Source organism: Dechloromonas sp. ZS-1, assembly GCF_039649255.1.
Taxonomy (GTDB): Bacteria; Pseudomonadota; Gammaproteobacteria; order Burkholderiales; family Rhodocyclaceae; genus Azonexus.
Genome location: NZ_JBDIYD010000009.1, coordinates 56,556 through 112,097, shown reverse-complemented (window position 1 = coordinate 112,097; position 55,542 = coordinate 56,556). Strand labels below are relative to the sequence as shown.

The window sequence follows — 55,542 nt, the reverse complement described above, 5'->3', positions numbered from 1 at the left end:
CATGCCGCAAGCGATGAGACCAATCACCAGGATAGGCAGGCGCAGGAATCTCATCAGTAGGCCCAGTCCATGACGACAGAAACGACGTTGAAATGATGTCGACCGTCGGGCAGCAAACTGCCTTGCAAACCATAGGTATCAGGACTCACCCGATCCAATTGAACCTTCAGATCCATGCCTTCCTGAAAATCCCAGCGCACACCCAGCGACCATGTGTGTTGCCCGGTGTTACGGCGGGCCAGGAAGGCATTCGCCGTGCTGGCGGTACTGCCGCTACCGAGCCGATCTTCGGTCAGCGCGCCGGTAACCCGGTTTTCGGCATAGCTCAGGTAGGGCGTCCAGGCACCAAAAGTCCGACCCAGCGTGGCATACCAGCCGAGCCGATCGGTCATCGAGCGACGCTGAAGCTGAGTGGCACCAATTTCGGAAATGAACACCCAGCCGTTCTTTTCGTAACGTAGCCCCAGGCCGCCATAGGTCTGGCCAGCGATATTGGCCACGCCATAATCATCGGCCACCGCAGCATCCTGCTGGCGAATCAGGGCTTCAATCTGTTCGATGCCGGAGGAGTTCATGCGGGTATTGGCCGACACCAGTGCTGCCTGGACGGTCAATGCCCCATCTGAGACAGCATACGAGATGCCAAGATTACGCGTATTGCGGACTTGGTAACGCGGGCGTTTTACCTCCGTTACGCCCGCATGGGCGGTTAAAGTACCGGTTACGCCTGCGCCCAGAGCATGGCGGTGGCGTACCTGTATACCGTCAAGGCTGGTGCTTTCGCCAACCAGCGTATAGAGCTCTGCGGGAGGGCGCACCCAAGGGTGGCTGTAACCAATATCGTAGCTATCCGTAATCAGAAAGAGCGATTGACGGAACCGCCCCAGGCGAACTTCCCATTGTGTGTCCGGCTGCCAACTCACGTAGGCCCAGGGCGTCGCCATGCGGACGTCGTCAGCGCCATTACGGCGCACCAGTGACTGGACCACGGCCGACCAGGCGGGCGTGATATTCCAGCGCGCCTGCACGCCAACCCGGTTATCCAGCCGACCGCTCCAGCCATCATCAAGCGCCACCAAGGAACTATCCATGGCACGGTAAGCAACACCGCTGGCCAGACTGCGCGACATGCCCAGGCTGGCATGGGCATTGAGTTCAAGCGGCGGGGTTTCCTGGGCGCAAACGTCCCCCGTGGCGACGGTCAACGCGAGCGCACCGGACAAAAACACGCAACGACAAGCGAGAATGGGAGCCATGAATGCCCATGGTTTTGGCAGTAACGGCACTTTTATAACATGCCGTGCGCAAAATGGGGGAAAACGCGTTCGGCGAAACCGTCAGTCCAACAAGGCAACCGATTTGATCTGGGCGTAGACCGTATCGCCTGCTTGAATCTGCAGGCGCTGAATGGAGCGTTGCGTGATGCGTGCCAGCAATATGGTGCCATCGACGGTAAGGCGTACCAGCACCTGACCGGGGACCGTGCATGGGGTGAAATCGAGCACGTTGGCCCGGACAGCATTGAGAATGCTGCTCTCCACCAGCGGCTGGCGCGACAGGCTGACATCGCGGGCATGAATCCGGCAACGCAGCGGGGTGCCGATGGCTTGAGCACGCTGCGCCACCCAGAGATCGCCGCCGGGAAAACTGAGGCGGGTCAGGCCGTCATCGGCCTGTTCGGCAATGCAGACCGACAGCACGACGCCCGGATCTTCCGCGAAAACCGGCGGCAGATCCGTCCGGGCAAGGACCGTGTTGAGTGCGCCCTGCCCAATGACCTGACCGCCGTCGAGCAGAACAAGATGGTCGGCCAGTCGGGCGACTTCATCCGGTGCATGGCTGACATACACCATCGGGATTGCCAGTTCCTGATGCAGACGTTCCAGGTAAGGGAGGATTTCCTGTTTTCGCCGCCAGTCGAGGGCCGCCAGCGGTTCATCCATCAGCAGCAAGGCCGGCTCTGCCAGCAGGGCACGGCCCATCGCGACGCGCTGACGTTCGCCGCCGGAGAGCGCTGCCGGCAGACGATCCAGCAAGGTTTCCAGCCCAAGCAGTGCCGTGATTTCCCCGAGCTGACGCCGCCGTTGTCCGGCTGGAACGCGGCGTTGCCCGAACAGGAGATTGTCCCGCACCGACAAATGGGCAAACAGGCTGGCGTCCTGAAAAACCACACCCAAGGCACGTTGATGGGGCGGGACAAAAATGCCCCGCTGATCGTCCTGCCACACCTGATCGCCCACGCTGCACTGTACGCCCGGCAGCCTTTCGAGGCCGGCGAGCAAGCGCAAGCAGGTGGTCTTGCCGGAACCTGAAGGGCCGAAGAGGGCGGTGATGCCGCTACCCGGAAGGGACAGGTCGACGTTGAGGCGGAATGCCTGACGGTCAACCGCACAAACGAGGCGAATTTCACCGTTCATGACCGGCCCCGCCGACGCCCGTTCAGGCCATAAACCGTGATCAGGACGCAGAAGCTGAAGAGCAGCAGTCCGGCCGACAACACATGCGCCTGTGCATACTCCAGCGCTTCGACATGATCGTAGATCTGCACCGAGATCACGCGCGTCTGCTCGGGGATATTGCCGCCGATCATCAGCACGATGCCGAATTCCCCGATGGTGTGGGCAAAACCCAGAATTGCCCCGGTCAGGAAACCGGGGCGGGCGAGCGGCACTGCCACGGACCAGAAGGCATCCCAGGGCGAGGCACGCAAGGTGGCCGCGGCCTCGAGCGGTGCTTCGCCAATGGCTTCAAAGGCATTCTGGATGGGTTGCACGACGAAGGGCAGGGAATAGAACACCGACGCCACGACCAGTCCGGGAAAGGTAAAGGGCAGCAAGCCCAAGCCCAGGGATTGGGTCAACTGGCCCACCGGCCCTTGCGGCCCCATCAGCAGGAGCAGATAGAAACCGAGTACGGTCGGCGGCAGCACCAGCGGCAGGGCCACCACGGCGCTGATCGCGCCTTTCCAGGCCGAACGCGTGCGCGCCAGCCACCACGCCAGGGGCGTACCGACCAACAGCAGAAGCACGGTGACGACGCTCGCCAGTTTGAGGGTCAGCCAGATGGCAGACCAGTCTGCAGCATGCATGCGGTCGACCGTCAGAAAAGACGCGAATTGAACATGGCTCGGGAGGATACCACCGGCACTCCCTTATATAATTGCGCCTCCCGCAAAAACGCCTTGTCTGCCATGCTGAAAAACCTGCTCTGCGCCGTGTTGACCGTCGGACTGCTTGCCGCGTGTGGCGAACCGGAAGATACCCGCCCCGGCCAACCGGTCAAAACGCGACAACTGGCTTTCAAGGAATTCATCCGCCAGTTTGAGCCGATGGGCAAGATGTTGCGCGACAACCGCTATGACGCGGCCCGTTTCCTGACATTTGCCGAAGCGCTGGATGCCGCCAAGGAGGCCCCCTGGACGCATTTCGGCCCGGATACCCAGTACCCGCCGAGCAAATCCACCGATGCGGTCTGGCAAAAACCGGATGCCTTCGCCAAAGAGCGCGATGCCTTCCTGGCCGCCACCGGCAAACTCCTGGAAGCCGCGCGCAGCAAGGATAAGGCACAGGTCGACGCGCCCTACAAAGCAGTCTACGACACCTGCCAGAGCTGCCACCGCCAGTTCCGCCAGCGCTGACCGGCATGATCATCTACGACCTTTGCTGCGACCGCGATCATCGCTTCGAAGCCTGGTTCCGGAATGCCGACGAGTTCGACATGCAGCGCCAGCGCGGCCTGCTGAGCTGCCCGCAGTGCGATAGTCAGGCGATCCGGCGCGTGCCCTCTGCGGTTGCCGTTTCAACCGGCAAAGCACAGCCGCCGGCGCACGCGTCATCGACCAGCCCGCCTGCGAGCGGCACGCCGCCGCCCACGGGGACTGAAATGCGCGCCCTCTATCGTCAGTTCGTGCAGGTGTTGCGTGACACGAGCGAGGATGTCGGCGACCGCTTTGCGGACGAGGCGCGCAAGATCCACTATCAGGAAGCCCCCGAGCGGGCCATTCGCGGCAAAACGACCCGGGATGAATATGAAGCCCTGCGCGATGAGGGCATCGAGATCGTCAATCTGCCGGATATTCCGGAAGAAAGCCTGAACTAAGCCGGCGAGTTCGACGCTGCGGGAGCGCAGTCAGACGCAGCCAGCGCGTCGAAAGCCGCACTGGCCGACAGGAAAACCTGTCCGGACAAATGCCGCCACAAGGCCGTGTTCTGCAGACGGTCCTGTACCGGCCCCTTGATTTCGGCAAAGTGCAGGCGAATGCCCTGCGCCAGCAAATCCCGGTTCAGTTCGGCCAGGGTGTCGACCGCCGTACTGTCCATCCGGTTCACGGCGTTCATGACCAGTACCAGATCGCGGCAGGCAGGCTGCTGCGCCAGCGCCTGACGGATGTAACTCTCGATGGCGGCCAGATTGCCGAAGAACAGGCTTTCATCAATGCGCAGAAAGAGGGCGTGGGGCAGGGTATCAACCCGGTGCCGTGCCACATTGCGAAAATGCTCGCTGCCGGGCAGACGCCCGACAACCGCCATATGCGGCGTACTGGCATGGAAGAGCAGGGTGGCCATCGAGAGCACCACGCCCAGGCCAATGCCCACATCGACACCCAGTACGATCACCCCCAGTGCAGTCCCCAACCAGGCCAGGGCATCGGCGCGGTCATATGCCATGGCCTGACGCAAGGCGGCCAGGTCGACCATGCTCCACGCTGCCAGCATGATGCTTGCCGCCAGGGTTGCCAGCGGCAGATGGGCCAGCCAGGGGGAAGCCCACAGCACGATGAAGATGGTCACCAGCGCTGCAACCATGCTGGCCAGCGGCGTTTGTGCCCCGGAGGCAACGTTGACCGCCGAGCGCGAAACGCCGCCGCCCACCGGCATTCCCCCGACGAAGGCCGAGGTGATATTGGCCAGCCCCAGACCGACCAATTCCCGGTTGGCATCCACCCGTTCGCCACGTTTCACGGCCAGGGCCTGGGCCATGGAAATATTCTGGACCATGCCAATCAGCGCAAGCGTCAGGGCCGGGATGATCAGGCGCTGCACGTGCTCAGCATCCGGCAATTGCCACGAAAACAAAGGCAGCCCTCCGGCAATATTGCCCACCACAGCCAACCCGTGGCGGCGATCCAGTTCCCCGGCGTAAACCGCCAGGCTACCCAATGCAACGACCACTAAGGGCGCTAGCCGGGCGGCAAATGCGGCTGTTGCCGGAGCGCAACCCAGTTTTTTCAAGCCGGTGGCGAGCCAGGTTCGCGCCAGCATCAACATGAGCAGGCTGATGCCACCGACGAGCGCGGTCATGCCATGAATGCTGGAGAAAATCGTGAGCAATCCCCCTGCGGTCCAGGGCTGTGTCGGCAGGGCACTCAAGCCCAGCAGGTGTTTGAACTGGCTGCACACGATCAATACCGCCGAGCCGGAAATGAACCCGCTGGCCACCGGCCGGCTCAGCAACTGCGAGAGGAAGCCAAGGCGCGCCAGACCGCAGGCAAACACCATCGCACCGGAGAGCAAGGACAAGGTTGCCGCCAGCACGATGTATTCCGGCGATCCCGGGCGACTGAGCGGGAGCAGAACGGTATAAGTCATGATGGCGGTGATGGCCACCGGGCCGACCGCCTGAACCCGGCTGCTGCCAAACCAGGCGTAAATGAGCACGGGGAAAATACTTGCGTACAAACCGAAATGCGGTGGCAAGCCAGCGAGCAGCGCATAGGCGAGACTCTGGGGCACGACCAGAATACTGACCAGCACGCCGGCAGTGATATCCGCACCGAGATCGCGGCGCGGATAATCGCGCAGCCACTGCGGCCAAATAAAATCGGGAATACGCATGCCGCGACTTTTAACATGGGCGGGATGATCCGCCAAGATTGTTGGTGTGCGAGAAGGTCATCTTCCATTTCTCGAATTTGTCTATTAGTTTACATAATACAAATTATGCGACTAACGGATCTTCAAATCACGATGCAGTCAGCGATACCGATTTATCCAACTCATACGGGACAAAGCACCATTGAATCAGTTGTTTGAATCCGAGCCGTCATCGCCCGTCAAACGGCGTTTGCCGCCTGTCACTGAATTTCAATCGAAAGCGTGTTATAAAAGCCGCCGAAAGTTATATAAGACACAAGAAGAGAGACCTCTCGTGCCGTTTGGCTTCTACATCATCATGGCCGCGCAGTTCTTTTCCGCGCTGGCCGACAATGCGTTGTTGATCGCTGCGATTGCAGCCTTGCGTGACATGCATGCCCCGGCCGAATACGAGCCGCTGCTGAAGACTTTCTTCACGGTCTCGTATGTTGTCCTGGCGGCATTTGTCGGTGCATTTGCGGACTCGATGCCGAAATGGCGCGTCATGTTCATCAGCAACACCATCAAGATTGCGGGATGCGGCATGATGTTTTTTGGCGCACATCCCTTGCTCGCCTATGCAGTCGTCGGCCTGGGAGCCGCCGCATACTCTCCGGCCAAATACGGCATCCTGACCGAGTATCTGCCGCCGCGCCTGCTGGTGGTGGCCAATGGCTGGATTGAAGGCCTGACCGTGGGCGCCATCGTTCTCGGTGTGGTGATCGGCGGCGCGCTGATCCGGCCCGATGTGGCCCATACGCTGTTGGCTTTCGATTTTCCCCTGATTGAAACCGGTATTGATACTGCCAGTGAAATGGCGCTCACCATCATTGGTGTCCTGTACATCCTGGCAGCCATGTTCAATCTCAAAGTGCCGGACACCGGGGTTGATCACAAGCCGCTCAAGCGTAATCCGTTCTATCTGGTGCATGAATTCAAGCATTGCCTTGCCCTGCTCTGGCGCGACCGTCTGGGCCAGATTTCCCTGGCGGTGACGACGCTGTTCTGGGGTGCGGGCGCAACGCTGCAATTCATCGTGATCAAGTGGTCCGAGGTATCACTGCAACTCGACCTCTCCAAAGCCTCGATGTTGCAGGGCGTGGTGGCCATCGGCGTGGCTGTCGGGGCAATCATCGCTGCCAAGATGATCACGCTGCGCAAATCGGTTCAGGTCATTCCGCTGGGGATTGCGATGGGCCTGATCGTGCTTGTCATGAATTTCGTGCATAGCATCTGGATTGCCGTCCCGCTGCTGATCCTGATCGGCGGGCTCTCCGGGTTCTTTGTCGTGCCGATGAATGCCCTCCTCCAGCACCGTGGCCATGTGCTGATGGGGGCCGGGCACTCGATTGCCGTCCAGAACTTCAATGAAAACCTCTCCATCCTGATCATGACAGGCCTGTATTACCTGATGGTCAAAATGAATCTTTCGATCTACCTGGTCGTCACCCTGTTTGGTCTTTGCGTCAGCGGTCTCATGTACCTGATTCGCGAGCGCCACCTGCAGAATCAGCGCGAGCACGACGATGTCTGCCATCTGGACGACACCCCCCATCACTGAGCGCCCTGCAGCCTGAATGAAAACGGCCTCCACATCGGGAGGCCGTTTTGTTTTCGGGGATGTTCTTTAGAAAGGCAGCGCCGGGTCTTGCCGTGCCGCCAGGGTGCGACGGGCCAGGAGCAAATCTTCCCAGGCCTTGGCCTTGTCCGGCAGGTTACGGAGCAGATAAGCCGGGTGATAGGTCACGACGACCGGAATACCGGCATATTCAAACTGGCGGCCGCGCAAGCTGCCCAGGGGCTTGTCGTCCTGCAGCACCGAATGCACCGCCGCCTTGCCGAGCAGGACAATGACTTTGGGTTTGAGCAAGGCGATCTGGCGGGCCAGATAGGGATGACAGGTCGCCATCTCGGCCGCCTCGGGCGTACGGTTGCCGGGCGGGCGGCATTTCACGGCATTGGCAATGTAGACCTTCTTGCCTCGTTCGAGATCGATGGAAGCCAACATGGCGTCGAGCAATTTGCCAGCCTGACCGACAAAGGGTTCGCCCTTCACATCTTCTTCCGCACCCGGCCCTTCACCGATGAACAGCCAGTCTGGCTGAAGATCACCAACCCCCAGCACCGCTTGTTTGCGTTGCTGGCACAGGCCGCAGGCGCGACATTCGGCCACCGCCCTGGCCAAATCAGGCCAATCCAGGTGGTCGACCGTCGGCGTAGTGGTACCTGTACGCGCCGCTACAGTTGTGGGCACAAGGGGCTCGGTCTGCGCTGCAGGCCCATGCCGTGGCGGCACATCAGCGATGACGGAAGGGGGAGCGACAACCTCGGGGGCCGTGACAGCCTCATCGCACGCCATCTCGGACAACTCGGCCGGCGCGGGGTCTCGCAGTACCCAGAGCGGGGTGATCCCCATTTCGTGCAACATCTGCTCGCGACTCAGGCTCATGCGAGTTCCTTGTCAAAGATGAGGGCATCTTCACGGCCTGTTTGTGCCGGATAATAGCCTTTGCGTCGCCCGATCTCACGAAAGCCGAAGTGGCGATACAAGGCCACGGCACGGTCGTTGGAGGGACGCACTTCAAGAAACAGCCGGTGGGCACCGTGGCGTTGCGCCACGGTCATGACATGACGCAACAGGCGCGCACCAAAGCCCTGGCCGTGCAGACGGGCATCGACCCCGATGTTGAGCAGGTGCGCCTCATCCAGCACGACCATGACCACGGCAAAACCGATCAACTGGCTTCCGCTGCGCAACACCCAGACACTGTGTCCGGCGGTCAGCGAATCGGCAAAATGGCCTTGGGTCCAGGGGAATGCCTGGAGATGCGCTTCCAGTGCAGCCACCTCATCGAGGTCCCGGGCGTGCATGGGCAAAAACTCCGGCGCCGCCAGCTCAAAACTCATGCGCGCCCGCCTTCACTCAGTCGCTCGGCCACTGTTTTGGCAACTTTGTCGCGGATATACAGCGGCGCTGCCAAGGCCGCATCAATCCCCTGCCCGGCCTGCAGGCGCGGCAAAGCCAGACGGGCAGCGACGCTGGCCAGCGGCAAGGTGATTCCGGCGAGATGATGAATGCCGGCGGCGTCCAGGCGCTCGCCGAGCGCCGGATAAACCGCCAGCGCATTCCCGACGGCCAGCCAGCCCGAGCCTTCCGGGACGGGGACAGCCTGCGGCGGGACAACCTGAATGTCACCCTGCTGCCGATACGTACCGGCCTGCCGCTGATAGGCTGCAACATAAACCTCACCCATGCGTGCATCCAGGATGGAGAGCACCGCATCCTGCCCGGATTGCTCGGCCAGGTTTTCCAGACTACATACCGGGACCAGCGGCAGATCGGCCGCCGTGGCCAAGCCCTGGGCGACCCCGCAGGCGACGCGCAAGCCGGTAAAGGCGCCGGGGCCCACGCCGAAGGCAATGCCAGCGAGTTGGCTGAAGGTCAGGCCGGCTTCGGCCAGCAATTCCCGGATCAGGGGAAGCAGGGTTTCGGAATGCGGACGACCTGTCGGGCAGGTACGCTCAAGGCACTGGTCACCGATCAACAGGGCGCAGCTACCGAGTTCGGTCGAGGTTTCGAGGGCAAGAATAGGCATGGCCGTCATTTTACCGGAGCTGATCCGGCTCGGCGCATGCGATGTGGGCGGTTCAGCGCTCGTGGCGCCAGTTGCCCCGTCCCCCGCCGGGAGGCGGCCGGTCGTAATCCGGCCGCCGGGGATGATGCTCGCGGATTTCCTCGCGCATCTGCTGGCGCATCTGACGCCGGTCTTCAGGCGGTACTTCCTGCCAGCGCCGGGGCGGTGGCGCATCCATGTCGCGATGATGGTCCCGTTCCTGCCATTGTTCGCGCATTTGCTGGCGCAACTGGCGGCGCTCCTCGGGCGGGAGGTCGCGCCAGCTCACCTGTGCGTGCGCCAGCGGGCTGGCCAACAGCACCAGCATCAGGCAACAACAGGAAAAACGCGAGAAAACGGAGACGGCAGACACGATGATCAGGAGAAAACGGCAACGGATGTATTGTCTCCCCCGGCGGAGCGCAATGCGGATGCAATTGTAAGGGAATGTTTCCATCTGCCGACAAGCAAGCATTTGTTACCATTTGCCTGCGTTGTGGCCTGCCCATCCCAGATCAACCGGTTTATCCTTGCCCGCATGAACGACACTCACCAGCACATTCTCGTCGTCGATGACGATGCCCGCCTCCGCGATCTCCTGACGCGCTATCTCACCGAGCAGGGATTTGAAGTGAAGGCGGTGGCCGATGGCCAGCAGATGGACAAGGCCCGGGCCCGCGAACATTACCATCTGATCGTGCTCGATCTCATGATGCCGGGCGAAGACGGCCTCAGCATCTGCCGTCGCCTGCGTGGCCAGGGCGATACCACGCCCGTCATCATGCTGACTGCCAAAGGCGACGAAGTCGATCGCATCGTGGGTCTTGAAATGGGCGCGGATGACTACCTGCCCAAACCCTTCAACCCGCGCGAATTGCTGGCCCGCATGCATGCCGTGCTGCGCCGTCAGGGCAGCCGCCCGCCGGGCGCGCCGGATGATGCCCAGGAATGCATCCGCTTCAGCAATATCGAAGTCGACCTGGCTGCCCGCACCCTCAAGCGCGGTGACGAGATTGTCTCGCTGACCACCGGCGAATTTGCCGTGCTGAAAGTCTTGTTGCAGCACCCGCGCCAGCCGCTGTCACGCGACAAGCTGATGACCCTGGCGCGTGGCCGTGAGCAAGGCCCCTTCGACCGTGCCATCGATGTTCAGGTCTCGCGCCTGCGCAAGCTGATCGAGCCGGACCCGGCACAGCCGCGTTATCTCCAGACGGTCTGGGGCTTCGGCTATGTGTTCGTGCCGGATGGCAGCACGCGCGACTGACCGCTGTCGATTGCATCGCCGCCCCTCATGCCGCGCACCCTGCTGGCCCGCACCTTCCTGCTGCTCGCCCTGCTCGTCCTGCTGACCACCGCAGGCTGGCTCAGCCTGTTCCGCTACATGGATGCCGAGCCGCGGGCGCGGGAAATTGCCCAATTGGCAAGTTCGGCGGTCAACCTGATCCGGGGCTCGCTTTTTGCTGCCGCACCCAAGAAGCGGCCAGGACTCTTCCGCGAATTCATGACGCGGGAAGGCATTCGCCTGCTGCCGGCCGAGCCGGAGGACCAGATCGAGGACATGCCGGAGTCGCGCTTTCACCGTTTGCTCCAGGCCGAACTGGAAAAGCGTCTGGGGCGCGACACCCGGATTGCTGCGGCAGTCGATGGCGTGCCGGGGTTCTGGGTCAGTTTTCGCCTCGACGACGGCGATGACGAAGCCTACTGGCTGATCCTGCCCAGCGAACGTGCTCAGCGGAATGTCACCAACCACCTGCTGAGCTGGGGCGCCCTGGCGATCACCCTGGCGCTCGCCGTCGCCTGGCTGATCGCCTCGCGTATCAGCCGGCCATTGAAAGCCATGGCGCAGTCTGCAGCCACGGTCGGGCGCGGTCAGACGCCGCCGCCGCTGCCAACCGATGGCGCTGATGAGTTGCGCGAACTGGCCACGGCCTTCAACACCATGGCGAGCGACCTTGCCCGCCATGAAAAGGACCGTTCGGAAGTTCTGGCCGGCATCTCGCACGATCTGCGCACCCCGCTCACCCGACTGCGCCTGGAAGCCGAAATGAGCATGCCTGACCCGGCAGCCCGCGATGCCGTGGTGGCCGACATCGAGCAGATGGAAGCCGTGATCTCGCAATTCATGGATTACGCCCGCGCCGATCAAGGCGAAAATCGGGTGCCTGTCGATCTGAATGCCCTGCTGGCCACACTGGTCGATCGCCAGCGCGCAATCGGCCGCCCCTGCCCGGCCGAACTTGCCCTCTTGCCCGAAATACTCGGCGCGCCCAAGTCCATCGGCCGGGCGCTGAGCAATCTGCTCGACAATGCCTGGAAATACGGCGGCGGCATGACTGCCCTGCGGGCAGCGACGGTCAACGATCAAATTTGCATCGAAATCGCCGACGCCGGCCCCGGTATTCCGGCCGATCAGGTGGAGCGCATGAAGCGTCCCTTCACCCGGATGACCGATGCGCGTACCGATGCCAACGGTACCGGCCTGGGCCTGGCCATCGTCGACCGCATCATCCGCCAGCATGGCGGCCAGTTGCATCTCCTCGCCAATCCAGGCGGCGGCTTGCTGGCCCGTATCGTCATTCCTGTCACGCCCCAATAAGCGACCTTCAAGGCGACGCCGTCAACGAAAAAACGGGCTGAGCCCGTTTGCGTGGAGCAGGCCGGCGACTTCCTGCTGTTCCTGGCTGAATTCCGTTGGGAGGAGGTCATCGGCACAGCCTTGGGATGCCATACCGAAAGGGGGAAATTCAAGCGGACGGAAACAGCCGGAAGTCGCCTTCCTTGACGCCTTGGGCGTGAGCCCGAAGTCGGAGGCGATCAGTGTGCCGTGGGAGGCAGAACATCCTTCGGCGGTGCATCCTTCATGTGCTTCGTGACGTAGCTGGCGATGTACCAGCACATCACAAGGATGAAGCCAATCGTGAAGAGGCTGAGCAAACCGATATCCGAAGTAAACAACAACTCCCATGCCATGATGATCTCCCTGTGTTGATATTGTCCGGCGCCCCGAGCGGGGGCCGATGAACCTATCGCAAGGGCTATGCCAGCCGGGTTGTCATGCATCGGCGGCAACCGCATGGATTGCAAGCTTTTGTTTTTATGGGTGTTTAAATTGCTTATTCGGTGTGTTGCAAGGGAATGCCCACTTCAGCACCCCCGGTGAGGCCCTGCCTACATCAAGATGCCGCCAGAAATGTCCGACACACCGACAAAATCGGCAGAGCCTACGCCCGTTGCGCGATGGGCTGGCTGAAGGGGCGATCTCGCCCCCGCGCGGGCCAGCAAAGGCTGGCAGCACATCGCGCAGCATTTCCGGTGGCGGGAAGGCAAAGAAGCGTCGGGCGCGCCCGCCTGCCAGCGGACAATACTTAGCCGATTTTCTCGACGAGCACGACGGCCTGGGCTTCGATGGCTTCTTCGCGCCCCAGATAGCCCAGCTTTTCGTTGGTCTTGCCCTTGATATTCACGCAATCGAGCCCGATCCCCAGATCTGCCGCCACATTGGCCACCATGGCGGCGGCGTGCGGTGCCAGCTTGGGTTGCTGGGCAATCAGGGTGGCATCGACGTTGACCGGCGCCCAGCCGCGTTCGCGCAGCAGGGCCACCGCCCCACGCAGCAGGACACGGCTGTCGGCCCCTTTGAAGCGCGGGTCGGTATCCGGGAAGTGACGACCGATATCACCCAGCGCAACGGCGCCGAGCAGCGCATCGGTAATCGCGTGCAGCAGGGCGTCGGCATCGGAATGTCCGAGCAGGCCGGTGGCGTGAGGAATCTCGACGCCGCCGAGAATCAGTTTGCGGCCTTCAACCAGCCGATGGACATCGTAGCCCTGCCCGATGCGGAAATTCATTTGCGTCCCCTGAGAATCATGGCGGCCAAGGCGAGGTCGGCCGGATAAGTCACCTTGAGATTGGTCGAATCGCCGCGCACAAGGCGGGGCGTCAAGCCGGCCGCCTCGATGGCGCCGGCCTCGTCCGTCACGTCGCGATGGTTTTGCAGGGCGCTGCACAGTTGACCGTAGCGGAACATCTGCGGGGTTTGCGCCTGCCAGAGGCCGTCGCGCGGCTCGGTCGCGGCCACGCGCTGCTCGGCATCGGCCCGCTTCAAGGTGTCGGCCACCGGCACGGCGAGAATGCCACCGACCGGATCGTCGGCCAGTTCGCGGAACATCGCGTCGAGCATCTGCCCGCTCAAACACGGTCGGGCCGCATCGTGCACCAGCACCCAGTCATCCTCAACAGCGACCATGGCGGCCGCCTGCAGGCCGTTATGTACGCTCTCGGCGCGGGTCGCGCCGCCGCAACGCACGGTTTCGAGCTTGAGGCCGAGGACGGACCAGTCGTAACGCGGCCAGTAGGGATCGTCCGGCGACAGGACGACCCACACCCGTTCAATCTCGGGGCAGGCGGTCAACGCCGCCAGGGTGTGAAAAATCAGGGGGCGACCAAGGAGGTCGAGGTATTGCTTCGGTTTGTCGGCACCGAAGCGGGCGCCGGTTCCGGCAGCGGGAACGATTGCGTAATGGCGTGGCATGGCTTAATTTTACTAAAAACCTCGTGGAGGCGCGGCATTCGATGAGTTTCATCGTTCCTGAACTGGCAGTTCCCCTGGAGGCATTTGCCACCTCGCTCGGCATCGGCCTCCTTATCGGCATGGAACGCGAACGGCGTCCGGATGCCGCAGCCGGCTTGCGCACCTTTGCCCTGATCGCCTTGCTCGGTTGCCTGTTTGCGCTGCTCGGCGAACGCACGGGTGGTGGTCCCTGGATGCTGGCGGTCGGCCTGCTGGTCGTGACCGGGACCATGGTGGCCTCCAATTTTTCCTCACAGCAGGAGGAGCAATTCCGCGGCTTCACGACCGAGGCCGCCATCATCGTGACCTATGGCCTGGGGGCTGCGATCTGGCACGGCTACACCACCCTGGCCGTCATGCTCGGCATTGCCACGACCACCCTGCTCTATTTCAAGGCCGAACTGAAACAACTAAGCGAACGCACCACCCCGAAGGACATCAATTCCATCCTGCAGTTTGCGGTGCTTTCACTGGTCATTCTGCCCATTCTGCCGAGCCAGGATTTCGGCCCCTACAGCGCAATCAACCCGCGTCAGATCTGGTGGATGGTGGTCCTCATTTCCGGTCTGGCGCTGGCCGGCTATCTCGCCTTGCGCATCATCGGTGCCCGTCACGGTGCAGCGGTGCTCGGCATTTTCGGCGGTCTGGCCTCGTCGACCGCAACGACCATGATGTTCTCCCGGCACGCGGCGGAACACGGCCATCTGGTACGCATGTCGGCCATCGTCATCCTGATTGCCAACGTGATGGTGATGATCCGCCTGGGCATCGTGGCCAGCGTTGTCGCACCCAGCCTGATCGGCCCACTGGCCATGGTCTTCGCCTGCGGCATCGTGCCGGGCGTGGCCATGGCCCTGTATGGCTGGAAGGAACTCGCCGAGGCAGGCGAACTGCCGATGCCGGAAGTGAAGAACCCGACCGAACTGAAAACCGCCGTCTCCTTCGGCCTGCTCTACGCCGTCGTGCTGCTTACGGCGGCCTGGTTGCAGGACGTGGCGGGCAACAGCGGCCTCTATATCGTGGCGCTGGTCTCGGGCCTGACCGATGCCGATGCCAGCGTGCTGTCCACGCTGCGCATGTTCAATCTGGACAAGGTGGCGGGTACCGAGGCGGTGATCGCCGTCACCCTCGCCCTCGTTGCCAATCTGATCTTCAAGATCGGCCTGGTACTCAGCATCGGACGCGGACCGCTGGCCCGTCCGGCCCTGCCCGGCCTGCTCGCCATCGGCGCCGGGCTTGGCGTGGGCCTGTTGTTCATCTGAGGCATCCCCATGACTGCCATTCGCCCTCCTGCCGTGGCCGGCAGCTTTTATCCCGCTGATGCCATCCAACTGCGCAACGAGGTCGATGCCCTGCTCGACGCAGCACCGGCGGTCTGGTCAACGCCGCCCAAGGCCTTGATCGTGCCGCATGCCGGTTACCGCTATTCCGGTGCGACGGCAGGACGCGCCTATGGCGGTTTGCGCCCTTGGGCGAAACAAATCCGCCGCGTGGTCCTGCTCGGCCCGCTGCATCGTGTGTTTGTGCGCGGCTTGGCCTTGCCGGCGGCCAGCCATTTTGCCACTCCGCTCGGCACGATCGCGCTCGATCAGGCGGGCTTGGCGGCGCTGCAGCGCGCGCCGTGGGTGGTGGACAGCGCGCTGGCCCATCAGCAGGAACATGCGCTGGAAGTGCATCTGCCTTTCCTGCAACGGGTGCTCGATCACTTTGAGCTCCTGCCGATCGGCGTTGGCGAGATCGCGCCCGACACCTTGGCCGAGGTCATCGAAACCTGCTGGGGTGGGCCGGAAACCCTGTTCGTGATCAGCACCGATCTGTCGCACTACCTGCCGGCACCGGCAGCCGAGGCCCAGGACGCCCGTACGCGCACCCGCATCCTCAACCTCGCGACCGATATTCAGCCGGCAGAAGCCTGCGGTGCCTATCCGCTCAATGCATTTCTGCACACGGCGCGACAACGGGATCTGCATATCGAGGCGATTCATCACTGTCATTCGGGGGATACCGGCGGCAACATGGCACGCGTTGTGGGCTATGCGGCGTTTGCGCTCTTCGAGGCAGCGCCCGCGCCGGCTCAGACCAAGCCCCCCGCCGCCGACAACGCACTCGGCATCGCCTTGCTGCAACGCGCCCGTCAGGCGATCAGCGCACAGTTACAGGGTGCGGCCTTGCCGACGGTCGACCTGCCTGAGCTCGCCCAAATCGGCGCCACCTTTGTCACACTGACCCGCCACGGCCAGTTGCGCGGCTGTATCGGAAGCCTGGTGCCACACCGCACACTCGCGGATGACATTACGCACAATGCCCTCGCCGCGGCTTTCCGCGACCCGCGCTTTGCCCCGATGAACGCGGCGGAATGGGCGGACACTCAGGTCGAAGTTTCCCTCCTGGGACCGGGCGAGCCGCTGACTTTCCGGGACGAAGCCGATGCGCGGGCGCAGTTGCGCCCCGGTATCGATGGCGTCATTCTGAGCAGCGGCTGTCATCGCGCCACTTTCCTGCCTCAGGTCTGGGCCCAGCTGCCCGATCCGGCCGACTTTCTCGCGCACCTCAAGCAGAAGGCCGGGCTGGCACGCGACGCCTGGCCGGCAGACCTGACGCTGGCACGTTACCCGGTGGAAAAATGGCGGGAAAAACGCCGTTGACCGTCGCCGATCCGGCATCGGGCATGACGGGGCCGCCGACCTCGCCGATGACCGGCGGCACCGATGCCCATCCCGCGCGCTGGTGGCATGCATTGGCGGATGGGCGCATCCAGTGCGATCTCTGTCCGCGTGACTGCCAGTTGCACCCCGGCCAGCGCGGCGCCTGTTTCGTGCGCCAGCACCAGGATGGCCGGATGGTGCTGACGACCTGGGGGCGTTCCTCCGGTTTCTGCATTGACCCCATTGAAAAGAAGCCCTTGCATCATTTTTATCCCGGCAGCAGCGTGCTTTCCTTCGGGACGGCGGGCTGCAACCTGACCTGCAAATGCTGCCAGAACTGGGATATCTCGCGCGCCCGCGACATGGATCGCCTGATGGACAGCGCCACACCCGAGGCGATTGCCAGCGCTGCCGTGCGCCACGGGGCTGACAGCGTGGCCTATACCTACAACGACCCGGTGATCTTTGCCGAATACGCGCTGGATACGGCAGAGGCCTGCCGCGCTCGCGGCATCCGTAACGTGGCGGTCACCGCCGGCTATCTCCACGCCGAACCGGCCCGGGCGTTTTTTAGCCGGATGGATGCGGCCAACGTCGATCTGAAATCATTTTCCGATGATTTTTACCGAAGTCAGTGTGGCGGCCGTCTTCAACCCGTGCTCGATGTGCTGAGCTACCTGCATCACGACACTGCATGCTGGCTGGAAATCACCACCCTGCTCATTCCCGGCCTCAACGATCGTCCGGACGAAATTCGTGCGCTGAGTCAATGGATTGCGCAAGCGCTGAGCCCGGACATTCCGCTGCATTTCACCGCCTTTCACCCCGACTGGCGCTTGCGCGACCGGCCCAACACGCCCCTCGCCACCCTGCAAGGCGCTCGCCAACTGGCGCGCGAAGCCGGCCTTCAGCATGTCTATCTCGGCAATGTGCGCGATCCGGAAGGCGGCGTGACGCACTGCCCACACTGCGCGCAAACGCTGATCCGCCGTGACGGTTATACAATTCAGGACTATGCGCTGACTGCCGACGGCACCTGCCCGCATTGCCAAACCCCGCTGGCCGGGCGCTTTGGCGCGCAACTCGGGCATGCCGGCCAGGCGTTCGGCGCACGCCGCATCCCCATTCGCCTGCAATCATGAACCGCACCCTGATTCGAAACACCCCCTTGGGTTCCCTGCATGGCAGTCTCGATCTGCCGGATCAGCCGCGCGGGCTGGTCTTGCTGGCCCGTGCGCATCATGCACCGGTCGACGCCTGGATCACGGCCAATCTCGCCGCCCGCCATTTCGCGGTGTGCAGCATGGAACTGCTGACAGCCCAGGAAAGCCGTTTTGCCGATGCCACCCAGAACGTGCCCAAACTGACCGAGCGCCTGCTGGATCTGCTCGACATGCTGCGCCACGATGGCGATACCGAGTCCCTGCCGCTGGCGATTTTCGCGTCCGGCGACGCCTCACCGGCCGCGCTCCGTGCTGCAGCGCAGCGTGACACCCAGGTCAAGGCACTGGCCTGTCATGGCGGCCTGATCGATCGGGCCGGCTTGCAGGCCCTCAAACTGCTGGCGGCACCGCTCTGCATGCTGCTCGATACCGGAGACGAGCCGGCAAAAACAGCCTCGGAGCGCGCCTTTCCCCATCTCGCCGTGGCCCATGAATGCCACCTCCTGACGCCGGGTGAAGACCCGGTCCTGCGCACCGCCGCCTGGTTCAATCTGCATCTCTCGCGCTGAAGCACGGCATTGCATCGGCATGGGCAAACATGCCCGATCCTGATACAGTGCGGGCCTCGCTACCGGGAAATACCGGCGGCGAAACCTCGCTACAGGTTCCTGGATACCCCGGTATCCAGGTGAAACGGGAACAGGGTGCGCGTTGATCGCAAAGCCCTGGCTGCCCCCGCAACGGTAAGCAGGACAAAGCAATATCATGGTGTGATTGCCTCTAGAGCAAGGCACCGGCCACTGGGTGTTACGTGTCAGATACGCCCGGGAAGGCGATATTGCCGGCATCGTTTTGAACGATGCGCCTGCCAGCCCGGAGACCGGCCTGTCGTGATCAGGTCGGCGGTCAACGGCTGCCGATGCCTTAAAACAGACCGTCTGCGGGGATGCAGAAGGCTGCGGGTGCACAAGTTCCCTTGTGTGCCGCAGTGAATGCCGGGCGGACGGTCCTTGTTGGAACAAGCTGATGATTTACCGCTCATTCACCCCCACCCTGGTTGCCGCTGCCCTAGCCTGCCTGGGCCATGCGCACGCCGCCGGCATTCCCACCTTGCAGGAAGTTTCGGTCACCAGCGGCAGCCAGAATCTGACCGGCATTGCCGACTCGGCCAGCGAGGGCACCGTTACCGCCAAACAACTGGCCAATCGTCCCTTGTTGCGCCCGGCGGAAGTTCTCGAGGTCGTGCCCGGCATGATGGTGACCCAGCACTCCGGTGACGGCAAAGCCAATCAATACTTTCTGCGCGGTTTCAATCTGGATCACGGCAGCGATTTCGCGACGCACGTGATGGGCATGCCGGCCAACATGGTGACGCATGCACACGGTCAGGGTTACATGGATCTCAATTATCTGATCCCGGAACTGATCGGCAACGTCAAATACCGTAAAGGCGTGTATGCCGCGGAGGATGGCGATTTCGCCACCGCAGGTGCGGCCCGCATCGACTATGTACGCAAGCTGGATCAAGCCTTTGTCGACCTCAGTCTGGGGCAAGGCAATTATCGTCGCCTGCTCAGCGCCGGCAGCCATGCGTTCAACGGCATGAACCTGCTCGGGGCGCTGGAAGTGGCCGGCAATGACGGCCCCTGGGATCAGGCAGAACACCTGAAGAAAACCAACGGGGTGGTTCGCCTCAGTTCGGGTACGGCAGCCAACGGTTTTGCCCTGACCGGCATGCTGTATGAGGCCCGCTGGCGCGCCACCGAGCATCTGCCGGCGCGTGCCATCGACAGCGGAGAAATCCCCCGTTATGGTGCCCTTTCCCCCAACGATGGCGGCAAGACCCACCGCTACAGCCTCTCCGGCGACTGGGCACGCACCGAGGCGGATGGCGCGCGCAAGCTCAATCTGTATGTCGTCGACTATGGTTTGAACCTCTATTCGGCCCCCTCCGGGTTCATCAGCGGCGCGCAGGGCGACCAGCACGAGCAGGCCGACCAGCGCACACTCTGGGGCGGCCAGGCCAGCCGCAGCTGGCTGCTCGGCCCGAACTGGCGGGATACCGAATTGACCCTCGGCCTGCAGTTCCGCCAGGACCGGATCGGTAAGGTGGGGCTGTACAGCACGGAGAATCGCCAACGCACCCGCACCGTCCGTGAGGATCGCGTGCTGCAGAGCAACCTGGGCCTCCATATCGACGCCCGTACGCAATGGACCGATTGGTTCCGGACTCAGATTGGCCTGCGGCATGACCAGATCCAAGCCCGCGCCACAGCGCTGGGCGGCGCCAACAACATGGAGAATGGCGGCCAGGAGGGCGCACATCAGACCAGCCCTAAACTGGGCCTGGTTTTCGGGCCATTCCAGCTCCTGGGTGAAACCGAGTTTTACGCCAATACCGGCCGGGGTTTTCATAGCAATGATGCGCGGGGCGCGACGGCACGCATCAACCCTCAGGATGGCAGTACCGCCACGCCGGTACCGCTGATCGTCCGGGCACGCGGCAACGAACTCGGTATGCGAGCGACCCCCTTGCCGGGCTGGCACAGCAACCTCAACGTCTGGCAAATGAATCTCGAATCGGAGCTTGTCTTTATCGGCGACGAGGGGGTGACGGAGCCGAAGGGGGCTTCCCGGCGTCACGGTATCGAGTGGTCGAACCATGTCGTACCGGTTGACGGCTGGATTCTCGATGCTGATCTTGCCTGGTCAAAGGCACGTTTCAAGGATGCCAATGTCGACAATGGCGGGCGCCACGTACCCAACGCCATTCCGCTCACCGCCTCGCTCGGCTTGACTGCGGATCAGGGGGGCAAGTGGTTTGGCGGCGTACGCCTGCGCTACCTCGGCGCCTATGCGCTGGAGGAGACCGGGACGCAAAAATCGACGCCCTTCCTGATGGCGAGCCTGAAAGCCGGTTATCGCGTCGACCGTAACCTGCAGTTCACGCTCGATGTGCTCAATCTCTTTAATCGCAAGGCCAACGACATCGAATACTGGGGCAATGCCTGTACCCGAAACGAGCAAGCCAGTGGCGCCTGTGGCACGGATGGCATTGCCGGTCGCCTGATTCACCCGCTGGAACCCCGCACGCTCCGGCTCGGTATGCGGATCGGGTTTTAAGCGACCAAGCAGGATGAAGCGGCGCACAATACGCTAAGATGCACCCTACCATGCGTATTGTGCGACCCCGCTTTCATCGCCTCTTTGGAGGGCTTGCCTGTTTCTTGTGTTGTGCCGGTGTCCTGGCCCAGCCCTCGGCGGCACTCCCTCCCTTGCAGGCGCTGACTGAATCCTTGCCCCCGCTGAACTATGAGCAGGACGGCAAGGTAATCGGCTTTTCCAGTGAAGTCCTGGACCTGCTGGCCAAGGAAAGCGGACTGACCATCAGCAAAACGCTGTTGCCTTGGGCGCGGGCTTATCAACAGGCGCAGCAAGGCCCCAACAAGATCCTCTATTCCCTGGTCCGTACGCCGGAGCGTGAAGCACTTTTCCACTGGATCGGGCCGATCAGCAAGCGACGCATTTATTTATACCGGCAGGCAGCGCGCACGGATATCAAGCTCAAATCGCTCGACGACGCCACGGCGTACATGATTGGTACGGCCCAGGGATCCGCCGCCATGAACTTCCTGCTGGCGCGAGGCTTCGAAGTCGGCGTTCAGCTCGATCCCGCCCAGGACGATGCGCGCAACATGAAAAAATTCAAGGCCCAGCGCTTTGACTTGTTGCTCTCCCTCGATTGGGCGGCGATGTATAACGCACGGCAAAATGGCATGGACAGCCAGGCGCTCGTGCCCGCCCTGCTCGTCGATGACAGCAATGATTACTGGTTTGGTGTCAGTCTGGGCACCGATCCCAGAATCCTGAGCAAACTGGAATCCGCCATGGCGCGAATCCGCAAGGATGGTCGCCTGCAGGCCCTGGTCCGGCATTACCTCCCGAGCACGCCCTGAGGCGTGCAATTGTGGTTTTCCCGAGCGTGCGCGGCAAGCGGGAATCGGCTACCCTTCGCGCTGTCGAAACCCTTACCTGCCAGGACCCGCCATGCCGGTCATTGAACTCAAACACCCCCTCGTCAAACACAAGATCGGCCTGATGCGCGAAGGCGAGATCAGCACCAAAAAATTCCGCGAACTGACCGCCGAAATCGCCCGCCTGCTGACCTATGAAGCCTGCGCCGATTTCGAAATGGAAAAAGTCACCATCGCCGGCTGGGCCGGGCCGGTTGAAATTGATCAGATCAAAGGCAAGAAAGTCACCGTGGTACCCATTCTGCGCGCTGGACTGGGCATGCTTGATGGCTGCCTCGACCTCATTCCGAACGCCAAAGTCAGTGTGGTCGGCATTGCCCGCAATCACGACACCCTGATGCCGGAACCCTACTTCGAGCGTTTTGTCGGTCAACTGGAAGAGCGTCTGGCCATGATCATCGATCCGATGCTGGCCACCGGCGGCTCCCTGATCGCCACCATCGACATGCTCAAGCGCAACGGCTGCAAGCACATCAAGGCCCTGGTCCTGGTCGCCGCACCGGAAGGCATTGCCGCCCTCGAGGCAGCGCATCCGGATGTGCAGCTTTACACGGCTGCAGTCGATAGCCATCTGAACGAAATTGGCTACATCATCCCGGGCCTGGGCGATGCCGGCGACAAGATTTTCGGCACCAAGGAGGCCTAATGAACCTGCCTTCCACGCACCCTGAGCCGACCTGGCGCACCGCGCTTTCAGGCGCCCAGATTCTGTTTGTCGCATTTGGCGCAACCGTACTGGTGCCCTTGCTGACGGGGCTCAATCCCAGCCTCGCGCTGCTGGGTGCCGGCATCGGTACCCTGATTTTCCAAATCTGCACGAAGCGCCAGGTGCCGATTTATCTGGGCTCCAGTTTTGCCTTCATCGCACCGGTCATCTACTCGGTGCAAACCTGGGGCATGCCGGCCACGCTGGGCGCCCTGGCCTCAGCCAGCCTCTTTTATTACGTGGCCGCAGCACTGGTGAAATGGCGTGGCGTCGGTTTTATCCATCGCCTGCTGCCGCCGGTGGTGATTGGTCCAGTGGTCATGGTGATTGGCCTGGGTCTGGCCCAGGTGGCCGTGAACATGGCGACCGGCAAGGCCGGTGACGCTCAGGTGGTGCCTTACGAAACGGCCATCGCCATTGCGGCCATTTCCTTGCTCGCCACGATGTTGACCGCCATTCGCGCCAAGGGCCTGCTCAAACTGGTTCCGATTCTGGTCGGTGTGGCAGTTGGCTACATCGCATCGCTGTTCGCCGGCATTGTCGATTTCAGCAAGGTCACCGAGGCGGCATGGATCGCGCTGCCCGAGTTCGGCAAGCCGGAATTCAACCTCGCCGCCATTCTCTTCATGATCCCGGTGGCCATCGCGCCCATCGTCGAGCACGTCGGCGGCATCCTGGCCATCGGCTCGGTCTCCGGCAAGGACTACACGGACAGTCCCGGCCTGCATCGCACCCTGCTCGGTGATGGTCTGGCGGTCAACGTCGTCGGCCTGTTCGGCGGCCCGCCGGTCACCACCTATGGCGAAGTGACGGGCGCAGTCATGCTGACCAAAAACTACAACCCGGCCATCATGACCTGGGCTGCCGGCTTCGCCATTCTGATGGCCTTCGTCGGTAAATTTGGCGCCTTGCTCCAGACCATCCCGATGCCGGTCATGGGCGGCATCATGGTGCTGCTGTTCGGCTCCATCGCCGGCATTGGTCTGAAAACGCTCATGGATGCCAAGGTCAACCTGGCCAGCCCGCGCAACCTGTGCATCATCTCGGTCACGCTGGTGACCGGCATCGGTGGTCTGGGCGTGCATATCGGCAGCTTCTCGCTGCAGGGCATCAGCCTGTGCGGCGTCCTCGCCGTGCTGCTGAACTTCCTGCTGCCATCCGGCCCGGACGATCAATCCGCGTAACCTGATCACCCCCCCGGCAACCCAACAACGGCCATCCCGCGCGATGGCCGTTGTGCCGTTCAGGCCTGCATGGCCCGCACAAGGCCAAGCACTTCCATGGCATGGCCCTTGTAATTGACGTTGTAGAGCGCATGCCGGATGCACCCTGCCGTATCGATGATGAAGGTCGAGCGGCTGACCCCGAATTTCTGGACACCATCGACCTCACGGGCCTGCCAGACGCCATATTGCGCGCAGACCTCGCCTTCGGCGTCTGACAACAGTTCGAGCCCGATGCCTTCCTTGTCGCGGAATTCCGCGTGTTTAAGACAATCGTCCCGACTAATCCCGAAAAGCACGCAATTCTGGCGCAGGAAATCCGTCTCGTGGTCCGAGAAATCCGTCACCTCGCGTGTGCAGCACGGGGCGCCATCTTTGGGATAAAAAAAGAGGACGATGGCTTTCTTGCCCACATAGGCAGCGAGATCGACCATCTCCATGTCGGCATCCGGGAGTGAAAACAGGGGTGCCGTATCGCCAGTCTTGAGCAGCATGCCAACCTCCTTGTGCGCGCTGTCTGGGGACCTTCCTGAGAGGGATTCTAGCCGAGGAATTCGGCGACGGTCGACAGCGTGGGAGGCTTATTTTCCGGACGTCTTTTCCGGTATCTGGACGAAGGATTCGTCCTGCTTGATCATGCCCAGCTCAAAGCGGGCACGTTCTTCAATGGCTTCATAGCCTTGCTTCAGATCGCGGACTTCGGCATCGAGGCCCGCGTTCCGGATTTCCAGCTGACGCGTGGCGTCTTTCTGGACCTGCAACTGACGGTCGTAATCCCATACCTTGAGCCAGCCCCCCTTACCCAGCCAGAGCGGGTACTGGAGGAGCCCAATCAGTGCGAGAAGGCCGACCGTCAGCCAGCGCATGCCCTGTGCCGATTAGCGCAGGTTGTAGAAGGTCTCGCGGCCCGGGTAGGACGCGGTATCGCCCAGATCTTCCTCGATGCGGATGAGCTGGTTGTACTTGGCGATACGGTCGGAGCGGGACAGCGAACCCGTCTTGATCTGACCGGCATTCAGGCCGACGGCGATGTCGGCGATGGTGCTGTCTTCGGTTTCGCCGGAGCGGTGCGAGATCACGGCGGTGTAGCCGGCGCGCTTGGCCATTTCGATGGCGGCGAAGGTTTCGGACAGGGTACCGATCTGGTTGATCTTGATCAGGATGGAGTTGGCGATGCCCTTCTGGATGCCTTCCTTCAGGATCTTGGTGTTGGTGACGAAGAGGTCGTCGCCCACGATCTGAACCTTGTCGCCCAGGCGGTCGGTCAGCAGCTTCCAGCCATCCCAGTCGCCTTCGGCCATGCCGTCTTCGATGGAAACGATCGGGAACTGATCAGCCAGGTTGGCCAGGTAGTCGGTGAATTGGGCGGAGGTCAGCTCCAGGCCTTCACCGGCCAGCTTGTACTTGCCGTCCTTGTAGAACTCGGAAGCGGCGCAGTCGAGGGCGAGCAGGACGTCCTGGCCCGGCACGTAACCGGCGTTTTCGATGGCCTGCATGATCAGCTGCAGGGCTTCGGCGTGGCTGCCCAGGTTCGGGGCAAAGCCGCCTTCGTCACCGACGGCGGTGGAGTGGCCGTTCTTGTCCAGGAGCTTCTTCAGCGCGTGGAAAATTTCGGCGCCGCAACGCACGGCTTCGCGGAAGGTGTTGGCGGAAACCGGCATCACCATGAATTCCTGGATGTCCAGGCTGTTGTTGGCGTGCTCGCCACCGTTGATGATGTTCATCATCGGGACCGGCATCTGCATCGGGCTCATGCCGCCGAAGTAACGGTAGAGCGGCAGGCCGGATTCTTCGGCAGCGGCCTTGGCAACCGCCATGGAGACGGCCAGGATGGCGTTGGCACCGAGGCGGGACTTGTTGTCCGTGCCGTCCAGCTCGATCATGGTCTGGTCGATGAAGGCTTGTTCCTGAGCATCGAGACCGATGATGGCTTCGGAGATTTCGGTGTTGATGTTTTCAACTGCCTGCATGACACCCTTGCCGAGGTAACGGGAAGCATCGCCGTCACGCAGTTCGATGGCTTCGCGGGAGCCGGTGGAGGCACCCGACGGCACGGCAGCACGGCCCATGACGCCAGACTCCAGCAGGACGTCGGCTTCAACAGTCGGGTTGCCGCGGGAGTCCAGAATCTCGCGGGCAACGACATCAACGATAGCACTCATGTTTCTTCCTTATTGATCAGAAGGTTGAAAAGAAAACTTAAAGTTAAGACTCAACGCCGGCAATGACCAGCATATTCATTTGGGCAGCATTTTCGCGCACTTTGCGCGCTGCCTGATACTCGGGCGAATCATAGAAACGCTTGGCCTGTTCGACCGAATCGAACTCGACCACCACCATGCGCTCCGGCGGCGACCATTTGCCCTCGAGGATTTCCGAAGCCCCGCCGCGCACAATGAAACGGCCGCCGTACTGTTGCACGGCAGCCGTAGACAAGGCGCGGTATTGGGCCATGGCCTCGAGGTCATGGGCTTTCACCTCGGCGACGATGTAGCCTTTCTGGCTCACTTCAACTCCTCGAACCCGGCAGCCTTGGCGGCCTTGTCGAGGGCAACCAGCGTCGCGAGCAGGCTTTCCATGCGGTCCAGCGGCCAGGAATTGGGGCCGTCGGAGAAGGCCTTTTCCGGGCACGGATGGGTTTCCATGAACAGACCGGAAATCCCGACGGCCACGGCAGCACGCGCCAAAACCGGCACAAATTCGCGTTGACCGCCGGAAGACGTGCCCTGTCCGCCCGGCAACTGCACCGAGTGCGTGGCGTCGAAGACCACCGGGCAACCGGTGTCGCGCATGATTGCCAGGCTGCGCATGTCGGACACCAGATTGTTGTAGCCGAAGGAAGCGCCGCGTTCGCAGACCATGATATTGTCGGCGCCGCCATTCACTTCACGGGCCTTATCGACCACGTTTTTCATGTCGCCCGGCGCCAGGAACTGGCCTTTCTTGATATTCACCGGTTTGCCGCAGGAAGCCACGGCATGGATGAAATCGGTCTGACGGCACAGGAAGGCCGGCGTCTGCAGAACATCGACCACGCTCGCCACCTGGGTGACGTCGGTCGCATCATGCACATCGGTGAGCACCGGCACGCCGACCTGAGCGCGCACGGCCTCAAGAATCTTCAGGCCGCCATCGATGCCGGGACCGCGCACGGACTTGCCGGAGCTGCGGTTGGCCTTGTCGTAGGAAGCCTTGAAAATGTACGGGATGCCGAGGCGGGCGCAGACGTCCTTCATGTGTGCGGCGACATCGACGCACAACTGTTCGGATTCTGCGGTGCAAGGACCGGCGATCAGGAAAAAAGGCTGGTCAAGACCAGCCTCGAAACCACACAGTTTCATCAGTGCTTACCCTGTTTGTTGGCCAGCGCGGCCTTCACGTAGGACGAGAAGAGCGGATGACCCTGACGCGGGTTGGAGGTGAATTCCGGATGGAACTGGCAGGCGACGAACCACGGATGGACATCGGCCGGCAGTTCGACCACTTCGCAGAGGTCGGTACCCGGCGCACGGCCGGAGACGACCAGGCCCTTCTCTTCGAGTTTGCTGAGCAGGGTGTTGTTCACTTCGTAGCGATGACGGTGACGCTCGGTGATCTCCGGCGCGCCGTAGATCTCGCGGGCCTTGCTGCCATCCTTGAGCAGGCAGAGCTGCGCACCCAGGCGCATCGTGCCGCCCAGATCGGAATCTTCGCCGCGCTTTTCGACCTTGCCGGAGGCATCGTGCCATTCGGTGATCAGGCCGATCACCGGGAACGGCGTGTCCTGCACGAATTCGGTGGAATGGGCATCCTGCAAACCGGCCACGTTGCGGGCAAATTCGACCACGGCCATCTGCATGCCGAGGCAGATGCCGAGGTACGGCACCTTGTTTTCGCGGGCATAGCGGATGGCGGCAATTTTGCCTTCCGTACCGCGTCGACCGAAGCCGCCCGGAACCAGAATGGCGTCCATGCGTTCGAGAATGCCGGTCCCGTCCTTCTCGATGTTTTCAGAATCGATGTACTCGATCTCGACCTTGCAGCGGGTATGGATACCGGCATGCTTGATCGCCTCGATCAGGGACTTGTAGGACTCGGTCAGATCGACGTACTTGCCGACGAAGGCGATGCGCACCTCATTGTCCGGGTTTTCCATGGACTCGATCAGCTTGTCCCAGATCGTCAGGTCGGCCGCCTTGGCCAGGATGCCGAGCTTGTGGCAGACGATCTCGTCCAGCATCTGCTCGTGCAGCATGCCCGGAATCTTGTAAATCGAATCGGCGTCCAGACACTCGATGACAGCTTCCGGCATCACGTTGCAGAACAGCGCGATCTTGCGGCGTTCTTCAACCGGGATGGAGCGGTCGGCACGGCAGAGCAGGATGTCCGGCTGAATACCGATTTCGCGCAGTTCCTTGACGGAATGCTGGGTCGGCTTGGTCTTCAGCTCGCCGGCCGTCGGGATGTACGGCAGCAGGGTCAGGTGGATGAAGCAGGTGTTGTTGCGACCTTCTTCAATGCCCATCTGACGGATGGCTTCGAGGAACGGCAGGGACTCGATGTCACCGACCGTACCGCCGACTTCGACGATGGCCACGTCGGCGCCTTCGGCACCGGCCTTGAGCTTGATCTTGATTTCGTCGGTGATGTGCGGGATGACCTGCACGGTCTTGCCCAGATACTCACCACGACGTTCCTTCTTCAGCACGGAGTCATAGACCTGACCCGTCGTGAAGTTGTTGCGCTTGCTCATCTTGGCGCTGGTAAAGCGCTCGTAGTGACCGAGATCCAGGTCGGTTTCTGCGCCATCGTCCGTGACGAAGACTTCACCGTGCTGGAACGGGCTCATCGTGCCCGGGTCAACGTTGATGTAGGGGTCAAGCTTGAGGTGGGTAACCTTGATGCCGCGGGATTCCAGAATGGCCCCGAGCGACGCGGCGGCGATGCCTTTGCCCAAGGAGGACACGACACCACCCGTAACGAAAACGTATTTGGTCATGGAAAGACAGGCTGCGGGAAAGCAGAATGATAGCCGAAAAGCAGGCATTTTCCCAAGTCGACCGCAGACGAAAATTGAATTGATCGTTCTTCCCCGTGCATCCGGCATCCCCTTCGCGGCCCGCCGGCGTTAGAATTCGGCCCATTCCCTTTGACCTAGCGAAGCCCGAACATGTCCCAGTTTTCCTTTGATGTCTCCCTCCAGGATTTTCAAACCCAGGTGCTTGAAGCCGCCATGCAGGTGCCGGTCGTCGTCGACTTCTGGGCGCCGTGGTGCGAACCCTGCAAGGTTCTGAAGCCGCTGCTCGAAAAGCTGGCCGAGGAATACAAAGGCCGTTTCCTGCTCGCCAAGGTGAATTCCGACGAGAACCCGGAACTCGCCCAGCACTTCGGCGTGCGCAGCATTCCGTCGGTCAAGGTGCTCTATCAGGGCCAGCTGGTCGATGAATTCAATGGCGCCCTGCCGGAAGGCCAAATCCGCGCGTTTCTCGATCGCATCGCCCTGCCGGACGCAGGTGGCAATCTGCGCGAAGAAGCCGCCGCCCTGGTCGCCGAAGGCCGTCTGGACGAAGCCCTTGCCGTACTCGTGCAGGCCAGCCAGGCCAATCCGCAGGACCAGGCCATCCAGCTCGATGCCGTCGAGGTGCTGATGCAGCTGGGCCGTAATGACGAAGCCCGTCAGTTGCTGGGCGGCGACTACGCCGATCAGGCTGAGCGCGCCAACGCCCTGCGCGCCCGCCTCGCCCTGCTCGACGGCGCTGCCGATGTCGCCCCGCTGGAAGCCCGCCTGGCTGCCAATGCAGACGACCACGCCGCCCGCCTGGAACTCTCTGCTGCCTACGCCGCGCAAGGCCGTTTCCGCGAGGCGCTCGACGCCGCGCTGGAAGTGGTCAGCCGCGACCGCTTCTACGAGCAGGGTGCAGGCCGCCAGGCCCTGCTCAAGCTCTTCGAAGCCCTTTCCGGCGAACAGCACGACGATCTGGTCCGCGAATATCGTCGCAAGCTGTCGGCCACGCTGAACTAAATCCACCCCGTTCAGGGCTTGCTCCGGCGTGCGTCTCTTCTATACCGACGTGTTTGTCCTGCCCTTGCCGGCAGGCCATCGCTTTCCGATGGAGAAGTACGCCCGCCTGCGCCAGGCCCTGCTCGACTGCGGCGAATTTTCGCCTGCCGATTTCCATCTGCCGCCCGCCGCCACGGATGAAGAACTGGCCCGGGCGCACGACATGGCTTACATCCGCGCCGTGTCCGACGGTCAACTGCCGGAAAAGGTGCAAAAAGCCATCGGCTTCCCGTGGAGCCCAGGCATGGTCGAGCGCTCCCGGCGCTCCGCCGCTGCCACGCTGGCCGCGGCGCGTGCCGCATTCGAGGACGGCATTGCGGCCAACCTGGCCGGCGGCACCCACCACGCCTTCCGCGACCGGGGCGAAGGGTTCTGCATTTTCAACGATGCCGCCGTCGCCGCCCGCGCCCTGCAGGCCGAAGGTTTGGCCCGGCGGGTGCTGATCGTCGATCTCGATGTGCACCAAGGCAACGGCACGGCCAGCATCCTGGCCGGTGACGACAGCATCTTCACCTTTTCCATGCACGGCGCGCGCAACTTTCCTTTCACCAAGGAGCAGAGCGACCTCGACATCGAGTTGCCGGATGGCTGCAGCGACGCCGCCTACCTGCTTCAGCTCGACCACGCCCTCGATACGGCCTTCGACCTCGCCCGACCCGATGCCGTGCTCTACCTGGCCGGGGCTGACCCGTATCAGGACGACCGGCTTGGCCGCCTTGCGTTGAGCTTCGAGGGACTGGCCGAACGCGACCGGCGCGTCATCGGGCGCTGCCGCCAGCTCGGCCTGCCACTCGCCATCGCCATGGCCGGTGGCTACGCCCGCCAGATCGACGATACCGTGCGCATTCATGCGACCACCCTGCGCCTGGCCCGCGCCGCCCTGACTTGAGATACCGAAGGAGCGCCGTCGATCATGACCGACCCGAACCTGCCCGAACTGAATCCGCTCTACCGCGCCGCCCGCCTGCGCGAGATCGAAGCCCGCTTTGCCGGCTTGGCGCTGATGCAGCGCGCCGGTGCGGCAGCCGCTGAAAAAGCCCTCGCCCTGATCGTCGACCGTCGCCAGCCGGTCTTGATCCTCGCCGGCCCCGGCAACAACGGCGGCGATGCATTTGAAGCCGCCCACCTGCTGCACACCGCCGGTCTCGTCGTGCATCTCTGCTTTATCGGCACGCCGGCACAACAACCGGCCGATGCCACCGCCGCCCGGCAGCGCGCACTCGGTGCCGGTGTGGTCGAGCACGATGATTTTCCGGCCGAGACGCATTGGTCCCTGATCATCGACGGGCTGTTCGGCATCGGCCTCAAGCGCGCACCGGACGGACGCTACGCCGATGCCATCCAGCGCGCCCATCAGGCCGCCACGCGCTGCGCCTGCCCGGTGCTGGCGCTGGACTGCCCCTCCGGGCTGGATGCCGACACGGGCGCCCTGCCCGGCGCCGCGCTTCAAGCCACGCACACGATCAGCTTCATCGCCCTCAAGCCCGGCCTCCTCACCGGCGACGGGCCGGATGTTTGTGGCGCGCTCAGCGTGGCCGATCTCGATCTGGACCTCAGCGACAGCTTGCCCGACGGTCGACGCCTCAGCCGGGCCGATTTTGCCCGCCATCTGAAACCGCGCCGACTGAATTCCCACAAAGGCAGCTTCGGCAGCGTCGGCATTCTGGGGGGCGCCCGCTCGATGTTGGGCGCCGCCTTGCTGGCCAGCCGTGCTGCGCTCAAGATCGGCGCCGGCCGTGTTTACGGCGGCCTGCTTGATCCGGATGCCCCCACCGTCGATCCATTGCAGCCGGAACTCATGCTGCGCCGCGCCGATGCCCTGCTACAGGCGCTCGATCTCGTCGCCCTCGCCTGCGGCCCCGGGCTCGGACGCTCCGGCGAAGCCGTACGCCTGGTCGAACAGGCGCTGAAATGCCCGCTGACTTTGGTGCTCGATGCCGACGCCCTGAACATCCTGGCCAGCGATGGCCGCCTTGAGGGCAACCTGTACAACCGGGTCGCCCCGGCCATCCTGACCCCGCATCCGGCGGAAGCGGCACGCCTGCTCGACTGCACCGTGCGCGAAATCCAGGCCGACCGCATCCAGGCTGCGCAGGCGCTGGTACGACGCTACGGCTGCCATGTTGCGCTCAAAGGGTGCGGCACGGTGGTGGCGACGGTCGACGGGCGCTGGTGGGTCAATCCCACCGGCAATCCGGGCATGGCCACAGCCGGCATGGGCGATGTCCTGACCGGCCTGATCACCGGCCTGCTGGCCCAGGGCTGGCCGGCCGATGCCGCCCTGCTCGCCGGGGTGCATCTGCACGGCGCGGCAGCCGACCGGCTGGTGGCCGAGGGCATCGGGCCGATCGGCCTGGTGGCCGGTGAAGTCATCGATGCTGCACGCCGCGAGTTCAATGCCTGGGTCAGCACCGCCGACACGCGGTAAAATGCGCCCCCTTGTTTCACCCGTCCCTTTTTGTCTTCTTTTTCCGTCACCTGGATCGGACCTGCCATGACCGTCGAATTCGATTACCCGCTCGCTGAAGAAATCGCCCGCAACGTGGCGGCCGCCCTGGCTGAAGACGTGGGGGCCGGCGATCTGACGGCCAGCCTGGTACCGGGCGACCGTCAGGTGAACGCCACCGTGATTTCCCGCGAAGCCGGCGTCGCCTGCGGCACCGCCTGGTTCGATGCCTGCGTAGCCCGCCTCGACCCGGACGCCCGCGTCACCTGGCAGGTCGCTGATGGCGACCGCATCGCGCCGAACCAGCTGCTCTGCACCATCGAAGGCAATGGCCGCGCCCTGCTCACCGCCGAGCGCAGCGCCCTGAACTTCCTGCAACTGCTGTCTGCCGTAGCCAGCAAAGTGCGCATCTACGCCGACGCCATCGCCGGCACCCGCGCGCAGGTGGTCGACACCCGCAAGACCTTGCCCGGCCTGCGCATTGCCCAGAAATACGCGGTCCGCGCCGGTGGCGGCGGCAACCATCGCCTGGCCCTGTGGGACGCCATCCTGATCAAGGAAAACCATATCCATGCCGCTGGCAGCATCGCCCAGGCCATGGCCGCCGCAACCCGCGTTGCTGCCGAAGCCGCCGACCGCTGCAAATTCATCCAGGTCGAAGTCGAAAACCTCGACGAGCTGCAGCAGGCCCTGAACGCCGGCGCCCGCATGATCCTGCTCGACAACTTCACGCTCGACATGATGCGTGCCGCTGTGAACCTGAACGCCGGCCGCGCCGTGCTCGAATCCTCCGGCAACGTGACCCTCGAAACCATTCGCGGTATCGCCGAAACCGGCGTCGATCGCATCTCGGTCGGCGCGCTGACCAAGGACGTCAAGGCGCTCGACCTCTCCATGCGCTTCGTCGGCTGATCCGCCCTTTTTTACGAGGCAGACATGACCACGATCTACCACAACCCGCGCTGTTCAAAATCGCGCGAAACCCTGGCCCTGCTTGAAGAAAAAGGCATCGACGCCGAGGTCGTGCTGTATCTGGAGACCCCGCCGGATGCCGTCCGACTGACCGAACTGATCGCCCAACTCGGCTTCAAAAGCGCCCGCGACCTGATGCGCAAGGGCGAAGCCGAATACGCCGAACTCGGCCTCGACAACCCGGCGCTCGACGAAGCTGCCCTGATCGCCGCCCTGACCGCCCATCCCCGTCTGATCGAACGCCCCATCGTCGTGCACGGCGCGCAGGCCCGCATCGGCCGCCCGCCGGTCAGCGTACTCGAGCTCTTTTAAGCCAGTATTGATTTTCGCGCGGTTTCACCTGTTAACGACGGTCGACCGTCGTTAACAGACAATTTCCAGAGTGGATATTTCAATGGCATGATTGGGATCTTGGCGACGCCACTCGCCATCTCTCGGACATCCAGATGACACTCACTGCGTTTTTCATCGTCAGCCTGATCGCGCTGACTGCCAGTGCTCCGCTGCTCTACGCGCTATACCGCCGCGCCTATTTCCCCGCCCAAGTCTGGCTCGTCTGCTACACCGCCGGCGGCCTGCTCTTCCTGATCCTGCCCGGCGAGGCCCGTCTGATCCTCTGGCTGCTGCTCGGTGGCATTGATCTCTGGGTCTGGAAAGCTGTGGACTCAGACCCCTCTGGGGATTCCGCCGTTTAAGCCTTGCCGTTTGCCCCGTGCATGACAATGCGCGAAACAAAAGAGATGGCGAGCAGGTTGGCCCCCACCGCCACATAACCGACCAACGGATAGCCTTCGATCTGGCCATGCCCGCTTTGCGTGATGAGAAAACCGGCGAGGGAGCTGGCGAGCGCCATGGCCAGCGATTGCACCGTGCCATGCAAGGACATGAAGGTGCCGCGCAGACGCGGTTCTGCCGCGGAGGCGATGATGGCCATGGCCGGGATCATGCGCCCGGAGACCAGCACGAAGAAACTCGTTGTCCCGATCAGCCACAACCAGAGCGGGCTCGGTCCGGCGTGGGTCAAGGCCAGCACCGGCAGACTGGCCAGGAGCGCCAGCAGGCGATAGATGCGGACCTTGCCTGAACGATCCGCCCAGCGCCCGATCAGGCGGGCGCAGACAAAGGTGGCCGCACCGCCGACCAGATAGACGATGGGGATGTCGGCCTGAGGAATCCCTACATTGCTGACGGCAAACAGCGTGATGTACGGGATGACCGTGAAGCCGGAAAAGATGATCAAGGCGGAAAACAGCAGCGCCCGCCGGTGATTGGCATCTTTCAGCACGTTGACCGCCGCCGTGAAGGGGTGGCCCTGGTGCGGTGTTGCCAGATGCGCCCGCAAGGTCGGCAGCCAGCGCCAGCCGGCCAGCATGACGACGGCGCCCATCAGCGCGATGGCGATGAAAGGCGAACGCCAGCCCAGATGGTTGGCCAGCCACAAGGAAAACGGCACGCCGGCGATGGTCGACAGGGAAAAAGCGCTCGAAATCACGCCACTGGCCCGCGCCCGCCGGGCAAAGGGAATGACGTCGCCGACCATGGTGTGGATCAGCGAACCGAGAATGCCGCCGAACACGCCGGCCAGGCAGCGCGCTACGACGAGAAAGGTGTAATCCGTTGCCAGGCCGCAGGCCAGCGTCGCCAGTGCAAACAAGGCCAGACAGGCGAGCAGAAAGCCTTTCCGCTCAAAACGATCGACCACGGCCGCTGCCAGGACCCCGGCCCCGGCCGCACTGAAACTGTAAGCCGCCACCAGCAAGCCGAATTCATGCGGGCCGATTTTCAAGGCGGCCATCAGGATCGGCCCGAGCGGCATCATGATCATGAAATCGAGCACATGAGCGAACTGCACCCCGGCCAGGGTAAACAGAAAAGGGGCTTCGCGGGCGGGCGGCACAGCCTCGGACATAAGCTTGATCAGGCGGGAAAACCGTCAAGGATACCTGCCCGACGCATGCGCGTGGCGACTTTCCCCAAGCCGCCGAAAATAGAGCCGCATCATGACACGAGGGAGATGCCTTTTCCGGCAAGTTGGGTAATACTGGGCAGGTCTCGTTCGGGGGGTCGGGTCTGTCATGGCGAATTGGCGAATGCGAGGTTTCCTGAAAGCGCTCTGCCTGGTGAGCATGCTGCTGATGATCACGAGCAGCCGGGCCACCGACTTTCCGGCATTTCAGGATGTTTTCGAACAGCATGGCAGCGTGATGCTGCTGATCGACCCCGCGACGGGGCGCATCGCCGATGCCAATCCGGCTGCCGCCAAGTTTTACGGCTACACGCGTGACGGATTGCGCGCCCTGGGGATTCAGGACATCAATACCCTCAGCCCGGAACAGGTGGCCGAAGAGCGGATTCAAGCAGAACGCGAGGGGCGCAATTACTTCATCTTCCGGCATCGCATGGCGGATCGCAGCATCCGGACGGTCGAGGTGTATTCCCACCCATACGAGATCAAGGGCCAGCGTTTCCTGCTTTCCATCATTCAGGACATCACGCCGGGCCGCAACCTCGATCAGGGGATGTGGCACTTCACCCAGCGCCTGGAAGAGATGGTCGAAACCCGCACCGCCGAAGCCAGAACGCGTAATCAGATCATCCTGATCCTGCTTGTGGGGGGGCTTCTGATCACGAGTGGTGCCGCACTGGCACTGGCGCTGACCATCCGTCGGCGCAAGCGGGCGGAAGAGCAGCTCCGCGCCTTCACCCGCGACGTTGAGGCATTCCTGGCGCAAACCAGTGACTTTGTCTATTTCAAGGACGTCGAGAGTCGCCTTCGGTTTTGCAGCCAGACGCTCGCCCAGATCACCGGACATGCCAGCTGGCGGGAAATGATCGGCAAACTTGACCGGGAAATTTTCCCGGCGGATACGGCGCGCATTTACGAAGAGGAAGAGGTCCCGGTCCTGACGCAGGGCACCCCCCTGTTGAACCGGGTGGACCCGTATTACACCGCCCATGGCGAACGGCGCTTTGTCCAGACCAACAAATGGCCGCTCTTCGACGAAAACGGCAGGGTCTCCGGTATTTTCGGGATCAGCCGCGACATCACCGACCTGAAACGCACCCAGGAAGAGCTTGCCGCCTACCGCGATCACCTTGAAGAACTCGTGACCACCCGGACACGCGAGCTCCTGGAAGCCAAAGAGGCCGCCGAGGCTGCCAATCGGGTGAAAAGCCTCTTCCTGGCCAATATGAGCCACGAACTCCGCACCCCCATGCACGGCATCATGGGCATGCTGGGTCTGGCCGAACGCAAGATGGCGGATGATCGTGGTGCGGAATACCTGGAGAAAGCACGGGCCTCCGCCGAGCGGCTTCTGGCCATTCTGAACGACATTCTCGACCTCTCGAAAATCGAGGCAGAGCATCTGGTGCTGGAAGAAATCCCCTTCCAGTTAAGCGAAGTGGTCGCGCAACTGAGCAACATCGCCGAACCGCTGGCGCGCGCCAAAGCGCTACCCTTGCACATCGATCTTCCCGCCGATCTCGCCGACCGCCCGTTGCAAGGCGATCCGCTACGTCTCGGTCAGGTGTTGTTGAATCTGTGCAGCAATGCGATCAAATTTACGGAGCAAGGTGAAGTTCGTGTCACCTTCTCATTGCTGGCCGAAACGCCGGAACACATTTCGCTGCGCTGTACCGTACAGGACAGCGGAATCGGGATCGGCGCAGACGCCCTGCCCAGACTGTTTGCGCCATTTGAGCAGGCCGACAATTCACTGACACGGAAATATGGCGGCACCGGGCTCGGCCTGGCGATCAGCAAACGCCTGGTCGAGATGATGAATGGGGAAATCGGTGTCGAGAGCACCCTCGGTCAAGGCAGCACTTTCCATTTCACGCTCCAGCTGGCACAACGCCACTCGGCGGCACAGCGCCAGGTCGCGGCGCACCTTGCCGAAGCCCCTGCCGCCATCCAGCTGCAGGAACAGTTCATCGGCACGCCGGTCCTGGTGGCCGAAGATGAACCCATCAACCGCGAACTGGCCTGTGAGCTGCTCGAAAGCGTGGGGCTGCGCGTTGATCTGGCGGAAGATGGTCATGCCGCAGTGGCACAGGCCCGTTGCCAGCACTACGCCCTCATCCTGATGGATCTGCAGATGCCTGGCCTGAACGGCCTCGAAGCGAGCGAGGCCATTCGTCAGTCCAGCCTGAATCAGCACACACCCATCCTGGCCATGACCGCCAACGCCTTCCAGGACGATCGAGAGCACTGTCTGGCCGCCGGCATGAACGGCCATATTCCCAAACCGGTCGATCCCGATGCGCTGTATGAAATTCTGCTGAACACGCTGCGTGCGCAGCTCAGGCCTGCTGCGCCAGGCTGACTCCGCGTCATCCGCAGCAAGGCCCGGACCGGTCTGCTGTTGCTCAACCGCCGCTCAACAAGGCATCCGGTACCTGATACTGTTCCGTATCGATGCGCACCTCGGTGGTGTCGCCTGCGCCACGGGCAGCCTGCAGCGGCGCCATGGCATCGCTCGCAAGCGGCTGGCCGGCCACGAAGAGAATCCGGCGGTGCCCCTCGCCCGGCAACGCAATGACCAGCGTGGCCGTCCCGTCCCGCCCGCGTCGGATCACGCCTGCCGAACACTGCTGCGCCCGGGCATCAGGCGGCGTGCAGGCAATGCGGGCCTGTGCATGGTAACGGGTTCCTTTGACCAGGCGATCCTCGCTCGCAGACAAGGCTGACAATGGGTGTCCGCCCAGCTCAACATCGACCGTAAACCGTGCGGATTCCTGACGTCGCGCGGCAGCGCGCATCATATAGACGCGCACGACGTAGGTGCCGTCATCGGGCAGTACACCGTGATAGTGGTTATCGCCAAACTGGCCGTTGAACATCGCCACATCCTTCGAGCCGGGCGGCAGCAGGTTGAAATAGGTTGCACCATGCCGGGTCTGCAAGCGCACATCCAGGGTTTGACCGGCCAAGCCCTTGATCGGGTAATCCTTGCTGTCGTAGCCGCGAATACGCCCGGACCAATGTGGCACGCCCTCGCCCGCCCAGAGCAGCTGCGCCGACAACGTGAGCGTGGCCGCCAGCACGATGGCGTTTCTCGACATCCGCATACGATCGACTCCCAAAAGAAAAGGGGCTGATGTCAGCCCCTGATATTCATGCTTCCGAGCGGGTTATACGCGCTCGACGATGAACTGCTTGATGGCATTCACGTCCGGGTCCATGACCACCACGTGCTGCTCAAGGGCTTCGATCCCCTTCAGTTCGGCCGGACGCACCGGCTCGGTATTCAGGGCTTCGCGGATGGTTTCCTCGAACTTGGCCGGCTGAGCGGTTTCCAGCACGACCATGTTGATGCCGGGCAGGCGATTTTCCAGTGCCACCTTGAGGCCGTCTGCCGTGTGGGTATCGAGCATCACCTTGTATTTTTCGTTGGCCATGCGGATCGTGGCCAGACGGTCGGCGTGCGTGCTGCGCCCGGAGACGAAGGCGAATTTGGGCATGTTTTGCCAGTGGACCGTCGCCGAGAGGTCAAACGCGTCACCCTTGTCGACCTTGGCCCACAACGCAGCGACGACAGCGGCATCGCGGCCGACCAGATCGAACACGAAGCGTTCGAAGTTGGAGGCCTTCGAGATGTCCATCGACGGGCTGGAGGTGACATTGGTTTCCTTCGAGGTACGCGGACGATACACGCCGGTTTTGAAGAACTCGTCGAGCACGTCGTTTTCGTTGGTGGCCAGCACCAGCTTGGCAATCGGCAGGCCCATCTGGCGCGCGATGTGGCCGGCGCAGATGTTGCCGAAGTTACCCGACGGCACGCAGAAGGCCACCTGCTCGTCGTTCGAGCGGGTGGCCAGGAAGTAACCCTGGAAGTAATAGACGATCTGGGCGGCGACGCGGGCCCAGTTGATCGAATTCACGGCGCCGATCTTGTACTGTGCCTTGAAGGCGGCGTCGTTGGAAACGGCCTTCACGATGTCCTGCGCATCGTCGAACATGCCCCGCACGGCGATGTTGAAGATGTTGGCGTCCTGGAGCGAATACATCTGGGCACGTTGGAAGGCGCTCATCTTGCCGTCCGGCGAGAGCATGAAGACCTTCACGTTGTGCTTGCCGCGCATGGCGTATTCGGCTGCGGAACCGGTGTCGCCGGAGGTGGCGCCCAGAATGTTGATCGACTGGCCACGCTGGTCGAGCACGTATTCGAACAGGTTGCCCAAAAGCTGCATCGCCATGTCTTTGAAGGCGAGCGTCGGACCGTTGGAGAGCTCCTGCGTGTAGAGACCGTCCTCCAGCTTGGTCAGCGGGGTGATCTCGGCCGCATTGCCGCCGTTACGGGTAAAGCGATAGACATCGGCCGTGTAGGTCTTGGCGACGATGGCCTTGAGATCGGCAGCCGGAATGTCGTCGATGAACTTGCTGAGGATTTCAAAGGCCAGGTCGGCATAGGAGAGCTTGCGCCAGGCATCCAGCTCGGCACGGGTGATCTGCGGATAGCTTTCCGGCAGGTAAAGGCCGCCATCCGGCGCCAGGCCGCCGAGGAGGATGTCGCAGAAAGCCTGAGGCGCGGACTGGCCGCGGGTCGAGATATAGCGCATGGCGTCAAACCTGAATTGAAATCGGGAAAACCGCGATTTTACCGCGTCGACCGCCGGACGCGCATGGCTTGCACGAAATCAATCAGGAATAACAGCATGCCGGCAACGGTCAACAACCCGCCGGCCAACCAGGCCTGATCGAACAGACACAATCCGGCCAGCAGAAAAAGTACGGCGCGCCAACGCCCGTTGGCCGTCAGCCTCTGACGCATCTGGCTGCGCGCCGGCGTTTGCGGGCCGGGCCAACGCCAAACCGGCAAGAGCTGACTGAGCGCCCCCGTCACCAAGGGCAACAGACAACCGCTGGCCCAGGCAAACACAGCGGGCTGCGCCGGCAGCAAGCCCGCGCCATGCACGACGCCGTAAAACATGCCGCCCAGAAAACCGAAGAGCGCCACGAGCAAAGCAGCCGCAGCACCATCATTCAGGATTGCCAGCAGACTGAAGCGCCGGCTCCACTGCCCGAGCAGGCCAAACATGGCAACCAGCAACAAGGCGGCTCCCGCTGCAGCCAGCGGCCAGGCAAGCGCAGCACCGAAGGCAATCAACAGCACCCCGCCAGCCGTCAGCCACAAACGCCGGCGCAACCAACTGGCCGCATCCGGATCGGGCTTGCCCAGCACGGTCGGCATCAGGACCGACAAGGTCCCCAAGGCAGCCATGCCAACGAGCCCCAGGGTATTCAGGTGGAGATGCATCAACCGCAGCGCCCGCCATTGGCCGCCCCACACGGACTGCAGCAGGAGAGCGCACAGAGCCAGCAGGAAACACAACAGGGCCGCCACATACCAGCGTGCGCAGGGGTGTGGCGCCCCAAGGCTGCGTCGGGTACGGCCGGAAATCCAGAAAAACAGAATGATGACCAGGGCGGCATCAAGTAGCGCAAAGCCGTAGAGCGCGGCGTACGGCAGGATTCCCTGCATGGCCAGGGCGATACAAAGCCCCGCAGCTTGGGCAACATGCGGTACAGCAAGGATGCGCCGGTCCGGATCACCGCTTCGGGTGAGCACCGGCACAAAGTGGATCATCGCCGCCATGATCAGCGGCACGATCCCGGCGGCAAAGGCGAGGTGCGCTGTCGCCAGCGGCGAACCTTTCCCCGAGAGCGTCAGGATGACGCTCCCCAGCAGGGCCAGGAGGGTCAGGCTCGCCGTGATCAGCAATCAGCCAACCACCGTGAAGTCGATGACGATGGCGCCCGGCTCGCGTTGCTTGTACTCGATGGCGAGATGCTCGCCGTAGCGTTGTTGCAATTGAGCCAGCAACGGCAGCGGATCGTGATCGTTGCAGAAACGCATGGTTTCACCCGGCATCAGTGCGTCCAGCGCACCAAAAATGGCCGCGTGACGGAAACGCTTGGCGATACCGCGTGCGTCGAAGGGATAAAGGGCTTCGGGGGTCGTGTGGTTGCAGGCATGAATCGGTTGCATCAAAGGCTCCTGTGTCATCAATCGCCATTCAGGCGTGGAACAGCGATTGTGCTTGGCCGCCCGGGCCGCTTCTTTGATGTGCATCGCCCGTAGCCAATAATACCCGATAAATTCTCTCGACTTTTGAACAGGCAGTGCTATACCGATAGTTCAAGCGACCCGAACGCGAGGAGGAAATCATGCCCAAACCCATGCAGATGTTGGGTTTCACCTCGCGAGACGACCTGATCGAGTTTCTGATCACCGGTCTGGCCATTGTTCCCTTGCTGCTCATGGCAGGCGGCTGGATGGTCGAAGGCGGCGTGGCATTGATCGTCATGATCCTGCTGCTGGCCGGTGTCGCCGCCCTCTTTCCGCCACCGGAGTTATTTGCCGAGGATGACGAGGGCCGCGATCCATGAAAAACGGGGGCCGTCGGCCCCCGTCGAGATCGCAGCGCGTACGGATTACTGCAGCTCTTCCAGGCGGATGCGCTTGACCTTGCCCTTTTGGGCCGGCAGGGCTTCCAGCTTGGCGATGGCGGTATCGGCCGCGCTTTCCTTGCAGACATGGGTCAGGATGATGATGTCGGTCTCGCCTTCACCTTCGCCCGGTTCACGCTGCAGCAGCGCATCGATCGAAATGCCCTGGTCAGCCAGAATGCGGGTCACGTCAGCCAGCACGCCCGGCTTGTCTTCGACGCGCAGGCGCAGGTAGTAGCCGGTTTCGACTTCGCTCATCGGCAGGATGGGCAGGTTGGACATGGCATCCGGCTGGAAGGCCAGGTGCGGCACGCGGTGCTCGGTATCGGCATCGGCCAGGCGGGCAACATCGACCAGATCAGCGACCACGGCGGAGGCGGTCGGCTCGGCGCCGGCCCCCTTGCCGTAGAACATCGTCGCGCCCACGGCATCGCCCTTGACCAGCACGGCGTTCATGGCACCTTCGACGTTGGCGATCAGGCGCTTGGCCGGGATCAGCGTCGGATGCACGCGCAGTTCGACGCCCTGCTCGCGGCGCTTGGCGATGCCAAGCAGCTTGATGCGGTAGCCCAGCTGTTCGGCGTACTTGATGTCGGACGATTCCAGCTTGGTGATGCCTTCGACGTAGGCCTTGTCGAACTGAACCGGGATGCCGAAGGCAATCGCGGAGATCAGGGTGGCCTTGTGCGCGGCATCCACGCCTTCGATGTCGAAGGTCGGATCGGCTTCGGCATAGCCCAGACGCTGGGCTTCGCCCAGCACTTCGGCGAAGGACAGCCCCTTGTCGCGCATTTCGGAGAGGATGAAGTTGGTTGTGCCGTTGATGATGCCGGCCGCCCATTCGATACGGTTGGCGGTCAAGCCTTCGCGCAGCGCCTTGATGATGGGAATGCCACCGGCCACGGCGGCTTCGAAGGCCACCATGACGCCCTTTTGCTGGGCGGCAGTGAAAATTTCCGAGCCGTGCACGGCGAGCAGTGCCTTGTTGGCGGTGACCACGTGCTTGCCATTGGCAATGGCCTGCATGACCACTTCCTTGGCCACGCCATAGCCGCCGATCAGTTCGACGATGACGTCGATCTCGGGATCATTGACCAGCGAGAAGGCATCGTCGGTGACACGGGCAGCGCCTGCGGTGACCTGTTTCGCGAGCTCGACATTCTTGTCGGCCACGGCAGTAATTCGGATCGGGCGACCAGCGCGGCGCGTAATTTCTTCCGCGTTGCGATTCAGAACGGTCCAGGTGCCACCGCCGACGGTGCCGATGCCGATAAGGCCAACATTGATGGGTTTCATGTTCAGTCTTTGCTTACGAGATGGTTGGTGTTGTGACGCTTGCGATAGTTTTCCAGGAAGCGGGCGACGCGTCCGATCGCCTCGCGCAGATCGTCTTCATGCGGCAGGAAGACGAGCCTGAAATGGTCGGGATTGACCCAGTTGAAGCCAGTCCCCTGAACCAGCAACACCTTCTCCTCCTGCAGGAGTTCGGAGATGAATTGCTGGTCGTTCTTGATCGGATAGATTTGCGGATCCAGTTTCGGGAACATGTAGAGCGCCGCCTTGGGCTTGACGCAGCTCACGCCCGGAATGGCCGTGATCAGTTCGTGGGCGATGTCGCGCTGGCGACGCAGGCGACCGCCATCACGGATCAGATCGTCGATGCTCTGGTAACCGCCCAGCGCGGTCTGGATACCGTGCTGACCCGGCGCATTGGCGCACAGACGCATCGAGGCCAGCATGTCGAGGCCTTCGATGTAGTCCTTGGCGCCGCGCTTGTCGCCCGAAACCACCAGCCAGCCGGCACGATAGCCGCAGGAACGGTAGTTCTTGGACAAACCGTTGAAGGTGATCATCAGCACATCTTCCGCCAGGGAGGCGATCGAGGTGTGCTTCACGCCGTCGTACAGCACCTTGTCGTACACCTCGTCAGCGTAGATGATCAGGTGGTGTTCGCGGGCAATCTGGATCAGCTCGTGCAAGAGGTCGTCCGGATACAGGGCGCCGGTCGGGTTGTTCGGGTTAATGATGACGATGGCGCGGGTGTTCTTGTTGATCTTGCTGCGGATATCGTCGAGATCCGGCAGCCAGCCTTTTTCCTCGTTGCAGAGGTAATGGATGGGCTTGCCGCCGGAGAGGCTGACTGCGGCCGTCCACAGCGGATAGTCCGGCGCTGGCACGAGGACTTCATCGCCGGCGTCGAGCAGTGCATTCATCGCCATGACGATCAGTTCGGAGACGCCATTGCCGACATAAATATCGTCCAGCGTCACGCCCCGGATCCCCTTCTGCTGGGTGTAGTGCATGATCGCCTTGCGTGCGGCGAAGATCCCCTTCGAATCGGTGTAGCCGGCGGCATTCGGCAGGTTGCGGATGATGTCCTGCTGAATTTCTTCGGGCGAGTCAAAACCGAACGCGGCCAGGTTGCCGATGTTCAGCTTGATGATCTTGTGACCCTCTTCCTCCATCTGCTTGGCTTTCTGCAGCACGGGGCCGCGGATGTCGTAGCAGACGTTGGCGAGTTTGGCGGATTTCTTGACGTGTTTCATGCGTGGGTTCCGGCGTAGCGGCGTTCAGGCGACAAGGCCAAAGGTATAATCCTACTGTAAGCCATGGTGCACCGCAATTTCGGCGGCATCATGGGCGCATCATCGCCCTCAGGAATGCGACAGGATCTCTTGTGAAACTGCACCAATCGAACATTGCCGGCCTCAACATCTTCACCGCTTATGGCGAAGGCTATGTGGCGGTCAACCACCAAAAATACGAGAAAAACCTCATCGTTTTACCCGAATCGATGACCGAAGACTGGACGACAGCCAAGGTCGACAGCCTGACCGAAGCCGACATGGCACGCCTGCTGACACTCGGGACCGAAATCGTGCTGCTGGGCACCGGTGGCCGTTTGCGGTTTCCGGCCGGTCCCTTGCTCCGTCCTTTTGCGCCGGCCGGCATCGGCCTGGAAGTGATGGACTTGCAGGCTGCCTGCCGCACCTACAACATTCTCGCGGCCGAAGGCCGCAAGGTCGCCGCCGCCCTGCTCTTCGACTGAACGCTCAGCGCAGTTCGAGCGTGACGCTCTGGCCGGAACGGCCGCCAGCCTGACGCAGCAGGTCGGCAATGTCCGTGTTCTTGTTTTTCAGGGCCACATCAACCGCCGTTTCGCCGTTTTCCGTGGCTTTGGCCACATCGGCCTTGGCCGCCAGCAAGGCTTTGACGATCTGCATGTGACCGCCGCGCGCGGCAGCAATCAGAGGCGTCGTGCCGTTGTCGCTGGCCGCATTCACATCCGCTCCAGCCTTGATCAGCATCTGCGCGATTTCGGTCTGGCCATTGAAGGCGGCATAGGCCAGCGGCGTCCAGCCCTGGGTATTCAGATTGGCGCCGCCGGCAATCAGGGCCTCCACCACCTTCACATGACCGCGAAACGCAGCCAGATGCAGGGCAGAATCGCCTGCCGCATTGCGCGCATTGACCTTGGCACGGTTGCGAATCAGATACGTCACGGTTTCGGCGTGGCCGTCACGCGCCGCAAGGATCATCAGCGTATTGCCATCGATGTCCGTGGTGTCGATCGATGCCCCTTTGCCGACCAGTTCGGCCACTTCGCCGGTCACGCCCATTTTGGCGGCATTGATCAGGTCATCGTAGGTGGCGGCCTGCACGAAAACGGGCAGCAGCAAGGCGAAGGCGACGGTCGACAGCGTTTTTTTCATGTTTTTCAGGAGCAGGAAACAGGACGTTGGGCGGCGGTGAAGAGCCGGAAGAAATTATCGGTCGTTGCCGCCATGACCGCTTCGACGGACAGATCGCGCAGACGGGCGATTTCCTCGGCGACATGCAGGACATAAGCCGGCTCGTTGGGTTTGCCCCGATACGGCACCGGTGCGAGGTAAGGCGAATCGGTTTCGACCAGAATACGGTCAAGCGGACAACGCTGCGCCACCTCTTTGACGATGGCAGCGTTTTTGAAGGTGACGATTCCGGAGAAAGAGAGGTAAAACCCGAGATCGAGCGCAGCCTGCGCGACCTCCCAGTTTTCGGTAAAACAGTGCATCACGCCGCCGACATCCTGCGCCCCCTCTTCGGCGAGCAGGCGGATCGTATCGGCTGCGGACTCGCGGGTATGCACCACCAGCGGCTTGCCAGCCTCGCGGGCCGCGCGGATATGGTTGCGGAAACGTACCCGCTGCCATTCCGGCTTGTCTTTCTGCCAGTAGTAATCGAGCCCGGTTTCACCAATCGCGATCACCTTGGGATGCGCGGCCAGACGAACCAGTTCGGCCACCTCCGGCTCGCGCACGTCGGTGTATTCCGGATGCACGCCGACGGTGGCGTAGAGATTCGGGTGCGCCTCGGCCAGGGCAAGAACTCCCGGATAGTCTTCGAGATTCACCCCGATACAGACCGCCAGACCGACCCGATTGGCGGCCATTTTGGCCAGCACATCAGGTATCCGTGCACGCAGATCGGGGAAATCGAGGTGGCAATGCGAATCGACCAGCATGCGATTCGCTCAGAGGGTATGCGTCGGGCGCGTCGAATTCATGACCCCGCCCAGCAAGCCTTCAATCTTGCGGCGGGCTTCCTGACCGCTTTCGTCATTGTTGAAATGCACCCCCACACCTTGCGCACGACCATTTTGTGCGCCAGCGGGCGTCACCCAGGCCACCGTGCCGGCGACCGGCAATTTGGCCGGATCTTCCATCAGCGAGAGCAGCATGAAGACTTCGTCGCCGATGCGATAACTGCGGGTCGTCGGAATGAAAATGCCGCCGCACTTCAGATGCGGCATGAAAGCAGCGTACAGCGCTGATTTCGAATTGATGTTCAGCGACAGAACGCTAGGACGCGGCGGGGGCGATTTAACGTCGGTCATTGTGGGTCAGCGGGCAAACAAGGCACGGTAATCGAGGAAAATGCCTTCCAGGAACAAACGGGCATTCAAAGGTTGCTCGGCTTCCTGGCGGCGCTTGATGACATCCCGATAAAAACGGATCAGTCTCGTGGCTGGAATCATAGCAGCCAGACCATCGATTGTGGCTGCCTGAGGCAGAAAATAACGCGGCGATTGCGCATTGGCGACCAAAGTCAGGTCAATCAGCCACTTTTGCAGTGCGTCGACGATCATTTTCAAGGTCAGCCGCCCTTTCGCGTCCTTGACCGCTTTATCGAGTTCGGCAGCTGCCTGCAACGGATCGAGGCGTCCGCCGGTCGACAAACGTTTCACCAGCAATTCGAGCCAGGCCCCTTGTCCGCTCCCGGCAAGCTCAGCCGCAAGACCGGGCGCGCCGCCGACCAGGGCCAGCCAACGCGCTGCATCGGCAATGCCCGCCGCATTCAGTGCGGCAACGGCCAGCGCAGCCGAGGGTAAAGGAATCGGTACCGATTGGCAGCGGCTACGGATGGTGGGCAGCAATTTGAGCGGCTCATTCGAAACCAATAAAAACAAAGTACTTGGCGCTGGTTCTTCAAGTGTTTTCAGCAGTGCATTCGCGGTGTTGCGATTCATCGCCTCCGCCGGATTGACGAGAATGATGCGCAACCCGTCCCGATGGGTGCCGACGTTGAGGAAATCATCCAGGCCGCGCACCTGATCGATGGTGATTTGCTGACTGGCTTTCTTCTTGCCTTCCTCAGCCTCGGCATCCTCGCTCAAGGCGTCCGGTTGCAGGCAGCGAAAATCCGGGTGGTTGCCCTGGCCGAACCAATTGCACGCCAAGCACTGGCCGCAAGCCTGACCATCGGTCTTTGGCTGCTCACAGAGCAGACTTGCGGCAAAAGCACGGGCCAGCGCCGCCTTGCCCTGGCCTTTTTGTCCGATCAGCAACAGGGCATGCGGCAACTTGTCGCGCCGCGCCTGCAGGGCACGCCAGGTTTTTTCGTGCAGCTGAATCTCGTTCATGAACAACGTTCTATAACAATTTGTTCAAGTTTTTGTCGAATATTTTCAAGCGGATGGTTGGCGTCGATCAGACAGATCCGACCCGGATGGTGCTGTGCCCGCTCGAGATAGGCCTGACGCACCCGCTCATGAAAATCGACACGCTCCTGCTCGAATCGATCCAGAACCCGGTTGGCCAGCACAATGCGTTCGCGCGCCACATCGAGGGGCAAGTCGAAGAGCAGGGTCAGATCGGGCTGAACATGGTCATGCACCCAGTGTTCCAGGATCTGGCATTTGCTGCGATCCAGGCCACGCCCCCCGCCCTGGTAGGCATAGGTGGCATCGGAAAAACGGTCGCATACCACCCACTCGCCCCGCGCCAGCGCCGGCTCGATCACGCGCGCCAGGTGTTCGCGACGGGCTGCAAACATGAGCAAGGTTTCCGTTTCCAGATGCATGTCGTCGTTGAGCAGCAAGGCACGCAGTTTCTCGCCCAGCGCGGTCCCCCCCGGCTCACGCGTCACATGTACCGTTTTGCCCTGGGCACGCAGCCATTCGGCCAGCCATTCGACGTGACTGCTCTTGCCGGCGCCATCGATGCCTTCGAACGTGATGAATCGACCTTTCACTTTCCACCTCTCTGATATCGGTTGACCGCCCGGTTATGCTCGTCGAGCGTGCGGGAGAATTCACTGCTGCCGTCGCCCCGCGCCACGAAATACAGGGCATCGCCTGGTGCCGGATGCAGCGCTGCGCGCAAGGCAGCCTGGCCGGGCATGGCAATCGGCGTCGGCGGCAAGCCCGACCTCGTATAAGTATTGTAGGGCGTATCGGCCAGTAGATCGGCCTTGCGCAGGTTGCCGTCAAAACGCTCACCGACGCCGTAGATCACGGTCGGGTCGGTCTGCAGCCGCATGCCCAGATTCAGGCGATTGACGAAGACGCTGGCCACGCGCTCCCGGTCCGCCGCCCGCCCGGTCTCCTTCTCGACGATGGAGGCCATGATCAGCGCTTCATAACGATTCCGGTACGGCAGCCCCTGCGCCCGTTGAGTCCACTCCGCATCCAGCTTGCGCTGCATGGCGCGCAAGGCACGGGCCATCAGATCAAGATCGCTCGACTGTTTGTCAAACAGGTAGGTATCGGGAAACAGCCAGCCCTCAAGCCGTCCGCCTGAAATCCCCAGGCGCGCGGCAATTTCCTGTTCGCTCAGTCCAGCCGCGTCGTGCCGCAGGTCCGGATGACGGTCCATGCGGGCCCGCCATTGACGAAATGTCCAGCCTTCGACCAGCGTGAGTTCGCCCTGCGTTACTTCGCCCCGGGTCAGCTTGTCGAGCAGTTGCAGCGGGGTGACGCCCTGGTTGACGGCATAGCTGCCGGCCTTGATCGCCTTCTCCGCCTTGCCGAAGCGCGCCAGCAACAACAACAGTTGGGGCTCGACCTCGATTCCGGCCTCACGCATCTGACTCACGGCGCTGCGCAAGCTGCTTCCGGAGGTGATCCGGAAATCCGTGGGGGAAGCGCGCAGGGTGATCGGCGCGTTGGCCCACCACCAGGCGGCGGCGGTCAACGCCCCCAAAAGGGCAAAAATCAGCAGGAGGGAACGAATCAGCAGGCGCACGGGGAACTCTGAGGCCATCTGGCCGGTCTTTGCCCGTCACAGACGAGCACGTGAAAACGGGCGATATAATATCCCAAACCCTTACAGGAGCCCTCATGAACCCCACCTGGCGCAGCTTTCTGGTCTCTGCCGATGCCGCATTCGACGGCGACACCCACGAACTTCTGCACTTTGGCGATGCCGCCGCAGAATTGCAGGCCGCACGCCAGCAGACCGTCCTCGTGCCGCTGACCCACCTGGCCATCATGGAAGCCACCGGCGACGATGCCAAGCCCTTCCTGCACAGCCAGCTGACGAGCGACATCAACCATCTGGGCGAAGCCCAGGCCCAGCACAGCGGCTGGTGCACCGCCAAGGGCCGCATGCAGGCCAGTTTCCTGATCTGGCGTCACGGCGCCGATTACCGCATGGCCTACGCCGCCGACCTGGTCGATGGCGCCCAGAAACGCCTGCAGATGTTCATCCTGCGTTCCAAGGTCAAACTCGCCAACCGTACCGACGACATCCTTCTGCTCGGCGTGGCCGGGCCGCAAGCTGCCGAAGCCCTGGCCGATGCTGGCCTCGCTGCGCCGGAAGCGCCGCTCGCCCTGCAGTCGACCGGCGAGATTGCCGTCATCCGGGTCGATGGCGACCGCTTCATCGTCGCCCTGCCGGAAGCCGCCAAAGCCGATCTCTGGCAAAAGCTCTCCGCCAAGGCCCGCCCTGCCGGCCTGCCGGTCTGGCGCTGGCTGGACATCCAGGCCGGTCTGCCGCTGGTAACTCTGGCCACCAAGGAAGAGTTCGTGCCACAGATGGCCGATTTCGAAAAAATCGGCGGTGTCAGCTTCCACAAGGGCTGCTACCCGGGCCAGGAAATCGTCGCGCGGACGCAATACCTGGGCAAGGTCAAACGCCACCTCTTCCGTGTGGTCAGCGCCACCGAGCCCAAGGCCGGCGACGATCTCTTCTCACCGGACAATCCGGACCAGGCTTGCGGCAAGATCGTCAGCGCAGCCCCCTCGCCGAATGGCGGCTTCGAAGCACTGGCCGTGATCCAGTCCAATTTTGCCGGCAACGTCGAACTGGGTGCCCGCGGCGGCCCGAAGATCCAGACCAGCCCGGTCAATCCGCTGCCCGCCGAATAACACGTCGCCCCCCTGGCATGTGCCTGATCGTCGTCGGATGGCACGTCCATCCGGACTACCCGCTGGTCGTCGCGGCCAACCGCGACGAATTCCACGCCCGTCCGACCGCCGCGGCTGCCCGCTGGGCTGATGCGCCGCAGGTCGGCGCCGGGCGTGATCTGGAAGCGGGCGGCACCTGGCTGGGCATTGCGACCGGCGGACGCTTTGCTGCCGTCACCAACGTGCGCGAGCCCGGCCAGCCACCGGGACAGTATTCGCGGGGAGCGCTGACCGCCGATTTTCTGCGCAGCACAGTGCGTGCCGCCGACTACGCAGCCGGCATCGATGGCCAGGCCTACGCCGGCTTCAACCTGCTGCTCGGCGACGGGCAAGCACTCTGGTATCTCTCCAACCGCGACGGCCCGCCACGTGCGTTGCCGCCCGGTATCTACGGGCTATCGAACCGCAGCCTGGATACGCCCTGGCCCAAGCTCGTTCAGGCGCGCACGGCCTTTGCCGAGGCACTACGTTCCCTGCCCGATGAAGCTGCATGCTTCGCTTTACTGGCTGATCGCAGCACTGTGGACGATGCCGACCTGCCCAGCACGGGCGTTCCATTGACCTGGGAACGCCTGCTCTCGGCCATTTTTGTCTGCTCGGAGCGCTACGGCACCCGCGCTTCGACGCTCGTCCTGCAAGAAACAACGGGACACAGCACGCTCATTGAGCGCAGTTTTGACGCCAGCGGGAAAGAAACTCAGTCTTCTCGAATCTCAACCGGCGTGTAGCAAGGCACGCGCTCGAAGAGCTCGATGATGTCTGCGTTGCGCATGCGCACGCAACCGTGCGACCCGGGCACGCCCATCTCGGCCGTATCCGGGCTGCCGTGCACATACACATAGCGGCGCATCGTATCGACGCAGCCGAGCCGGTTGAAACCCGGCTCACAGCCGGATAGCCAGAGAATGCGCGTGAGGATCCAGTCGCGACCCGGGAAGGCTTCAGCCAGTTCGGGGGTCCAGATTTCGCCCGTCGGACGCCGACGCACGAAGACCGTGTTTTCCGGCACCCCTGCACCGATCTTGGCGCGGATCACATGCTGGCCGCGCGGCGTCTGGTAACTGCCGGATACCTCGCCCACCCCGTTGGCGGCGGTCGACACCGGATAAACCTGCAAAACCGCCCCGTCATCATCAAGCAGGGTCAGGGTTTGGGCCGCCACGGACACAACGATCTTCATGCGCGTGCTTTCCTGCGTCGCTCGGCAAAGAAGGCCGACAACATGCTGCCGCATTCGGCCGCCAGAATGCCGCCCTCGATGGCCGTGTGGTGGTTCAAGCGATCGACCGCAAAAAGGTCCACCACGCTGCCATGGACGCCGGTTTTCGCATCGCGCGCGCCATAGACCACGCGCTGAATGCGTGAATGCAGGATGGCCCCGGCACACATCGCACAGGGTTCCAGGGTCACGAACAGTTCGCAGCCCGGCAGACGATAGTTGCCCAGGTTCCGCGCGGCATCGCGCAGCGCTGCAATTTCCGCATGCGCCGTCGGGTCATGTTCGCCAATCGGGGAATTGAAACCGCGTCCGACAATCTGTCCGTCCTTCACGACCACAGCCCCCACCGGGACCTCCCCCAGGCACTCTGCCGCCCGGGCCAGGGAGATCGCCTCGCGCATGAAAAACTCGTCATCGAGGACGATCAGGGTGGTGTCAGACATGAAAACAGGCAACCTTTGCGGCAGAAATCGATGGGGCATCATTTTACCCGATCTCCCCTCAGCCCCGCGGAGTCTGCCTATCCATCAGGTTTTCCCGAAGGCAGCCTGCGGAAAAAGCACGGCACGGCGCGGCTATACTGCCTCGACACGCCATGCAAACAGCACACCATCCAATCCGCTTCTCACCTTCAAACGGATGCCGCCATGAAACATGACACTCAGCCCACCTGGCACGCGCTCTCTGCCGACGCCGCTCTGAGCACACTGGACAGCACGCCGCACCAGGGCCTGGATTCAGTCCGCTGCGCAGAACGATTGAACGAATACGGCCCGAACAAACTGGCGGAGCGCCCGCCCCGTCCCGCCTGGCTGAAATTCCTGGACCAGTTTCGCAGCCTGCTTATTCTGATTCTGCTCGGGGCCGGTTTGCTGGCTGGCGCCGTGGGCGAAATCAAGGATGCGCTGGTGATTGTCATCGTGGTCCTGATCAACGCCTCGCTCGGGTTTTTCCAGGAGCACCGCGCCGAGAATGCCCTTGCCGCCTTGCGCAACATGCTGGCCCCCAGCGCCCGCGTGCGTCGTGACGGCGAAATCCGCCAGGTCGATGCGAGCACCCTGGTACCGGGCGACATTCTCCTGCTCGAGGCAGGCGACCGCATTCCCGCCGATGCCCGCGTCCTTACTGCACACGCGGCAGAAGTCGCCGAAGCCGCACTGACCGGCGAGTCCCATGCCGTGCCCAAGAGCCCGGAGTGCGTGGCGGCAGAGGCTGCACTGGCCGAGCGCAGCAACCTGCTGTTCATGAATACCGTGGTCACCCGGGGCCGCCTCGAGGCGGTGGTGGTCGCCACCGGCATGCAGACGGAGATGGGACGTCTGGCCGGCCTGCTGGCAGAAACCGCCGAATCGGCCACGCCCTTGCAGCAGCAGCTTGATGCCCTGGGCAAAAAACTGGCGCTGATCGCCAGCGGGGTCGTCGGCCTGATGTTCATCGCCGGCCTGGCCCGAGGCGATGATCTTGTACAGACCGCCATGACCGCCATCGCGCTCGCCGTCGCCGCCATTCCGGAAGGCTTGCCGGCCGTGGTGACGGTCACGCTCGCCCTTGGCATGCACCGCATGGCCAAGCGCAACGCCATTGTCAAAAAGCTCGCTGCGGTCGAAACGCTGGGCTGCACCACCGTAATCTGCTCCGACAAGACCGGCACGCTGACGCTCAACCAGATGACGGCCAAAACCCTTTATTGTGCCGGCCAGGCCTACCGGGTGGAGGGGGACGGTTACACCGGCCAAGGACGCATCGAGGCCATCGCCGACAGCGCAGGAACACCCGAGCGACTGCGCGAGGCCCTGTTGCCGGCTGCGCTATGTGCCGATGCCCGGATCCGGGACGGTGCGCTGATCGGCGATCCGACCGAAGGCGCCCTGCTCGCCCTGGCCGTCAAAGCTGGCCTGGACCCGCTGCTGCTCAATGAGTCCAGCCCGCGCATTGCGGAAATCCCCTTTGATTCCAGCCACAAATACATGGCCACCTTCCATCACGATGGCGACACGGTTCGCCTCTGGCTGAAGGGTGCACCGGACGTCGTGCTGGCTCGCGTGACGCAGGTGCTGGACCGGCACGGGGCACAAGCGCTGACGGCGGATCTCGCAGCCAGTCTGCGGCGAGAGAACGAGCGTCTGGCGGGCGATGCCATGCGGGTGCTGGCGTTGGCCGGACGGAGCATTCCTGCCGCCGATTTCGATCCCGCGGCCGCCCCGGAAGTCCTCCAGGCCTGGGCCCAGGACCTGACCCTGACCGCCCTGGTCGGCATCATCGATCCGCCGCGCAGCGAGGCGCGTGATGCGATCGCCTTGTGTGCGGCGGCCGGTGTTCAGGTCAAGATGATTACCGGCGACCACCCCGTCACGGCCGCCGCCATCGCCAGCCAGCTTGGCTTACAGGGGGAAACACATGCCGGACGGGAACTCGATGGTCTGAGCCCAAGTGAGGTGGCTGCGCTGGTTGAGCGCAGCGCCGTGTTTGCCCGGGTCGCACCCGAGCACAAGATGCGGATTGTCGATGCCCTGCAAAGCCAGGGGCATGTGGTGGCGATGACGGGGGACGGGGTCAACGATGCGCCCGCCCTGAAAACCGCCGACATTGGGGTCGCCATGGGCATCACCGGGACCGAGGTGACCAAGGAGGCCGCCACGCTGGTGCTCACCGACGACAACTTCGCCACCATCGTGCGGGCCGTGGAGGAAGGCCGGACCATCTACGAGAACATCGTGAAGTTTGTCCGTTTCCAGCTGTCGACCAACATCGGCGCCATTCTCACCGTGCTCGGCGCGCCCTTCCTCGGCCTGGCCACGCCCTTCACGGCCATCCAGATTCTGTGGGTCAACATCATCATGGATGGGCCGCCGGCAATGACCCTCGGCGTCGAACCGGCGCGTCCCGGCATCATGCACGAACGCCCCAGGACCAGCGATACCGCCATCCTGTCCACCTCGCGTCTGGCCCGGATTGCCCTCTATGGCCTGACCATGGCCGTGGGCACGCTCGGCATCTATGCCTGGGGCCTGCAACACGCCGACGCCGCCAAGGCCACGACGCTGGCCTTCACGACCTTCGTGCTCTTCCAGTTCTTCAACATTTTCAATGCCCGCGCCGAATACGGCAGTGCGTTCAACCGCCAGTTCTTCAGCAACGGCAAGCTCTGGCTGGCCCTCTTGGGCGTTGTCAGCCTGCAGGTGGTGGCGGTGCATTGGGCACCGGCGCAAGTCATCTTCGACACCGTCGATCTGGATGCGGCCGAATGGGCGCTCAGCGTCGCCGTGGCCTCGACCACCCTGCTCTTCGAGGAAACCCGCAAACTCTTCATGCGCTGTTTGGGGCGTTGAGGCAAAAACGGGGTTTCCTGACGGTCGACCGTCGGGAAACCCCGTTTTTCATAGCCAGCCGTCTTGGTTCAGGCCGTCTGCTCGGGCACGGGAGAGGGAATCCCCTCGTCGCGCGTGAAACGGTCCAGATACAGATAGATCACCGGCGTCAGGTAAAGCGTCAGCACCTGCGACAACATCAAGCCCCCGACCACCGCCAGACCGAGCGGCTGCCGCACTTCAGCCCCGGCACCGATCCCCAGCGCAATAGGCAGGGTCCCGACCAGCGCGGCCATCGTCGTCATCATGATCGGGCGGAAACGGACCACACTCGCCTCATAGATGGCTGTGTAGGCATCGGCCCCCTCCTTGCGACGCTTTTCCAGCGCGAAGTCGATCATCATGATCGCGTTCTTCTTGACGATCCCGATCAGCAGGATGACGCCGACAAAGGCATAGAGGCTGAGATCGACCTTGAAAATGAGCAAGGTGATGAGCGCCCCCAGGCCGGCCGACGGCAGGCCGGACAGGATGGTCAGCGGGTGGATGAAGCTTTCGTACAGGATGCCGAGCACCAGATAAACAACCAGCACCGCCACCAGCAACAGCACCCCCAGCCCCTGCAGC

Annotated in this window: 59 protein-coding genes and 1 riboswitch (2 of these 60 running past the window's edge); of the genes, 25 read left to right on the top strand and 34 right to left on the bottom strand. The window is 62.6% G+C overall.

The annotated features are described in order from the left end of the window. The 4 genes from AACO21_RS12405 to modB form a co-directional block, all read right to left on the bottom strand. Positions 1 to 54, bottom strand: partial view of a hypothetical protein gene (locus AACO21_RS12405; protein ID WP_346192836.1) — the 5' portion only. 363 nt of this gene lie to the left of the window's left edge; 54 of the gene's 417 nt are visible here — the first part of the coding sequence; it begins with the start codon at positions 52 to 54; the stop codon falls past the left edge of the window. Further along, complete coding sequence (locus AACO21_RS12400) at positions 54 to 1,256, bottom strand: hypothetical protein (RefSeq protein ID WP_346192835.1); 1,203 nt, start codon at positions 1,254 to 1,256, stop codon at positions 54 to 56. The genes AACO21_RS12405 and AACO21_RS12400 overlap by 1 nt, the downstream gene beginning before the upstream one ends. 81 nt (positions 1,257 to 1,337) lie before the next feature. Beyond that, the gene (gene modC, locus AACO21_RS12395; protein ID WP_346192834.1) at positions 1,338 to 2,417 is read right to left on the bottom strand and encodes a molybdenum ABC transporter ATP-binding protein; all 1,080 of its coding nucleotides are present in this window, start codon (positions 2,415 to 2,417) and stop codon (positions 1,338 to 1,340) included. Further along, positions 2,414 to 3,088 carry a molybdate ABC transporter permease subunit gene (modB, locus tag AACO21_RS12390; RefSeq protein ID WP_346192833.1) on the bottom strand — a complete coding sequence of 225 codons (675 nt, stop codon included), beginning with the start codon at positions 3,086 to 3,088 and terminating at the stop codon, positions 2,414 to 2,416. The genes modC and modB overlap by 4 nt, the downstream gene beginning before the upstream one ends. 102 nt (positions 3,089 to 3,190) lie before the next feature. Here modB and AACO21_RS12385 point away from each other — a divergent pair, with 102 nt between their 5' ends. After that, positions 3,191 to 3,637, top strand: coding sequence for a cytochrome c (locus tag AACO21_RS12385; RefSeq protein ID WP_346192847.1), 447 nt, complete (start codon positions 3,191 to 3,193; stop codon positions 3,635 to 3,637). A gap of 5 nt (positions 3,638 to 3,642) precedes the next feature. Next, the gene (locus AACO21_RS12380; protein ID WP_346192832.1) at positions 3,643 to 4,098 is read left to right on the top strand and encodes a DUF1178 family protein; all 456 of its coding nucleotides are present in this window, start codon (positions 3,643 to 3,645) and stop codon (positions 4,096 to 4,098) included. Here the strand turns inward: AACO21_RS12380 and sulP are convergent. Then, positions 4,095 to 5,834: a sulfate permease gene (gene sulP / locus AACO21_RS12375; protein ID WP_346192831.1), complete on the bottom strand. Its 1,740-nt coding sequence runs from the start codon at positions 5,832 to 5,834 to the stop codon at positions 4,095 to 4,097. The two genes, AACO21_RS12380 and sulP, sit on opposite strands and share 4 nt — an antisense overlap. Before the next feature lie 313 nt (positions 5,835 to 6,147). Here sulP and lplT point away from each other — a divergent pair, with 313 nt between their 5' ends. After that, positions 6,148 to 7,413 carry a lysophospholipid transporter LplT gene (lplT, locus tag AACO21_RS12370; RefSeq protein WP_346192830.1) on the top strand — a complete coding sequence of 422 codons (1,266 nt, stop codon included), beginning with the start codon at positions 6,148 to 6,150 and terminating at the stop codon, positions 7,411 to 7,413. Positions 7,414 to 7,479: 66 nt separating this feature from the next. Here the strand turns inward: lplT and AACO21_RS12365 are convergent, their stop codons facing one another. The 4 genes from AACO21_RS12365 to AACO21_RS12350 are packed head-to-tail and all read right to left on the bottom strand — an operon-like array spanning position 7,480 to position 9,839. Continuing rightward, positions 7,480 to 8,301 carry a uracil-DNA glycosylase gene (locus AACO21_RS12365; RefSeq protein WP_346192829.1) on the bottom strand — a complete coding sequence of 274 codons (822 nt, stop codon included), beginning with the start codon at positions 8,299 to 8,301 and terminating at the stop codon, positions 7,480 to 7,482. After that, positions 8,298 to 8,759, bottom strand: coding sequence for a ribosomal protein S18-alanine N-acetyltransferase (gene rimI, locus AACO21_RS12360; RefSeq protein ID WP_346192828.1), 462 nt, complete (start codon positions 8,757 to 8,759; stop codon positions 8,298 to 8,300). Before rimI ends, AACO21_RS12365 begins: the two co-directional genes overlap by 4 nt. Continuing rightward, positions 8,756 to 9,448 (bottom strand): tRNA (adenosine(37)-N6)-threonylcarbamoyltransferase complex dimerization subunit type 1 TsaB, encoded by a 693-nt coding sequence (tsaB, locus tag AACO21_RS12355; protein WP_346192827.1) that lies wholly within the window; start codon positions 9,446 to 9,448, stop codon positions 8,756 to 8,758. Before tsaB ends, rimI begins: the two co-directional genes overlap by 4 nt. A gap of 52 nt (positions 9,449 to 9,500) precedes the next feature. Then, a complete protein-coding gene (locus AACO21_RS12350) occupies positions 9,501 to 9,839 on the bottom strand; it encodes a hypothetical protein (protein ID WP_346192826.1) in 339 nt (112 codons plus the stop codon). Between the two features lie 165 nt (positions 9,840 to 10,004). Between AACO21_RS12350 and ompR the strand changes: the two genes are divergently transcribed. Together ompR and AACO21_RS12340 are read left to right on the top strand one after the other, a co-directional pair. Beyond that, complete coding sequence (gene ompR, locus AACO21_RS12345) at positions 10,005 to 10,730, top strand: two-component system response regulator OmpR (RefSeq protein WP_346192825.1); 726 nt, start codon at positions 10,005 to 10,007, stop codon at positions 10,728 to 10,730. A gap of 27 nt (positions 10,731 to 10,757) precedes the next feature. Next, entirely contained in the window at positions 10,758 to 12,062 is a 1,305-nt protein-coding gene (locus tag AACO21_RS12340) for an ATP-binding protein (RefSeq protein WP_346192824.1), read from the top strand. Positions 12,063 to 12,280: 218 nt separating this feature from the next. Here the strand turns inward: AACO21_RS12340 and AACO21_RS12335 are convergent, their stop codons facing one another. The 3 genes from AACO21_RS12335 to ispD all read right to left on the bottom strand — a co-directional run bounded on the left by AACO21_RS12335 (position 12,281) and on the right by ispD (position 13,997). Next, on the bottom strand, positions 12,281 to 12,436 hold the full coding sequence (locus AACO21_RS12335) for a DUF3149 domain-containing protein (RefSeq protein WP_346192823.1): 156 nt from the start codon (positions 12,434 to 12,436) through the stop codon (positions 12,281 to 12,283). Between the two features lie 395 nt (positions 12,437 to 12,831). Beyond that, positions 12,832 to 13,314: a 2-C-methyl-D-erythritol 2,4-cyclodiphosphate synthase gene (gene ispF / locus AACO21_RS12330; RefSeq protein ID WP_346192822.1), complete on the bottom strand. Its 483-nt coding sequence runs from the start codon at positions 13,312 to 13,314 to the stop codon at positions 12,832 to 12,834. Further along, entirely contained in the window at positions 13,311 to 13,997 is a 687-nt protein-coding gene (gene ispD / locus AACO21_RS12325; protein WP_346192821.1) for a 2-C-methyl-D-erythritol 4-phosphate cytidylyltransferase, read from the bottom strand. Before ispD ends, ispF begins: the two co-directional genes overlap by 4 nt. Before the next feature lie 41 nt (positions 13,998 to 14,038). On the opposite strand from ispD, the gene AACO21_RS12320 reads away from it, so the two are divergent. The 8 genes from AACO21_RS12320 (at position 14,039) to AACO21_RS12285 (ending at position 23,768) form a co-directional block, all read left to right on the top strand. Further along, a complete protein-coding gene (locus AACO21_RS12320; protein ID WP_346192820.1) occupies positions 14,039 to 15,298 on the top strand; it encodes an MgtC/SapB family protein in 1,260 nt (419 codons plus the stop codon). 9 nt (positions 15,299 to 15,307) lie between these two features. Next, positions 15,308 to 16,681 carry an AmmeMemoRadiSam system protein B gene (amrB, locus tag AACO21_RS12315; protein ID WP_346192819.1) on the top strand — a complete coding sequence of 458 codons (1,374 nt, stop codon included), beginning with the start codon at positions 15,308 to 15,310 and terminating at the stop codon, positions 16,679 to 16,681. 47 nt (positions 16,682 to 16,728) lie between these two features. Further along, entirely contained in the window at positions 16,729 to 17,823 is a 1,095-nt protein-coding gene (gene amrS / locus AACO21_RS12310) for an AmmeMemoRadiSam system radical SAM enzyme (RefSeq protein ID WP_346192846.1), read from the top strand. Further along, entirely contained in the window at positions 17,820 to 18,413 is a 594-nt protein-coding gene (locus AACO21_RS12305) for a hypothetical protein (RefSeq protein WP_346192818.1), read from the top strand. The genes amrS and AACO21_RS12305 overlap by 4 nt, the downstream gene beginning before the upstream one ends. A 76-nt stretch (positions 18,414 to 18,489) precedes the next feature. Next, a riboswitch (cobalamin riboswitch) is annotated at positions 18,490 to 18,748 on the top strand. Between the two features lie 122 nt (positions 18,749 to 18,870). Next, positions 18,871 to 20,967, top strand: a complete 2,097-nt coding sequence (locus AACO21_RS12300) for a TonB-dependent receptor (RefSeq protein WP_346192817.1) — start codon at positions 18,871 to 18,873, stop codon at positions 20,965 to 20,967. A 50-nt stretch (positions 20,968 to 21,017) separates the two neighbouring features. After that, on the top strand, positions 21,018 to 21,800 hold the full coding sequence (locus AACO21_RS12295; protein ID WP_346192816.1) for a transporter substrate-binding domain-containing protein: 783 nt from the start codon (positions 21,018 to 21,020) through the stop codon (positions 21,798 to 21,800). A gap of 91 nt (positions 21,801 to 21,891) precedes the next feature. Continuing rightward, positions 21,892 to 22,524: a uracil phosphoribosyltransferase gene (upp, locus tag AACO21_RS12290; protein WP_346192815.1), complete on the top strand. Its 633-nt coding sequence runs from the start codon at positions 21,892 to 21,894 to the stop codon at positions 22,522 to 22,524. Then, on the top strand, positions 22,524 to 23,768 hold the full coding sequence (locus AACO21_RS12285) for a uracil-xanthine permease family protein (RefSeq protein WP_346192814.1): 1,245 nt from the start codon (positions 22,524 to 22,526) through the stop codon (positions 23,766 to 23,768). Before upp ends, AACO21_RS12285 begins: the two co-directional genes overlap by 1 nt. Positions 23,769 to 23,827: 59 nt before the next feature. Here the strand turns inward: AACO21_RS12285 and AACO21_RS12280 are convergent, their stop codons facing one another. From AACO21_RS12280 to AACO21_RS12255, 6 genes are all read right to left on the bottom strand, one after another. Then, complete coding sequence (locus AACO21_RS12280) at positions 23,828 to 24,298, bottom strand: peroxiredoxin (RefSeq protein ID WP_346192845.1); 471 nt, start codon at positions 24,296 to 24,298, stop codon at positions 23,828 to 23,830. 90 nt (positions 24,299 to 24,388) lie between these two features. Next, a complete protein-coding gene (ftsB, locus tag AACO21_RS12275; RefSeq protein ID WP_346192813.1) occupies positions 24,389 to 24,673 on the bottom strand; it encodes a cell division protein FtsB in 285 nt (94 codons plus the stop codon). Between the two features lie 12 nt (positions 24,674 to 24,685). Then, complete coding sequence (eno, locus tag AACO21_RS12270) at positions 24,686 to 25,969, bottom strand: phosphopyruvate hydratase (RefSeq protein ID WP_346192812.1); 1,284 nt, start codon at positions 25,967 to 25,969, stop codon at positions 24,686 to 24,688. Between the two features lie 43 nt (positions 25,970 to 26,012). Next, complete coding sequence (locus tag AACO21_RS12265; protein ID WP_346192811.1) at positions 26,013 to 26,315, bottom strand: DUF1330 domain-containing protein; 303 nt, start codon at positions 26,313 to 26,315, stop codon at positions 26,013 to 26,015. After that, entirely contained in the window at positions 26,312 to 27,148 is an 837-nt protein-coding gene (kdsA, locus tag AACO21_RS12260; RefSeq protein WP_346192810.1) for a 3-deoxy-8-phosphooctulonate synthase, read from the bottom strand. The genes AACO21_RS12265 and kdsA overlap by 4 nt, the downstream gene beginning before the upstream one ends. Further along, positions 27,148 to 28,785: a CTP synthase gene (locus AACO21_RS12255; RefSeq protein WP_346192809.1), complete on the bottom strand. Its 1,638-nt coding sequence runs from the start codon at positions 28,783 to 28,785 to the stop codon at positions 27,148 to 27,150. Before AACO21_RS12255 ends, kdsA begins: the two co-directional genes overlap by 1 nt. 171 nt (positions 28,786 to 28,956) lie before the next feature. Here AACO21_RS12255 and AACO21_RS12250 point away from each other — a divergent pair, with 171 nt between their 5' ends. From AACO21_RS12250 to AACO21_RS12225, 6 genes are all read left to right on the top strand, one after another. After that, positions 28,957 to 29,808 (top strand): tetratricopeptide repeat protein, encoded by an 852-nt coding sequence (locus AACO21_RS12250; protein ID WP_346192808.1) that lies wholly within the window; start codon positions 28,957 to 28,959, stop codon positions 29,806 to 29,808. A gap of 28 nt (positions 29,809 to 29,836) precedes the next feature. Then, complete coding sequence (locus AACO21_RS12245) at positions 29,837 to 30,736, top strand: histone deacetylase (RefSeq protein ID WP_346192807.1); 900 nt, start codon at positions 29,837 to 29,839, stop codon at positions 30,734 to 30,736. Between the two features lie 24 nt (positions 30,737 to 30,760). Beyond that, complete coding sequence (locus AACO21_RS12240; RefSeq protein WP_346192806.1) at positions 30,761 to 32,275, top strand: NAD(P)H-hydrate dehydratase; 1,515 nt, start codon at positions 30,761 to 30,763, stop codon at positions 32,273 to 32,275. A 66-nt stretch (positions 32,276 to 32,341) separates the two neighbouring features. Beyond that, positions 32,342 to 33,205 carry a carboxylating nicotinate-nucleotide diphosphorylase gene (gene nadC, locus AACO21_RS12235; protein WP_346192805.1) on the top strand — a complete coding sequence of 288 codons (864 nt, stop codon included), beginning with the start codon at positions 32,342 to 32,344 and terminating at the stop codon, positions 33,203 to 33,205. A gap of 24 nt (positions 33,206 to 33,229) precedes the next feature. Beyond that, positions 33,230 to 33,577: an arsenate reductase (glutaredoxin) gene (arsC, locus tag AACO21_RS12230; RefSeq protein WP_346192804.1), complete on the top strand. Its 348-nt coding sequence runs from the start codon at positions 33,230 to 33,232 to the stop codon at positions 33,575 to 33,577. Between the two features lie 134 nt (positions 33,578 to 33,711). Further along, complete coding sequence (locus AACO21_RS12225) at positions 33,712 to 33,960, top strand: hypothetical protein (protein WP_346192803.1); 249 nt, start codon at positions 33,712 to 33,714, stop codon at positions 33,958 to 33,960. Here AACO21_RS12225 and AACO21_RS12220 read toward each other — a convergent pair. Continuing rightward, positions 33,957 to 35,174: an MFS transporter gene (locus AACO21_RS12220; protein WP_346192802.1), complete on the bottom strand. Its 1,218-nt coding sequence runs from the start codon at positions 35,172 to 35,174 to the stop codon at positions 33,957 to 33,959. The two genes, AACO21_RS12225 and AACO21_RS12220, sit on opposite strands and share 4 nt — an antisense overlap. Before the next feature lie 181 nt (positions 35,175 to 35,355). On the opposite strand from AACO21_RS12220, the gene AACO21_RS12215 reads away from it, so the two are divergent. Then, positions 35,356 to 37,593 (top strand): ATP-binding protein, encoded by a 2,238-nt coding sequence (locus AACO21_RS12215; protein WP_346192801.1) that lies wholly within the window; start codon positions 35,356 to 35,358, stop codon positions 37,591 to 37,593. A 43-nt stretch (positions 37,594 to 37,636) separates the two neighbouring features. On the opposite strand, the gene AACO21_RS12210 is transcribed toward AACO21_RS12215, so the two are convergent. The 4 genes from AACO21_RS12210 to AACO21_RS12195 form a co-directional block, all read right to left on the bottom strand. Continuing rightward, the gene (locus tag AACO21_RS12210) at positions 37,637 to 38,338 is read right to left on the bottom strand and encodes a hypothetical protein (RefSeq protein WP_346192800.1); all 702 of its coding nucleotides are present in this window, start codon (positions 38,336 to 38,338) and stop codon (positions 37,637 to 37,639) included. Between the two features lie 63 nt (positions 38,339 to 38,401). After that, the gene (gene thrC, locus AACO21_RS12205) at positions 38,402 to 39,829 is read right to left on the bottom strand and encodes a threonine synthase (RefSeq protein ID WP_346192799.1); all 1,428 of its coding nucleotides are present in this window, start codon (positions 39,827 to 39,829) and stop codon (positions 38,402 to 38,404) included. Positions 39,830 to 39,867: 38 nt separating this feature from the next. Beyond that, the gene (locus AACO21_RS12200; RefSeq protein ID WP_346192798.1) at positions 39,868 to 40,992 is read right to left on the bottom strand and encodes a hypothetical protein; all 1,125 of its coding nucleotides are present in this window, start codon (positions 40,990 to 40,992) and stop codon (positions 39,868 to 39,870) included. After that, positions 40,993 to 41,259: a DUF2249 domain-containing protein gene (locus AACO21_RS12195; RefSeq protein WP_346192797.1), complete on the bottom strand. Its 267-nt coding sequence runs from the start codon at positions 41,257 to 41,259 to the stop codon at positions 40,993 to 40,995. It abuts the gene before it with no gap. 179 nt (positions 41,260 to 41,438) lie between these two features. Here AACO21_RS12195 and AACO21_RS12190 point away from each other — a divergent pair, with 179 nt between their 5' ends. Next, positions 41,439 to 41,660: a hypothetical protein gene (locus tag AACO21_RS12190; protein WP_346192796.1), complete on the top strand. Its 222-nt coding sequence runs from the start codon at positions 41,439 to 41,441 to the stop codon at positions 41,658 to 41,660. A 45-nt stretch (positions 41,661 to 41,705) separates the two neighbouring features. Here the strand turns inward: AACO21_RS12190 and AACO21_RS12185 are convergent, their stop codons facing one another. Then, positions 41,706 to 43,016: a homoserine dehydrogenase gene (locus tag AACO21_RS12185; protein ID WP_346192795.1), complete on the bottom strand. Its 1,311-nt coding sequence runs from the start codon at positions 43,014 to 43,016 to the stop codon at positions 41,706 to 41,708. A gap of 2 nt (positions 43,017 to 43,018) precedes the next feature. After that, positions 43,019 to 44,266: a pyridoxal phosphate-dependent aminotransferase gene (locus AACO21_RS12180; protein ID WP_346192794.1), complete on the bottom strand. Its 1,248-nt coding sequence runs from the start codon at positions 44,264 to 44,266 to the stop codon at positions 43,019 to 43,021. A 131-nt stretch (positions 44,267 to 44,397) separates the two neighbouring features. Between AACO21_RS12180 and AACO21_RS12175 the strand changes: the two genes are divergently transcribed. Continuing rightward, positions 44,398 to 44,769 (top strand): Mth938-like domain-containing protein, encoded by a 372-nt coding sequence (locus tag AACO21_RS12175; protein WP_346192793.1) that lies wholly within the window; start codon positions 44,398 to 44,400, stop codon positions 44,767 to 44,769. Positions 44,770 to 44,773: 4 nt separating this feature from the next. Here AACO21_RS12175 and AACO21_RS12170 read toward each other — a convergent pair whose 3' ends face one another. Genes AACO21_RS12170 through mltG form a run of 6 tightly spaced genes read right to left on the bottom strand, consistent with a single transcriptional unit; the run spans position 44,774 to position 49,225 of the window. Then, on the bottom strand, positions 44,774 to 45,433 hold the full coding sequence (locus tag AACO21_RS12170) for an ankyrin repeat domain-containing protein (protein ID WP_346192792.1): 660 nt from the start codon (positions 45,431 to 45,433) through the stop codon (positions 44,774 to 44,776). A gap of 5 nt (positions 45,434 to 45,438) precedes the next feature. After that, the gene (locus AACO21_RS12165) at positions 45,439 to 46,224 is read right to left on the bottom strand and encodes a TatD family hydrolase (protein ID WP_346192791.1); all 786 of its coding nucleotides are present in this window, start codon (positions 46,222 to 46,224) and stop codon (positions 45,439 to 45,441) included. 9 nt (positions 46,225 to 46,233) lie between these two features. Then, positions 46,234 to 46,596, bottom strand: a complete 363-nt coding sequence (locus tag AACO21_RS12160) for a PilZ domain-containing protein (protein WP_346192790.1) — start codon at positions 46,594 to 46,596, stop codon at positions 46,234 to 46,236. Between the two features lie 6 nt (positions 46,597 to 46,602). Next, entirely contained in the window at positions 46,603 to 47,622 is a 1,020-nt protein-coding gene (gene holB / locus AACO21_RS12155) for a DNA polymerase III subunit delta' (protein WP_346192789.1), read from the bottom strand. Further along, positions 47,619 to 48,233: a dTMP kinase gene (gene tmk / locus AACO21_RS12150; RefSeq protein ID WP_346192788.1), complete on the bottom strand. Its 615-nt coding sequence runs from the start codon at positions 48,231 to 48,233 to the stop codon at positions 47,619 to 47,621. The genes holB and tmk overlap by 4 nt, the downstream gene beginning before the upstream one ends. Then, complete coding sequence (gene mltG, locus AACO21_RS12145; protein WP_346192787.1) at positions 48,230 to 49,225, bottom strand: endolytic transglycosylase MltG; 996 nt, start codon at positions 49,223 to 49,225, stop codon at positions 48,230 to 48,232. Before mltG ends, tmk begins: the two co-directional genes overlap by 4 nt. A 95-nt stretch (positions 49,226 to 49,320) precedes the next feature. On the opposite strand from mltG, the gene AACO21_RS12140 reads away from it, so the two are divergent. Continuing rightward, positions 49,321 to 50,349: a folate-binding protein YgfZ gene (locus tag AACO21_RS12140; RefSeq protein WP_346192786.1), complete on the top strand. Its 1,029-nt coding sequence runs from the start codon at positions 49,321 to 49,323 to the stop codon at positions 50,347 to 50,349. A gap of 17 nt (positions 50,350 to 50,366) precedes the next feature. After that, positions 50,367 to 51,116, top strand: coding sequence for an NRDE family protein (locus tag AACO21_RS12135; RefSeq protein WP_346192785.1), 750 nt, complete (start codon positions 50,367 to 50,369; stop codon positions 51,114 to 51,116). On the opposite strand, the gene AACO21_RS12130 is transcribed toward AACO21_RS12135, so the two are convergent. Continuing rightward, positions 51,086 to 51,568: a L,D-transpeptidase gene (locus tag AACO21_RS12130; RefSeq protein WP_346192784.1), complete on the bottom strand. Its 483-nt coding sequence runs from the start codon at positions 51,566 to 51,568 to the stop codon at positions 51,086 to 51,088. The two genes, AACO21_RS12135 and AACO21_RS12130, sit on opposite strands and share 31 nt — an antisense overlap. Continuing rightward, positions 51,565 to 52,050, bottom strand: a complete 486-nt coding sequence (gene tadA, locus AACO21_RS12125) for a tRNA adenosine(34) deaminase TadA (RefSeq protein ID WP_346192783.1) — start codon at positions 52,048 to 52,050, stop codon at positions 51,565 to 51,567. The genes AACO21_RS12130 and tadA overlap by 4 nt, the downstream gene beginning before the upstream one ends. A gap of 204 nt (positions 52,051 to 52,254) precedes the next feature. On the opposite strand from tadA, the gene AACO21_RS12120 reads away from it, so the two are divergent. Beyond that, complete coding sequence (locus AACO21_RS12120) at positions 52,255 to 54,936, top strand: HAD-IC family P-type ATPase (protein WP_346192782.1); 2,682 nt, start codon at positions 52,255 to 52,257, stop codon at positions 54,934 to 54,936. Between the two features lie 68 nt (positions 54,937 to 55,004). Here the strand turns inward: AACO21_RS12120 and AACO21_RS12115 are convergent, their stop codons facing one another. After that, positions 55,005 to 55,542: the final stretch of an efflux RND transporter permease subunit gene (locus AACO21_RS12115; RefSeq protein WP_346192781.1), read on the bottom strand. The gene runs 2,555 nt beyond the window's last position; only the last 538 of its 3,093 coding nucleotides appear in the window; its start codon lies off the right edge, out of view; its stop codon occupies positions 55,005 to 55,007.

Bases quoted from the DNA above. Each gene is read 5' to 3' on its own strand.
- ftsB (WP_346192813.1), bottom strand. From the start codon at position 24,673: ATGCGCTGGCTGACGGTCGGCCTTCTCGCACTGATTGGGCTCCTCCAG.
- AACO21_RS12385 (WP_346192847.1), top strand. From the start codon at position 3,191: ATGCTGAAAAACCTGCTCTGCGCCGTGTTGACCGTCGGACTGCTTGCC.
- nadC (WP_346192805.1), top strand. From the start codon at position 32,342: ATGACCGTCGAATTCGATTACCCGCTCGCTGAAGAAATCGCCCGCAAC.
- AACO21_RS12225 (WP_346192803.1), top strand. From the start codon at position 33,712: ATGACACTCACTGCGTTTTTCATCGTCAGCCTGATCGCGCTGACTGCC.
- AACO21_RS12255 (WP_346192809.1), bottom strand. From the start codon at position 28,785: ATGACCAAATACGTTTTCGTTACGGGTGGTGTCGTGTCCTCCTTGGGC.
- AACO21_RS12190 (WP_346192796.1), top strand. From the start codon at position 41,439: ATGCCCAAACCCATGCAGATGTTGGGTTTCACCTCGCGAGACGACCTG.
- ispD (WP_346192821.1), bottom strand. From the start codon at position 13,997: ATGCCACGCCATTACGCAATCGTTCCCGCTGCCGGAACCGGCGCCCGC.
- kdsA (WP_346192810.1), bottom strand. From the start codon at position 27,148: ATGAAACTGTGTGGTTTCGAGGCTGGTCTTGACCAGCCTTTTTTCCTG.
- AACO21_RS12220 (WP_346192802.1), bottom strand. From the start codon at position 35,174: ATGTCCGAGGCTGTGCCGCCCGCCCGCGAAGCCCCTTTTCTGTTTACC.
- AACO21_RS12380 (WP_346192832.1), top strand. From the start codon at position 3,643: ATGATCATCTACGACCTTTGCTGCGACCGCGATCATCGCTTCGAAGCC.
- AACO21_RS12165 (WP_346192791.1), bottom strand. From the start codon at position 46,224: ATGCTGGTCGATTCGCATTGCCACCTCGATTTCCCCGATCTGCGTGCA.
- AACO21_RS12120 (WP_346192782.1), top strand. From the start codon at position 52,255: ATGAAACATGACACTCAGCCCACCTGGCACGCGCTCTCTGCCGACGCC.
- upp (WP_346192815.1), top strand. From the start codon at position 21,892: ATGCCGGTCATTGAACTCAAACACCCCCTCGTCAAACACAAGATCGGC.
- AACO21_RS12130 (WP_346192784.1), bottom strand. From the start codon at position 51,568: ATGAAGATCGTTGTGTCCGTGGCGGCCCAAACCCTGACCCTGCTTGAT.
- modB (WP_346192833.1), bottom strand. From the start codon at position 3,088: ATGCATGCTGCAGACTGGTCTGCCATCTGGCTGACCCTCAAACTGGCG.
- AACO21_RS12250 (WP_346192808.1), top strand. From the start codon at position 28,957: ATGTCCCAGTTTTCCTTTGATGTCTCCCTCCAGGATTTTCAAACCCAG.
- ompR (WP_346192825.1), top strand. From the start codon at position 10,005: ATGAACGACACTCACCAGCACATTCTCGTCGTCGATGACGATGCCCGC.
- AACO21_RS12295 (WP_346192816.1), top strand. From the start codon at position 21,018: ATGCGTATTGTGCGACCCCGCTTTCATCGCCTCTTTGGAGGGCTTGCC.
- AACO21_RS12195 (WP_346192797.1), bottom strand. From the start codon at position 41,259: ATGCAACCGATTCATGCCTGCAACCACACGACCCCCGAAGCCCTTTAT.
- AACO21_RS12135 (WP_346192785.1), top strand. From the start codon at position 50,367: ATGTGCCTGATCGTCGTCGGATGGCACGTCCATCCGGACTACCCGCTG.
- holB (WP_346192789.1), bottom strand. From the start codon at position 47,622: ATGAACGAGATTCAGCTGCACGAAAAAACCTGGCGTGCCCTGCAGGCG.
- modC (WP_346192834.1), bottom strand. From the start codon at position 2,417: ATGAACGGTGAAATTCGCCTCGTTTGTGCGGTTGACCGTCAGGCATTC.
- rimI (WP_346192828.1), bottom strand. From the start codon at position 8,759: ATGAGTTTTGAGCTGGCGGCGCCGGAGTTTTTGCCCATGCACGCCCGG.
- AACO21_RS12180 (WP_346192794.1), bottom strand. From the start codon at position 44,266: ATGAAACACGTCAAGAAATCCGCCAAACTCGCCAACGTCTGCTACGAC.
- AACO21_RS12140 (WP_346192786.1), top strand. From the start codon at position 49,321: ATGAACCCCACCTGGCGCAGCTTTCTGGTCTCTGCCGATGCCGCATTC.
- AACO21_RS12185 (WP_346192795.1), bottom strand. From the start codon at position 43,016: ATGAAACCCATCAATGTTGGCCTTATCGGCATCGGCACCGTCGGCGGT.
- AACO21_RS12215 (WP_346192801.1), top strand. From the start codon at position 35,356: ATGCGAGGTTTCCTGAAAGCGCTCTGCCTGGTGAGCATGCTGCTGATG.
- tsaB (WP_346192827.1), bottom strand. From the start codon at position 9,448: ATGCCTATTCTTGCCCTCGAAACCTCGACCGAACTCGGTAGCTGCGCC.
- AACO21_RS12320 (WP_346192820.1), top strand. From the start codon at position 14,039: ATGAGTTTCATCGTTCCTGAACTGGCAGTTCCCCTGGAGGCATTTGCC.
- AACO21_RS12210 (WP_346192800.1), bottom strand. From the start codon at position 38,338: ATGCGGATGTCGAGAAACGCCATCGTGCTGGCGGCCACGCTCACGTTG.
- ispF (WP_346192822.1), bottom strand. From the start codon at position 13,314: ATGAATTTCCGCATCGGGCAGGGCTACGATGTCCATCGGCTGGTTGAA.
- tadA (WP_346192783.1), bottom strand. From the start codon at position 52,050: ATGTCTGACACCACCCTGATCGTCCTCGATGACGAGTTTTTCATGCGC.
- AACO21_RS12340 (WP_346192824.1), top strand. From the start codon at position 10,758: ATGCCGCGCACCCTGCTGGCCCGCACCTTCCTGCTGCTCGCCCTGCTC.
- AACO21_RS12285 (WP_346192814.1), top strand. From the start codon at position 22,524: ATGAACCTGCCTTCCACGCACCCTGAGCCGACCTGGCGCACCGCGCTT.
- arsC (WP_346192804.1), top strand. From the start codon at position 33,230: ATGACCACGATCTACCACAACCCGCGCTGTTCAAAATCGCGCGAAACC.
- AACO21_RS12400 (WP_346192835.1), bottom strand. From the start codon at position 1,256: ATGGCTCCCATTCTCGCTTGTCGTTGCGTGTTTTTGTCCGGTGCGCTC.
- AACO21_RS12365 (WP_346192829.1), bottom strand. From the start codon at position 8,301: ATGAGCCTGAGTCGCGAGCAGATGTTGCACGAAATGGGGATCACCCCG.
- eno (WP_346192812.1), bottom strand. From the start codon at position 25,969: ATGAGTGCTATCGTTGATGTCGTTGCCCGCGAGATTCTGGACTCCCGC.
- AACO21_RS12305 (WP_346192818.1), top strand. From the start codon at position 17,820: ATGAACCGCACCCTGATTCGAAACACCCCCTTGGGTTCCCTGCATGGC.
- thrC (WP_346192799.1), bottom strand. From the start codon at position 39,829: ATGCGCTATATCTCGACCCGCGGCCAGTCCGCGCCTCAGGCTTTCTGC.
- sulP (WP_346192831.1), bottom strand. From the start codon at position 5,834: ATGCGTATTCCCGATTTTATTTGGCCGCAGTGGCTGCGCGATTATCCG.
- amrB (WP_346192819.1), top strand. From the start codon at position 15,308: ATGACTGCCATTCGCCCTCCTGCCGTGGCCGGCAGCTTTTATCCCGCT.
- AACO21_RS12170 (WP_346192792.1), bottom strand. From the start codon at position 45,433: ATGAAAAAAACGCTGTCGACCGTCGCCTTCGCCTTGCTGCTGCCCGTT.
- AACO21_RS12300 (WP_346192817.1), top strand. From the start codon at position 18,871: ATGATTTACCGCTCATTCACCCCCACCCTGGTTGCCGCTGCCCTAGCC.
- AACO21_RS12160 (WP_346192790.1), bottom strand. From the start codon at position 46,596: ATGACCGACGTTAAATCGCCCCCGCCGCGTCCTAGCGTTCTGTCGCTG.
- AACO21_RS12240 (WP_346192806.1), top strand. From the start codon at position 30,761: ATGACCGACCCGAACCTGCCCGAACTGAATCCGCTCTACCGCGCCGCC.
- amrS (WP_346192846.1), top strand. From the start codon at position 16,729: ATGACCGGCGGCACCGATGCCCATCCCGCGCGCTGGTGGCATGCATTG.
- AACO21_RS12335 (WP_346192823.1), bottom strand. From the start codon at position 12,436: ATGGCATGGGAGTTGTTGTTTACTTCGGATATCGGTTTGCTCAGCCTC.